Origin of the sequence: Pseudomonas sp. GM21, assembly GCF_000282215.1 — a bacterium.
Lineage (GTDB): Bacteria > Pseudomonadota > Gammaproteobacteria > Pseudomonadales > Pseudomonadaceae > Aquipseudomonas.
This window is the reverse complement of sequence record NZ_AKJS01000127.1, coordinates 1-50,700: the sequence shown is the minus strand read 5'-3', so window position 1 is coordinate 50,700 and position 50,700 is coordinate 1. Positions and strand designations below refer to the sequence as shown.

Genomic DNA, 50,700 nt, shown 5'->3' with positions numbered 1-50,700 from the left:
CGCCTCCTATGCCGATTTTTTACACGCGCCTAAAAAAAGTAAGCAAAAAAACGCTCGCCCCGAGCGTCCGGCCCCTCGCTAGGGCTCGGCGTACCTTCGCTCCGGTATCCATCCGGGGATACTGCCCTCCGGTCGGCTTCGCTTCGACCTACATGCAGCGTGTTCGACTGCGTCGAACGGCGCTGCGCGCCACTCCCCGGATGCACACCTCCACTCAGCCTCCCGAAGGGGCGGGTGAATCAAGATCAAAAGCTGCAGGCGAGCTAACGCTCGGCCTGTTGAGTGGTGAAGGGCGGGTGTACGCCGATGCCCTGTAGGAGCTGTCGAGTGAAACGAGGCTGCGATCTTTTGAACTGGCTGGCTGTGGCTTTAGATCTTGCTTCTGCTTTTGATCTTTTGCCCCTTCGGCAGGCCGAGTGGAGGTGTTCATCAGGGGATCAGGCGCGTAGCGCCGTTCGGCGAAGCCGAACACATCGAGAGGAGGTCGTAGCGAAGCAGAGCGTAGGCGATGTCCCCTGATGGATACCGTAGCGAGGGAACACTGAGCCTTGGCGAAGTGCCGTACGCCGGGGCAAAGCCTTTTGCTTACTTTTCGGCGTCTGGAAAAGTGAGTCGCTGTAAGAGCGAAACCCTAAGCAGCCGTTACCGCAGCAACGGATATACACCCAAAACCCAAGAACCCAAAACCCCACCAAATCGCAGACAAACAAAAACGCCCGGCATAAACCGGGCGTTTTGTATTGACTTGATTAGCGAGCGCGGTAAGTGATGCGCCCTTTGCTCAAGTCATAGGGCGTCAGCTCGACGCGCACTTTGTCACCGGTAAGAATACGGATGTAGTTCTTGCGCATCTTGCCGGAGATATGCGCGGTTACGACGTGCCCATTTTCCAACTCCACACGAAACATGGTGTTGGGCAGGGTGTCGACGACAGTGCCTTCCATTTCGAAGCTGTCTTCTTTCGACATGCAGTAAAGCCCTCGGTGTCCAATGAATGGCCCGGTGCAACTGCGCCAGGCAAAAGCGGCGTGCATTGTGCCCGAAAAATGGGGTTTAAGCCAAGGGGTTCTAGTTCAGGATGACCCAGCGTTGATTAATCAGCAGCTCAATAGGCCGATATTGGGTCTTGTAGCTCATCTTTTTGCAGTTTTTGATCCAGTAGCCGAGGTAGACGGCCTCCAGCCCGAGGCGGCGCGTCTCGCCAATCTGCCAAAGAATCGCGTAGCGCCCCAGGCTGCGGCGTTCTTCGCCGGGTTCGTAAAAGGTATACACCGCCGACAGACCGTTCGGCAGTAAGTCGGTGACGGCCACTGCCAGCAGCCGTCCTTCGAGACGAAATTCGTAGAAGCGCGAGAATGGCAAGTCGCGCACCAGGAAGGTTGCGAACTGATCACGGCTCGGCGGGTACATGTCGCCATCGGCGTGACGCTGTTCGATATAGCGCTGATAGAGGCCAAAATACTCTTCAGTGAATTGTGCCCGGGCCGGGCGAACCTGTAGGTCGGCATTGCGTTTGAAAATGCGTTTCTGTTGGCGATTGGGGGTGAATTGCCCCACAGGGATACGCGCCGGAACACACGCATTGCAGTTTTGGCAATGTGGCCGGTAAAGATGATCGCCACTGCGACGAAAACCCATTTCAGACAAATCTGCATAGACATGCACATCCATGGGCTGGCTAGGGTCGAGAAACAGGGTCGTGGCCTGTTCATCTGGCAGATAGCTGCAAGAGTGGGGCTGAGTGGCATAGAACTTCAAGCGCGCCAGCTCGGTCATGATCAACCCTCGGGATAAGCTTTGAATTAAGTGTAAGCCAAGCGCGCAAAAGTCGCTCAGCAAACCCAGGTTGCGCGACTGGGCTGATCCAGATGCTGCGCGAGATAGCCAGCAAATTCGCGGCGAGGAATCGCCCTTGCGCCAAGGCTGTGCAGATGATCGGTCGGCATCTGGCAGTCAATCAGCACAAACCCCGAGTCTTTCAGATGACGCACCAGGGTGGCAAAGCCATATTTGGACGCGTTGTCGGCCCGGCTGAACATGGACTCGCCGAAAAACAGCTGACCCATCGCCAGGCCGTACAGCCCGCCGACCAGTTCGTCCTGGTCCCAGACTTCCACTGAGTGCGCGTGACCACGCCTGTGCAGTTCTATGTAAGCGTCCTGCATGGCCTGGGTGATCCAGGTGCCGTCGGCGTAATCGCGCGGTGCGGCGCAGGCGCGGATGACGGCGGCGAAATCCTGATCGAAGGTCACTTGATAGCGCTGTTGACGGAGCAATTTGCCCAGGCTTCGGGAAACATGCAGCTCGTCGGGAAACAGCACCGTGCGCGGATCCGGCGACCACCAGAGAATTGGCTGGCCTTCGGAGAACCACGGAAAACAACCGTGGCGATAGGCTTGAATCAGACGGTCGGCGGACAGATCGCCACCCGCAGCCAGCAGCCCGTTGGGGTCGCGCATGGCTTTTTCCAGCGGAGGGAAGGTCAGGGTATTGCGTTGTAACCAAGTCAGCATGGCATCCGGGCTTGCAGAAGGGGAGGGTGGTGGCGGGCTGGTGCGCCCGCCTTGAAGTGTGCCGTTAAACGCCGGGAATGTCGTCGAGGTATTTTTCGGCGTCCAGCGCGGCCATGCAGCCGGCCCCGGCCGACGTGACGGCCTGGCGGTAAACATGATCGGCAACATCGCCGGCGGCAAACACGCCGGGGATGGCGGTGGCAGTGGCGTCGCCTTCGTTGCCGCTTTTGACCCGCAGATAACCGTCGTGCATGGGCAGTTGATTGACAAACAGGTCGGTGTTGGGTTTGTGGCCGATGGCGATGAACACCCCGGACAGTGCCAATTCGCGGGTTTCTCCGGTCTGACTGTCGCGCAGGCGGGCACCGGTCACGCCAGTGGCATCGCCCAGCACTTCATCCAGATTCTGATTCCAGTGCAGGCGAATGTTGCCATTGGCGGCTTTTTCGAAAAGTTTGTCCTGGAGGATCTTTTCCGAGCGCAATTTATCGCGGCGATGAATCAGATGGACTTCCTTGGCGATGTTCGACAGGTACAAGGCTTCTTCGACGGCGGTATTGCCGCCGCCGACCACTGCCACCACCTGATTGCGATAAAAGAACCCGTCGCAGGTCGCGCAGGCCGAAACGCCTTTGCCGGCGAACGTTTCCTCCGAAGGCAGCCCCAGGTATTGCGCCGAAGCGCCGGTGGCGATAATCAGGGCGTCACAGGTGTAGGTGCCGCCGTCGCCGATGAGTTCGAAGGGGCGCTGTTGCAACTTGGCGGTATGGATGTGGTCGTAGACGATCTCTGTGTCAAAGCGTTCGGCGTGTTGTTGCATGCGTTCCATCAGCACCGGGCCGGTGAGGCCTTCGACGTCGCCGGGCCAGTTGTCGACTTCGACGGTGGTGGTGAGCTGGCCACCTGCCTGTATGCCGGTAATGACAACGGGTTTGAGGTTGGCGCGGGCGGCATAAACGGCTGCGCTGTAACCGGCGGGGCCGGAACCCAGAATGATCAGGCGTGAATGCTTCGCTTCGCTCATAAAAACACCTCATAAGCCTTTGTCACGAAAGAGAATGCATGCTCAAATTGACCGCATGCCATGGTGCTTTTGGCTATGCTACATCCAGCGCCTCAAGCATGGCATCGGGCGGGCAAACCCGTACAATGCCTGCGTGCAAGGTGGGGTGTAACAAAATAAGCAGTGCGCTCCGTGTTTATAAAACACCGGGTGCAGTGTTAAAAGTAGTCCCGGTTACGCCTGTTAACTTTTTTACCTGCCTGGATTGGGCAGTTTTTTATAGTCATTCAACAGATGGACGCGCCCCAGGCGCAGGAAAAGTAACGTTTTGAAGAAATCCACCGCAGCACCCAAAACAGTCGTTCCGCTCTGGCGCCAGCATTTGCACTACCGGCTCAAGGAAGGTGCATTGATCGCCATTGGCGCCTTGTGCCTGTTCCTGATGATGGCCTTGCTGACTTACGGCAAGGACGATCCGGGCTGGAGCCATAACAGCAAGATCGATGACGTGCAGAATTTCGGCGGCCCCGCCGGTTCTTACAGCGCCGACATCCTGTTCATGGTGCTGGGTTACTTCGCCTACATCTTCCCGTTGTTGCTCGCGGTCAAGGTCTATCAGATCTTCCGTCAGCGCCACGAGCCATGGCAGTGGAGCGGCTGGCTGTTCTCCTGGCGCCTGATTGGCCTGGTGTTCCTGGTGCTGTCGGGTGCTGCGCTGGCGCACATACATTTCCATGCCGCCACCGGCCTGCCGGCGGGTGCCGGCGGTGCGCTGGGTGAAAGCCTCGGCGATCTGGCCAGGAACGCGCTGAACGTCCAGGGCAGCACCTTGCTCTTCATCGCTCTGTTCCTGTTCGGTCTGACGGTGTTTACCGACCTGTCGTGGTTCAAGGTGATGGACCTCACCGGCAAGATCACCCTCGACCTGTTCGAACTGTTCCAGGGCGCGGCCAATCGCTGGTGGGCGGCCCGCAACGAACGCAAGCAACTGGTGGCGCAACTGCGTGAGGTTGACGACCGCGTGCATGAGGTGGTCGCACCCACCGTCACCGACAAGCGCGAGCAGGCCAAGGTCAAGGAACGCCTGATCGAACGTGAGCAAGCCCTGAGCAAGCACATGTCGGAACGCGAGAAGCAGGTTCCGCCCGTTATTGCCCCTGCGCCGCCAAAACCGGCCGCACCGAGCCAGCGTGTGGAAAAAGAGAAACAGGCTCCGTTGTTCGTCGACAGCGCCGTGGAAGGCACCTTGCCGCCGATCTCGATTCTCGACCCCGCGGAAAAGAAACAACTCAATTACTCGCCCGAATCCCTGGCTGCGGTTGGCCATTTGCTGGAAATCAAGCTCAAGGAATTTGGCGTCGAAGTCTCGGTGGACTCGATTCACCCAGGCCCGGTGATTACCCGTTACGAAATTCAGCCGGCCGCAGGCGTGAAGGTCAGCCGCATCTCCAACCTGGCGAAAGACCTGGCGCGCTCCCTGGCCGTGACCAGCGTGCGTGTGGTTGAAGTGATTCCGGGCAAGACTACCGTCGGTATCGAGATCCCGAACGAAGACCGGCAGATCGTGCGCTTCTCCGAAGTGCTGTCGACCCCCGAGTACGACAACTTCAAGTCGCCGGTCACCCTGGCCCTCGGTCACGATATCGGCGGCAAGCCGGTCATCACCGACCTGGCAAAAATGCCGCACTTGCTGGTGGCCGGTACCACCGGTTCCGGTAAGTCGGTGGGTGTGAACGCGATGATCCTGTCGATCCTGTTCAAGTCTGGCCCGGAAGACGCCAAGCTGATCATGATCGACCCGAAGATGCTTGAACTGTCGATCTACGAAGGCATTCCGCACCTGCTGTGCCCGGTTGTGACCGATATGAAGGACGCGGCCAACGCCCTGCGCTGGAGCGTGGCGGAGATGGAGCGTCGCTACAAACTGATGGCGAAGATGGGCGTACGTAACCTGTCCGGCTTCAACGCCAAGGTCAAGGAAGCCCAGGACGCCGGCACGCCACTGACCGATCCGCTGTACAAGCGCGAAAGCATTCACGACGAAGCGCCGCTGCTGACCAAGCTGCCAACCATCGTCGTGGTCGTCGACGAATTCGCCGACATGATGATGATCGTCGGCAAGAAGGTTGAAGAACTGATTGCCCGTATCGCCCAGAAGGCCCGTGCCGCCGGTATCCACTTGATCCTCGCCACCCAGCGTCCGTCGGTGGATGTGATCACCGGTCTGATCAAGGCGAATATCCCGACGCGCATGGCGTTCCAGGTGTCGAGCAAGATCGACTCCCGGACCATCATCGACCAGGGTGGCGCCGAGCAGCTGTTGGGTCACGGTGACATGCTCTACATGCCGCCGGGCACCAGTCTGCCGATTCGTGTTCACGGAGCGTTCGTGTCCGATGACGAGGTTCACCGCGTGGTGGAGGCCTGGAAACTGCGCGGCGCGCCGGAATACAACGACGACATCCTCGCCGGTGTCGAAGAGGCCGGCAGCGGCTTTGAGAATGGCGGTGGTGGTGGCGATGATGATGCCGAAACCGATGCGCTCTACGACGAGGCGGTGCAGTTCGTACTGGAAAGCCGTCGTGCGTCCATTTCTGCGGTTCAGCGCAAACTGAAAATCGGCTACAACCGCGCCGCGCGCATGATCGAAGCCATGGAAATGGCCGGGGTCGTGACGTCCATGAACACCAACGGTTCGCGTGAAGTCCTGGCCCCGGGCCCGGTGCGCGACTGATTTGAATTGAATAGGGAGGCGCACACACGCCGCCCGATCCCCCACGAATGTTATGAGGACTCCCATGCGTCTTATCCGCATGCTGTTGCTGCCGGTACTGGCTTTGACCACGCTCTCGGCCCACGCCGATGACAAGGATGTGGCGCGCCTGACCCAATTGCTGGAAAAATCCCAGACATTGACTGCGCGTTTTTCCCAGCTGACCCTCGATGGCAGCGGTACCCAGTTGCAGGAAACCGCTGGCGACATGTCGCTGCAGCGCCCGGGCCTGTTCTACTGGCACACCAATCCGCCGGCCGAGCAGACTATGGTCTCCGATGGCAAAAAGGTCACCCTGTGGGATCCGGACCTGGAGCAGGCCACTATCAAGACCCTCGACATGCGCCTGACTCAGACCCCGGCGTTGCTGCTGTCCGGTGACGTGTCCAAGATCAGCCAGAGCTTTGACATCAGCGCCAAGGAAGCCGGCGGTGTGATCGACTTCACCCTGAAGCCGAAAACCAAGGACACCCTGTTCGACAGCCTGCGCCTGTCGTTCCGCAACGGTCTGGTCAATGACATGCAATTGATCGACAGCGTCGGTCAGCGCACCAATATTCTGTTCACCGGTGTGAAGGCCAACGAACCGATCCCTGCATCCAAATTCAAGTTCGATATCCCCAAGGGTGCGGACGTGATCCAGGAGTAACGCCGCTTAATTAAACTGTGGGAGCGAGGCTGCTCGCGAAGAGGGAGTGTCAGTGCCATCAATGTTGTCTGACACGCCGCTTTCGCGAGCAGGCTCGCTCCCACAGGGTCCTGCAGTGTTCAAATAGTGAGGTTTCGCAAGTAGTGATGGACCTGTTTCGCAGCGCCCCGATCGCTCAGCCCTTGGCCGCCCGCCTGCGTGCGGCCAATCTGGACGAGTACGTCGGTCAGGAACACCTGCTGGCTCGCGGCAAGCCGTTGCGCGAAGCCCTGGAGCAGGGTGCCCTGCATTCGATGATTTTCTGGGGCCCGCCGGGCGTGGGCAAAACCACCCTGGCGCGGCTGCTGGCAGAAGTCTCGGATGCGCACTTCGAAACGGTCTCGGCGGTGCTGGCGGGTGTGAAGGAAATCCGTCAGGCGGTGGAAATCGCCAAGCAACAGGCCGGTCAGTACGGCAGGCGAACCATTTTGTTTGTCGATGAAGTGCACCGCTTCAACAAGTCCCAGCAGGATGCCTTCCTGCCGTACGTTGAAGACGGCACGCTGATTTTCATCGGCGCGACCACCGAAAACCCCTCGTTCGAACTCAATAACGCATTGCTCTCCCGGGCCCGCGTCTATGTGCTCAAGAGCCTCGACGAAGCGGCCCTGCGCAAGTTGGTGCATCGCGCACTGACCGAAGAGCGTGGCCTGGGCAAGCGGCAACTGACCCTCAGCGATGAAGGCTTCCAGATGCTGTTGTCCGCCGCCGATGGCGATGGCCGACGGCTGCTGAATCTGCTGGAAAATGCCTCGGACCTGGCCGAAGACAACAGCGAGATCGGCGTCGATCTGCTGCAAAGTCTGCTCGGGGATACCCGTCGACGTTTCGACAAGGGCGGCGAAGCGTTTTACGACCAGATTTCCGCACTGCATAAATCCGTACGCGGCTCCAACCCCGATGGCGCGCTGTATTGGTTCGCGCGGATGATTGACGGCGGTTGCGACCCGCTGTACCTGGCCCGGCGCGTGGTGCGCATGGCCAGCGAAGACATCGGCAACGCCGACCCCCGCGCCCTGAGTCTGTGCCTGGCGGCGTGGGAAGTGCAGGAGCGCCTCGGCAGCCCCGAAGGCGAGCTGGCGGTGGCCCAGGCCATTACGTATCTGGCCTGCGCGCCGAAAAGCAACGCGGTATACATGGGCTTCAAGGCCGCGATGCGCAGCGCCACCGAGCACGGTTCGCTGGAAGTGCCGCTGCACCTGCGCAACGCCCCGACCAAATTGATGAAACAACTCGGTTATGGCGACGAATACCGTTACGCCCACGATGAGCCGGATGCCTACGCGGCGGGCGAAGATTATTTCCCGGAAGCACTCGAACCGCAGCCGTTCTATCAGCCGGTACCACGGGGTCTGGAGCTGAAGATCGGCGAGAAGCTCAATCACCTCGCCCAACTTGACCGTTTAAGCCCCCGGCAGCGGAGAAAATAGTGATTCCATTGGTCATCGCGGTGTCCATCGGTGGTGTTGCCGGCACGCTGTTGCGGTTCGCAACCGGAAACTGGATCAACGCTAATTGGCCACGGCACTTCTATACGGCTACGCTGGCCGTTAATATCGTGGGCTGTTTGCTGATCGGCGTTCTATACGGTCTGTTTTTGATACGCCCGGAGGTGCCGTTTGAGGTGCGTGCCGGGTTGATCGTCGGCTTCCTCGGAGGACTGACGACTTTTTCATCCTTTTCACTGGATACGGTGCGCTTGCTGGAAAGCGGGCAAGTGCCGCTGGCTTTGGGCTATGCGGCGCTCAGCGTATTCGGCGGGCTGCTTGCCACCTGGGCCGGCCTGTCCTTGACCAAACTTTGATAAACGAGAAACCGACATGCTCGATTCCAAACTGTTACGTAGCAACCTTCAGGACGTAGCGGACCGCCTGGCATCCCGTGGCTACACGCTGGATGTTGCGCGCATCGAAGCGCTGGAAGAACAGCGCAAGACCGTCCAGACCCGCACCGAAGCACTGCAGGCTGAGCGTAATGCCCGTTCCAAATCCATCGGTCAGGCCAAGCAGCGCGGCGAAGACATCGCGCCACTGATGGCGGACGTCGAGCGCATGGCCAGCGAATTGAGCGCCGGTAAAGCCGAGCTGGACGCAATCCAGACCGATCTGGATTCGATCCTGCTGGGCATTCCGAACCTGCCGCACGAATCGGTGCCGATTGGCGACGACGAAGACGGCAACGTCGAAGTACGCCGCTGGGGCACCCCGACAGCGTTCGACTTCCCGGTTCAGGACCACGTCGCCCTGGGCGAGAAATTCGGCTGGCTGGACTTCGAAACCGCCGCCAAGCTGTCCGGCGCGCGTTTCGCCTTGCTGCGAGGCCCGATTGCCCGTCTGCACCGCGCCCTGGCGCAGTTCATGATCAACCTGCACGTCACCGAGCACGGCTACGAAGAGGCTTACACGCCTTATCTGGTCCAGGCCCCGGCGCTGCAAGGCACCGGTCAACTGCCGAAGTTCGAAGAAGACCTGTTCAAGATCGCTCGCGAAGGCGAAGCCGATCTGTACCTGATCCCGACTGCCGAAGTGTCGCTGACCAACATCGTCGCGGGCGAAATCGTCGATTCGAAACTGCTGCCGATCAAGTTCGTCGCCCACACTCCATGTTTCCGCAGTGAAGCCGGCGCGTCGGGTCGTGACACCCGCGGCATGATCCGCCAGCACCAGTTCGACAAAGTGGAAATGGTCCAGATCGTTGAGCCATCGACGTCGATGGAAGCGCTGGAAGGCCTGACCGCCAACGCCGAGAAAATCCTGCAACTGCTTGAGCTGCCTTACCGCACCCTGGCGCTGTGCACCGGCGACATGGGCTTCAGCGCAGTCAAGACTTACGACCTGGAAGTGTGGATTCCGAGCCAGGAAAAGTACCGCGAGATTTCGTCGTGCTCCAACTGCGGCGATTTCCAGGCCCGTCGTATGCAAGCGCGTTTCCGCAACCCGGAAACCGGCAAGCCTGAGCTGGTTCACACCCTGAACGGTTCCGGCCTGGCGGTCGGTCGTACCCTGGTGGCCGTGGTGGAAAACTATCAGCAAGCCGACGGTTCGATCCGTGTGCCTGAAGTCCTGAAGCCATACATGGGTGGCCTTGAGGTCATCGGCTAAATGAACTATCTGCCGCTGTTTCACAACCTGCGCGGCAGTCGTGTGTTGGTCGTCGGTGGGGGGGAAATTGCCTTGCGCAAATCCCGCCTGCTGGCCGATGCCGGTGCGCTGCTGCGGGTGGTTGCACCTGAAATCGAACCGCAACTGCGCGAACTGGTGGCCGGCAGCGGTGGCGAGTGTGTGTTGCGCGGTTATGCCGAGACGGATCTGGACGGTTGCGGGCTGATCATTGCCGCCACCGATGACGAGGCGTTGAACGCGCAAGTTTCCGCTGATGCCCATCGGCGTTGTGTGCCGGTCAACGTCGTGGATGCGCCGGCCCTGTGCAGCGTGATCTTTCCGGCGATTGTCGATCGTTCCCCGTTGATTATTGCGGTGTCCAGCGGCGGCGATGCGCCGGTGCTGGCACGGTTGATCCGCGCCAAGATTGAAACCTGGATACCGTCCACCTACGGCCAACTGGCGGGTCTGGCGGCGCGTTTTCGCCATCAGGTCAAAGGTCTGTTTCCGGATGTGCAGCAGCGTCGCGGATTCTGGGAAGACGTCTTTCAAGGCCCGATCGCTGACCGGCAACTGGCCGGGCAGGGTGCCGAAGCCGAGCGACTGTTGCAGGCGAAAATCGACGGCGAAGCGGATGTCACGACCGGCGAGGTGTATTTGGTCGGCGCAGGGCCGGGTGATCCCGACCTGCTGACATTTCGTGCCTTGCGCCTGATGCAGCAAGCCGACGTGGTGCTGTATGACCGCCTGGTGGCCCCGGCGATTCTGGAGCTGTGCCGTCGCGATGCCGAGCGGGTCTATGTCGGCAAGCGCCGCGCCGATCACGCGGTGCCACAGGATCAGATCAACCAGCAATTGGTGGAGCTGGCGAAACAGGGCAAGCGGGTTGTGCGGCTGAAGGGCGGTGATCCGTTCATCTTTGGTCGCGGCGGCGAAGAAATCGAAGAACTGGCGGCCCAGGGCATCCCGTTCCAGGTGGTGCCGGGTATCACGGCAGCCAGCGGTTGCGCGGCGTATGCCGGGATTCCGCTGACTCACCGTGATTATGCGCAGTCGGTGCGGTTTATAACCGGGCATTTGAAGGACGGCTCCTCCGATTTGCCGTGGGCTGACCTGGTCGCGCCGGCGCAGACGCTGGTGTTCTACATGGGCCTGGTGGGCTTGCCGGTCATCTGCGAACAGTTGATCAAGCACGGTCGCGGGGCGGATACCCCGGCGGCGTTGATTCAGCAGGGCACCACGGTCAATCAGCGGGTGTTTACCGGCACGCTGGCGGATTTGCCACGGTTGGTGGCGGAGCATGAAGTGCATGCGCCGACATTGGTGATTGTCGGGGAAGTGGTGCAACTGCGCGAGAAACTGGCGTGGTTCGAGGGTGCTCAGGCGCAGGTCTGAGTCACTGATCGTTCCCACGCTCCGCGTGGGAACGATCACCTGTCAGGCTCTGCGCCAAACCCCTTTACCGATCAACCGTTCCCGATCATGCGGTGCCGTGCAATCCTGCTCCGGTCCTTTCGGAACCACTCCGGTCGGATTAATGGTCTTGTGGCTGCCATAGTAGTGGTTCTTGATGTGCTCGAAATCCACCGTCTCGGCAATCCCCGGCCACTGATAAATCTCCCGCAGCCAGTTCGACAGATTCGGATAATCGGCAATCCGCCGCAGGTTGCACTTGAAGTGCCCGTGGTACACCGCGTCAAAACGAATCAGCGTGGTGAACAGCCGAATATCCGCTTCGGTCAGGTATTCACCGGTCAGGTAACGATTGGCGCTTAACAACTGCTCCAGTTGATCCAGTTCTTCAAACAAGCCATCAAACGCTTCTTCATAAGCCTGTTGCGAGGTCGCAAACCCGGCGCGATACACGCCGTTGTTCACCGCCGGGTAAATCCGTTCGTTCAACGCATCGATCTCACCGCGCAGGGGCGCCGGGTAGAAATCCAGGTCGTTGCCGGTCAGGTCGTCGAATGCGCTGTTGAACATGCGGATGATCTCCGCCGATTCATTGTTGACGATGCGATTCTGTTGTTTGTCCCACAGCACCGGTACCGTGACGCGGCCGGTGTAGTCGGCAGTATCGGCGGTGTAGCGCTGATGCATGAAGTCGAGATGATCGAGTTTGTCGCCAGTGGAGCCCAGGCTCTGGTCGAAGGTCCAGCCGTTTTCCAGCATCAGCCAACTGACTACCGACACGTCGATCAGGCTTTCGAGGCCTTTGAGTTTGCGCAGGATCAATGTGCGGTGCGCCCACGGACAGGCCAGCGACACGTAGAGGTGATAACGGCCCGCTTCAGCGGCAAAGCCACTGACCCCCGTCAGACCTGGCTCGCCGTTGGTGGTCACCCAGTTGCGGCGCTGCGCCTGTTCACGCTGAAACGCGCCGTCCTTGCTGCTTTCGTACCACTGGTCATGCCAGCGACCTTCAACTAACAAACCCATGTTCAGGACTCCTCAACCGATAAGCGTTGGAGAGGAGTTTATTCGGATAGGTTCGATAAAAAAGCGCAAAGGTTGAAGGGTTATGATCGATTAAATTGATCTATCGCGAGCGTCCCAGTACTTCTGGGCCGTTTCGAACGCCTGATCACGGGACTGACCGAGCCCACGCAACGCCAGGGCCATGGTCGAAATCAGGGCCATTTGCGGGTAGCTGTCGACCACGTCACCGCGCCAGACCGCCTTCAAATGCTCAGGGTCGAGCGCGGCAGGTTTGACGTGACGCTGGGCCGACATTTGAGGCCATTCTTCGTCCCAGCTTTCACCGCCCGTGGTGCCATACAGGTGACTGTCGGCGTCCGGGTTGATCTCGATCTCGCCGCCATCGCCCTTGACCACAATCGCTGTGTCGCCCAGCAAGCCGCTGGCATCGCGGTGCACGGCCTGGTAGCCGGGGTGGAAAATACTTTGCAGGCCGCAACGAGCCCCTAACGGATTGAGGATGCGCGTGAGGGAGTGGATTGGTGAGCGCAGGCCCAGGGTATTGCGCAGGTCGATCATGCGCTGCAGTTGCGGCGCCCAATCCACCAGCGGCATGAACGCCAGGCCGCCGTTATCCAGCGCCGCACCCACCTGTTGCCAGTCGCGACACAGGGGAATGTTCAGTCCTTCCAGCAGCTGTTCGCTGTACAGTCGCCCGGCCGTGTGCGCGCCGGCACCGTGCATGAAAATCCGTACGCCGTTCTGCGCCAGGCACTTGGCCGCCAGCAGGTACCACGGCAGGTGACGCTTCTTGCCGGCATAGGTCGGCCAGTCCAGATCGACATTCAAGACAGGAGCCTGCAAACGTTCACGCAGGGCTTCGGTGAAACCGGCCATTTCCTCGGCGCTTTCTTCCTTGTGCCGCAGCAGCATCAGAAATGCGCCGAGCTGGGTGTCTTCGACCTTGTCGTCGAGCACCATGCCCATGGCGTCGCGGGCTTCTTCGCGCGTCAGGTCGCGGGCGCCACGTTTGCCTTTGCCGAGGATTCGCACGAACTGGGCGAACGGGTGCTCGGCGGGTGTTTCGAGGGTCAGCGCTGGAAAGTCGGTCATAAGCAATTCGTCGGTTTGGGCAGGCCCGCCAGTTTCGCGGCGAGTTTGGCAGGGGTGCCTTTGAACAATCGGTTCAGGTGCAGGCTGTTGCCTTTTTCCGGGCCGAGCTTCAACGCGGTGTATTTGATCAACGGGCGGGTGGCTGGCGACAACTGGTATTCGTTGTAGAAGCCGCGCAGCAGTTCGAGGATTTCCCAATGCTCAGGGCTCAACTCGATGTTTTCGGCTGCGGCCAGGGCACTGGCCACGTCGGCGGACCAGTCGCTCAATTCGACCAGGAACCCGTCCTTGTCCAACAAGACGGCGCGAGCGCCCACTGTCAGGGAGTTCATAGCCAACTGTTGACCTTGTCATGGTAAATCGACAACTCGACGAAGGCCGGGTAATCGATGGCCTTGGCCCAGTCGGGTATATCAATGGACCGGGCTTGAACATCTTCGGCCAGTACGAACAGTTGCAGGCCGCGAGTACTCAGCGTGCTGAAAGGCGCGGTACCCGGCTGGAGGGCATAGACCGCGTCGCCGCTCAGCAGCAGCGCATCACTGGCGCCGATCACGCGCAGGCAACTGGACAGGCGATCGTCGCCGAACGGGGAATGAGACAACACATGCAAAGTCGACATCAGAGGGTGATCACCTGGTCGTAACGGTCAATAAGGGCGGTGATGGCGTGGGCGGTCAGTACCCGGGCTTCTTCCAGTGAAAAACAGGAAGGGTCCAGCCCCCGTTCTGCGGCACTCTCGCCACAGACGAACAGCTCCTCGACACCGAACATCGGCAAGGCTTGCAGGTTGGCGCTGAGGTCTTTTTGTTGCAGCGCTTTGGCGTCCTGTTTCGCGGCGAGCTGGAACACCCCGTCATCGAGAAACAGCAGGCCGATCGGCAGATCGAAAGCACCGCCAGCGAGCACGATGTCCAGCGCTTCGCGGGCATTCGGTCCGGACCATGGCGCCTGACGGCTGATGATCAGCAAGGATTTAGCCATCTCACGCGCCCCCAAAACAGATCAAGCGGTCAGCGTCTTGCACCGCGTCATGCAACTGGCCGAGGCCGGACAACTCCCACGGAGCGCCCACGGCAACCGCGTCACGCTGATAACGCCCGGCTTCTTCCTCGTCCAGCACACCACGGCGCAGGGCGGCGGCGATACACACAACGCCGTCCAGTTGATGCTCGCCGACAAACGCACGCCATTGCTTGGGCAGGTCCAGTTCATCTTGCGGCGTGACCACACTGGCGGACGCGTTGTGGACACCGTCCTGATAGAAAAACAGCCGGACAATCTCATGCCCACCGGCCAACGCAGCCTGGGCGAACAGCAAGGCACGGCGCGAGGAGGGCGCATGGGCGGCGGAAAACAGCGCGATGGCGAACTTCATGGCGGACTCGATCAGCAAAACTGTGGCCATGATAAAGCTTTATCGACGGGGCGGCGAAGGGCGATTTCTCTTGGGACCGAGTTGCGGCCTTCGCGAGCAAGCCCGCTCCCACATTCGATTTCTGTCGATCACAAAATCATGATCCATCGCAAATCTAATGTGGGAGCGGGCTTGGTCGCGAAGGCTGCCTGTCAGGCAACATTAAAATCAGCGCGGCATATACCCCAACTGCCATCGCCGCGGAATTCTCAACGACACCACCCCCAGCACGCCCGCCAGCAAACCGCTGGCAAGCAGCGCCTTGATCCCAAAATGATGTTCCAGTACCGCCCCAAGGACAGCTCCGGCAAACATCCCGGTCCACGGAATCAGCTGCACCTTCCAGCCATCGCGCCGCTCCCCGAGCAGCCAGCGGCCCAGCCCACGTCCGAAGCGCGAGAGAGCACCGGTGACATAGGTCAGGCCGACCGGCAGGCCGTTCACTTGCTCGACGGCGGCATTAAGCATGCCCATCGCGATGATCGCGGCCAGCAACGCGGGTAATTGTTCGTCAAAAGGCCAGATCGCTGCGGCGCACAGCAGCGCGGCGATGCTCAGCATCAACGGCAGCGCTCGTCGCCCGCCGAGGCGGCTGACGATAATGCCCAGGGCATTGCCCGCGATGAAGGTGGCCACGAGCAGCAGCAGTCGCCCGGTCAGCCCCAGATCGCCGACGCTGATGGCGACGGCGAGGCGGGTGGTGTTGCCGCTCATGAACGAGACGAAATCGCCGCTGGCCATGAAGCCGATGGCGTCGGTCATGCCGGCGAGTACCGAGAGCATGGCCACCAGCGTCATGCCGACGCGCCCACGCCACTTTTGTGTGTGCAGGTGGCCAGGGCTGGCGTGGGTTGAGGAGGTCGAAGGCAGCATCTACGAGGGCATCCTTGAGCAGTGGTTATGGTTCTATCCCATACAGCTCGCAATAGTCCAGCCAGTCCATACCGGCCATCTCTGCGACTTCGATGTGCACTTCCCGGCGCTGGGCCTCGTAGTCCTCTGGTGTGGCAGCCGTCAGCTGCAGCGTCAGCTCCCAGGCGAACAGTCCCTGGCGTTCGGCTTCAGCTTCGAAGGCTTCGTGCAGTCGCTCGTCGCGGTACTGCGCCGAGGTCTCACCCTTGGCCTGGGCCAGCAGCGGGTTGAGGTTGTCAAGCTCATCGCGCAGTTCAGGGCGCTCATCGAGAAACTTCTTCAGCGCCTGCTCGTGTTGCTGATCGGTTGCCGCCATGGTCGCTCCTTGGGTTACGAAGATTGTTTCTTGCTAGCCTTGGCTGCTGCGGCCAGGCATTCGAGGGCGAATTGTTCGGTGTAGGTCATCTTGATCGGCGTGGTTTCGCCTTTGACGGTGCGTTCGCCGTCGAGGATGTAACGGATGCGCTTGTCGGTGACGCCAATGCGCTTGGCGATCCAGGACGGTGTCTGCCCGATCTGGCTGATCAGCTTGTCGGCGTATTCAGGGGTCGGTTTGTAGAATTCGGCGTTGGGTGTCATTGGGGCTTCCAGAAAAATGCGGCGTTTATGGCGCGACAGGGTGCGCGAATAGGTACGCGGTGTCGCGGTATAAATGAAGTAAAGCAGAACGAAACGCCGCGCCACGGTGATACAGTCCGCTTTTTCTTGATGAGCGAACGTAATGCGAATTGTGATGGTGGCGCTGGCTGTAACGTTGCTGGCGGGCTGCGCGGGCTCGGTGATGGACGATGCTCGCACCAAGACTCCGTACAAAACCCTGAAATCGACCAAGCCACATGCCATCGTGGCCGAGTGCGTGCAGTTTTCCTGGCAGGACGAAGCGGTGTTCGGTGTGGATGCTGCGGCCTATTTGGAGCCCGGTAAAAATGGCGGTTCGACGGTCTACACACGGTCGGCGGAATCCTTCGTGGACGTGACCCCCGACGCTTCCGGCACCGTGTTGAATTACTACGCGCAGCATGACGACTTCGTCGCCAAGCGCCGATTGGCGGCGTTGGCTACTTGCCTGTAAACATGAGCTGAGGCAGTACCCCTGTGGGAGCGAGCCTGCTCGCGATGGCGGTTATTCATTCAACATTGATGTCGACTGATCCACCGCTATCGCCGGCAAGCCGGTCTCGCTCCCACAGGGGGGCGTGTTTTGATTAATTGGTCAGGTGTTTCTGAAAAAAGTAGCGCTTGTGCCCCGGCGGGTAGTCGGCAATCTGGCCCAGCTCGCTGTAGCCGAGCCGTTTGTAGAACTCGGGCGCCTGAAACTCGAAGGTGTCCAGCCAGATCCCCACGCATTCCTTTTCCCGCGCCAGGTCTTCGGCCATCTGCATTAATTTCGAACCCATGCCTTGTCCCCGGGCCTGTTCAGGCACGGACAGCAGTTCGATGAACAACCACTGGTAGAAAAACCGCCCGTACAACCCGCCGAGAATCTCGCCGTTGTCGTCCCGTATCAGCAGCGCCAGCAGTTGCGCATTGGACGGGCCGGCCTGGGCCTCGTTATAGGCGCGCAGCGGCGTGAGGATGGCCTCGCGTTCTTCATCGGTGGGGTTTTGCGAGCGTTCGATTCGCAGGGTCATGAGCTACTTCCTTATGGCAATGAGTCTGGAGCCTATCGCGCTCACGGCGATTGTTCTATCCCCCGACACCAGTGGAACCGTCGCCGTCGTGCGGATGTCTAGCCTAAACAGCGTCATTTCAGAGTGCGACCAATGAGGACACCCCGTGAATATTTTCGAAGCCTTGCGTGAAAGCCACGAGCGTCAACGCAGCTATGCCAAAGCGCTGATCAAAACCAGTGGTGACACCCCGGAGCGGGTCGAGGCTTACAAGCAGCTCAAGTCCGAACTTCAGGCCCATGAAACCGCCGAGGAACGCCATTTCTATATTCCGCTGATGGAGTTCGACAACGGCGTCGACCTGAGCCGCCACGCCATTGCCGAACACCACGAAATGGACGAGATGATGGAAGAGCTGGACGAGACCGAGATGTCCAGCCCGGCGTGGCTGGCAACCGCGAAAAAACTGAGCGAGAAGGTGCATCACCACCTGGAAGAGGAAGAGCAGAAGTTCTTCCAGATGGCAGGCAAGCTGCTCGATGACAAACAGAAAGAGACACTCGCCGGTCAGTATGAGAAGGAATACAAGGCGCAGCTGTCCTGAGCTCCGGGGGATGCCCGGCTTTTTCGTTTTCGCCTACCATGGCCGCCTCTGACGAAAAAAAGGATGCGCTGTCATGGCGAACACAGCCGAACGGGTCAACATCATCGAATCCCAGGTGTTGTCCCACAACTGGTATCTGCTGAAGAAAATCACCTTCGACTATCAGCGCAACAATGGCGACTGGCAGCGCCAGACCCGCGAGGTCTATGACCGGGGCAACGGCGCGGCGATTCTGTTGTTCAATCGCGAAAAGCGAACCGTGGTGCTGACGCGCCAGTTTCGGCTGCCGGTGTTCGTCAACGGTCACGACGGTTTGCTGATCGAAGTGGCGGCCGGATTGCTTGAGGGTGCCGATCCCGAAGAACGCATCCGCGCCGAAGCCGAGGAAGAAACCGGTCACCGCGTGCACCATGTGCAGAAGGTCTTCGAGTCGTACATGAGCCCCGGCTCGGTCACTGAAAAGCTGCACTTCTTTATTGCCGAGTACGATGCGGCTTCAAAAGTCAGCGAGGGCGGTGGGCTGGAGGAAGAAACCGAAGAACTGGAAGTGCTGGAGTGGCCATTCGACGAGGCACTTGAAGCGTTCTATCGCGGCGAGATCTGCGACGCCAAGACCATCATGCTCCTGCAATATGCGGCGATGAAGGACATCTTCACCTGACCGACACTGTCCCTGTAGCAGCTGACGAGCTCCGCGAGGCTGCGTTTGATGCGGGCCGCTGCCGTGGATGTGGGCAGCGCGGTGCATCAGCTAGATCGAGTGCGCTCGGATTACGACGGTTTCGCCGCCGAACGCAGCCTCGCAGGCTCGGCAGCTGCTACAGGTGTTCCGGTCAGTCAGAACAGATCACCCGTTCTGCTGGCGCCTGACCACTCGCACCCTTCAAGCGTCAGCAACCGCTCCTTCGCCTCAAGCCCGCCGGCAAAACCGGTGAGCTTGCCCGAGGCACCGATCACCCGATGGCAGGGGGCAACAATCGAGATCGGGTTCTTGCCATTCGCCGCGCCCACCGCCCGAACCGCGCTCGGATTGCCGATCTGCTCGGCAATCTGGCCATAGCTGCGCGTCTCTCCGAACGGGATGGTCAGCAGCGCCTGCCAAACCTTCTTCTGGAAGTCCGTCCCGGCAAAATCCAGTTCCAGCTCGAAGCTATTTCGCGTGCCGGCAAAGTATTCCTGCAACTGCCGAACGGCGCGTATCAGGATCGGGTTGTCCGGGGCTTCGTGCATCGGGCCCAGCCGCACCCGGTTCAGTTTGTCGTTTTCCCAGAGGATGGCCGCCAGTCGCTCATCTTTCGCCACCAGCTTCAGTTCGCCGACCGGAGACGCCAGGGTGGTGAAGGTGTAGGTCATGCTGGCGGACTCCGCAGAAGGGCTGAACAGAGGCTCAGCATACTGCCTCGACCGGGAGGCGCAATACGCAATCGCGACCATACTTGCCTGTGCTTTTGAACCGATCACTCTGTTTTTCACAGAGCCTGAAAACAAAAAAAGAGAACGACTCATGAAGTACGAACCTTTTGCCAAATCGCTCATCGCGACTTCATTGGCGCTCAGCTGCCTGACCGCCCACGCAGCCTCCGTTGCCCCCGTCGCGGCCGAAAACGGCATGGTGGTCACCGCCCAGCATCTGGCCTCCCAAGTGGGGGTCGATGTGCTCAAGAACGGCGGCAACGCCGTCGATGCTGCCGTCGCAGTGGGTTACGCGCTGGCGGTGGTGTACCCCGCGGCGGGCAACCTGGGGGGCGGCGGTTTCATGACCATTCAGTTGGCGGACGGGCGCAAGACCTTCCTCGATTTCCGTGAAAAAGCCCCGCTGGCCGCCACCGCCAACATGTACCTCGATAAGGAAGGCAATGTTGTCCCGGACCTCAGCACCCGTGGCCACCTGGCCGTCGGTGTACCGGGGACCGTGTCCGGCATGGAACTGGCCCTGAGCAAGTACGGCACCAAACCACGCAAGGAGGTGATCGCCCCGGCGATCAAACTGGCTGAAGACGGGTTTGTGCTGGAGCAGGGTGATGTCGAATTGCTGGACTACGCCACCGACGTGTTCAAGAAAGACATAAAGGACTCAGGCGCGATTTTCCTGAGCAACGGCGAGCCGATGCAGGTCGGTCAAAAACTGGTGCAGAAGGATCTGGGCAAGACCCTGCGGGAAATTTCCGAAAAGGGCTCCGACGGCTTCTATAAAGGCTGGGTCGCCGACGCCATCGTCACGTCCAGCCAGGCCAACAAAGGCATCATCGTCCAGGCCGACCTAGACAAATACAAAACCCGCGAGCTGGCGCCGATCGAGTGCGATTACCGTGGCTACCACGTAGTCTCGGCACCGCCGCCAAGCTCCGGCGGGGTGGTGATCTGCGAGATCATGAACATCCTCGAAGGCTACCCGATCAAAGACCTGGGCTACCACTCGGCCCAAGGCATGCACTATCAGATCGAAGCCATGCGCCACGCCTATGTGGACCGCAACAGCTACCTCGGCGACCCGGATTTTGTGAAAAACCCGATCGCCCACCTGCTGGATAAAAACTACGCCACCCAACTGCGCGCAGCGATCAAGCCGCAAAAGGCCGGCGTGTCCAGCGAGATCAAACCTGGCGTAGCGCCCCATGAAGGCAGCAACACCACGCACTACTCCATCGTCGATAAATGGGGCAACGCGGTGTCGGTGACCTACACCCTCAACGACTGGTTTGGCGCCGGTGTCATGGCCAGCAAAACCGGGGTCATCCTCAACGACGAAATGGACGACTTCACTGCGAAAATCGGTGTACCGAACATGTACGGCCTGGTGCAAGGGGAGGCCAACGCCATCGCCCCCGGTAAAGCACCGCTGTCGTCGATGAGCCCGACCATCGTCACCAAGGACGGCAAGGTGGTGATGGTCGTCGGCACTCCCGGCGGCAGCCGCATCATCACTGCCACCTTGCTGACCATGCTCAACGTCATCGACTACGGCATGAACATCCAGGAAGCGGTGGACGCACCGCGTTTCCACCAGCAGTGGTTGCCGGAAGAAACCAACCTGGAGACCTTCACCACCAGCCCGGACACGGTGAAGATCCTCGAAAGCTGGGGGCATAAATTTGCCGGGCCACAGGATGCCAACCACGTGGCGGCGATCCTGGTCGGCGCGCCTTCACTGGAAGGAAAACCGGTCGGCAAAAACCGCTTTTACGGCGCCAACGATCCCCGTCGCAACACCGGGCTGTCGCTCGGCTACTAACGCTTGAGTTGGAAAGGGGACGGCGCTGTTTTCGTCCCCTGATCCACTGATTGTTCAAGGAGCGAATCATGGCCACTGCACTGTTAATCATCGACGTCCAGCAGGCGCTGTGCACTGGCGAGGAGGAGTGCTTTGAGATCAACCGTGTCATCGAGAACATCAACCACATGAGCATCCGGGCCCGGATAGCCGGGGTGCCGGTCGTGTTCATCCAGCACGAAGAAGTGAACGGTCCTTTGGTGCACGACACCGCCGGCTGGCAATTGGCTAAAGGGCTGGAGACCGAGCCCGAGGATATTCGCGTACGTAAAACCACACCGGATTCGTTCTACCAGACCAAACTGCAAAAACTGCTGCAGAGAGAAGAAATCGAGCGCTTGATCATCTGTGGACTGCAAACCGACTACTGCGTCAACGCGACCGTGCGCCAGGCACTGATACTGGGCTACGACGTGGTGCTGGCGGCGGACGCGCATTCCACCGTCGACAACGGCAGCCTCAGCGCCGAGGAGATCATCGCCGAGCACAACAAGGACCTGGCGCACCTGACCGGTTCGGTTGCGCGGATCGATGTCATGCCAGCGGGACAAATCCGCATCTGAATCCACTGCCGGATCAACGGACATAAATTGTCATGAAATGAAAAAGCGCTGTCGCCGATTGAAAAATTGATAACGTCCGCGCCTATTAAATTCTCCTTACGAACTGCGCTGCAAGCCCCGCAATTCGGCGGCTCGACCGCACTCACCTTCAGTCGTTAAGAGAACAATAAAATGAGCGTAGAAAAACTGATTGGCGAACTTCTCGCCGAGCTGACAGGCGTGAGTCTCGACGGCCCACTCAACGAGAGTTCGCAGCAGCACAAAGAGCTGTTCCAGCTTGATCAGGATGTCTTCCCTGCGGATTACGTGACCAACGACCTGCGCTTTGGCGTGCTTGAAGAACAGGTCTGAAAAAGGTCTGAAAGGGGACAGATATGTTGTCGTCCCCTGATTCACGGCTCGGTGGCCCGAATCGACGTCCTGTCCTCGGCTGAATCCGCATCTGACTACAGAACCGGTTTGATTACGACAATGCGGCGCTAGTTTTCAACCTTTTCTACAAACTGCAGAAAATCCACTGGCGGATAGAGTTGAAGCTTTTTTGCGACCGTCATATTGACTATGTAGGCAAACTGATCGATCGCAAGCACAGGCAAGTCGCCTGGCTTTTTCCCCTCTACGACGATCCGGACGGCTTGCTTGGCAGCCAGTTTTCCGACGTCGAAATCGCGTGCGGCAACAGACATCAAAGCCTGGGATTCACTCACGAGGTGCTCGTAAGGGCTCAGTACCGCAATGCCATTTTCCACCGCGGACTCTGTGAAGATTTTTCCCTGCTTTTCCAGGAACGTACTTGAGCCCAAATACACCCACTGAACCCCTTTGGCCTTCAATTGCGCCATATTCGTGGCAATCGACTCGGCCGTCGGTGTGCCATCAACGCCCTTATCAAGAGGCAAGGCATCGAACTTGATCTTGAGTTGATCGGTGAGGGACTGCATTTCCGCAACCTTGCTCACGGAATTGGGCTCACTGGTATCGTAGATCATGCCCAGGTGACTGAAACCAGGCATATACCGTTGAATGCTTTTTATGTTTACTGCTTCTGGCACGCGATTGCGAGTCCCGGTGACGTTAGGTCTTCCTGTGTTTTCATAGCTTTGAATGATGTGGTTGCCAACCGGATCGGCAACCACGGTAAAAATAACCGGGATATCAACCAAAAATCCGGGGTCATGATCATTGAGAGTGCCGATCATCCCCAGCGTTGCTTTAGTGCCCCAGGTAATCACGGCATCGACATTCAACGCGCGGGCCTCTGCTGCAAACGCAGGCAGTTTGCTCTTGTCTTGCGAGGCGTCACGAACAAGAATTTCCGCATCGATATTGTTCTCTGCGATGTATTCCTTTACCCCTTTACAAACGTCTTCGCAGCCTAGCCAAGCCACCATCATGATCGTCTTCTTTGCGGCTGCATTCACGAACGGAGGCGCAACAGTCCCCACAAAGCCCATAAGCAGTAGTGCCGTACACACCCTTCTATAGCCAGTCATAAATGTTCCCTTCTGATTTAACTATCACGACTTGGGTTTGATGCTGACAGGTATAGAAGCGCTCCGGACAGCACGAGGATTGCGATGGTGTAAACGGCCCCGACATAGCCAATGTAGTCGGCAGCAGTGGCAATGCAGACTAGCGCCACAATGCTTGCGCTCCGTTCGGTGATGCGCGCGGCAGCAATCGCAGAATTGGTGCCTAAATGGGCCAGCGAAGTTTCGGCAACATCCATGACCATTGCAGTCTGGGGACCTCGTACCAAGCCATGGCCAACGCCCGCGCCAATCATCGCGAACCCCATCATCCCTATACTTGGCCAGGTGGCGGCAACGAGCAACGAGGTACCTCCTATAAAAGAACCCGGAAGCACAATGTTGCGGGCACTAACGCCACGTTCGGCCAGTTTTCCGTACAGCGAGCCGGAAATAATGATCATCAAGAAATAGATCATGAGTAATCGACCAATGTCCGCTGCGCTGGCTCCAAGCGACTCCATTAGTAGTGAGAGCAAATACGAGATGAACACCATATCCAAAATTGCCTGAGGCGCGATGATGCCAAATGCAAGGCTTGCAAAACGCGGATTTCGAAAAGTCGCGAAGACATCCTTACTTGATCGCCTCGGTCTATCTGTCATGCGGCTGTCAACGTGGCGCTGGTGGGGAAGTTGCCAATAGATGAGTGCTCCGGAAACCAGAATCAGCGCGGCACTAATGACAAATACCGCTGAATATCCGAGCCGATCGGCGAGGATGCCACCTAGCGCAGAGCCAGCAAAAATACCGCCAAACATAGCCGCGGAGAATAAACCTAACGAGCGTGCACGCTCGTCCTTGTGCGCTACGTCCAGTACGTAATCCTGGCAGGCCAAAGACGCAAATGCATATCCCGCGCCGCACATCAGGTTAAAAAAAGTGATCGCCGGGACATTTCCGGCAACGCACATACCGAGCTTTGCGATTACCGTCGCTGCGGCGGCCACCAGGAAAAGTCTGCGGTGGCCGAAACGTTCTGAAAGTGGACGAACAAACGGTGTCACGGTCAGCACCGCAATAAGGTATGCCGTAAGCGGCAGACTGGTGACCGCACCCTCGCTCAACCAAGGTATCGGATTGTGTGCAGACTTTACGAATATGGAAAAAAAAGACGTCTCCATTTCATCGGCGGCGGCGAATAGAAATAATGCGAGACGCACATCGATAAGGCTGCAAAAACGAATCCAGCGTGGGCCAATATCGTGAAGGCCGAACGCTTTGCCGATTGAATTCAAATCGACGGTTTCAGCCAAGGGGGGTGTGCCATTTACGGCAGCCAGCCGTGCACGCTGAAACATGGCATGGAGAGCTTTTGCACGCTCGGAGAGGCAGGTACTCACCTGGTCGACCACATCCCTGCTCAAAGAAGCTATGCAGGTCGAAAAATTTCCTGCGGCTTGTAGCGCAACAATGTAGTGAAGCCTGTTCAGAGGTGCCGTGAGAGACACACTCATCATGACCGCAATTAATTCAAGTGCCAGTAGCACTATCACGATAATAATCACACCAAGATCCAGAGCGACACTTTTGAACAGCTCTGCGATATAGGCTGAATTGGATTGCGTTGTGACGGTTCCAACGACCTTGCCATTGAGATAAATCGGAAGTTTATGGGTATTGCTCAGAGCACGGTTGAGGGTGCTTGCGGTGTGTTGATCTTCTCCTACTTCAATGATTGGGTAGTCAGTGGACACGCCGAAGTAAGAAATTTCCGGAAACTCAGCGAGGAGGTGTCGGAAGTATTCGGTCCCGCCCACCATGCTTTCAATCGGCACACCTGCGTTGACGGTGCGCTGCATGGTTGCATCGGCTATCGTGCCGATGAGTTGGGTACGTTTGACAAGCTCTGGATGAAAGGATTGACCGACGCTTATATACGCCACCACGCCCAGCAACAGTGCCGGGCCGATCACCAAGGCAGCCGCCCAGGGCAAGATTTGGCGTGCGGCGTTTCGATCGAGCACGGTTTGCGGTATTGCGATCAACTGAGTATTGAGTAATTCCGGATTTGAAAAGGGTGACGCTGGCGTTATGGTCTCTGCAGCGCAATAGCCCATCTCCTTCATTGCAGCCTTGTACTGCTTCGATGCGCCTATGAGATCGTTGTGAAGTGTGATGACTTCCTGTGTCAAAAAGCCATAGTCTTCTCCTGTAGGGTTCTTGTTTGAAACATCTGAATGTGCCGCAGACGCTTCGCCTGAGGTGTCCTTGAGTCCCGCCTGCAGGGAAATGACGCCGCCGATAGCGCCAAGTAGTTTCAACCTGAACAACAGAAAGGAAAGAGCAGAAAAGATGGCCAGCAAGGCAACGGCGGCCAGTGTGATGTCTTTGCGAATGTGTGCCGATCGGTCTTGCAGCTCCTTTTTTGGATAAATCGCAACGACGCTGCCAAGTAGAGTGCCCGATTCATTCACTATGGATCGCCCACTGGCCACCGAATCAGTGTCTTCAAGGTCCCACTTGCCATCCTTATTCAATACCTGCGCATGCGACAGTTCATCTGCAAGTTCGCTGTCAAGCTTCTCACCGGTGGACTTAATAATATCCCCGGATGCGCTCAACAATTCGATGGCGGAAATATTAGGATCCGTTTCCTTGGCGCGACTGAGCAGGCCTTCAGCGTTGCGCACTGATGTGATTGGAAGCCCCATGGCCGCCACATCACGAAACGGTGCAGCAGTTGCCTCGGCCACAACCGATAGCCTTTGGCGTGTCAAATGTGAAAGCATGGCGTCGTGCTGGAGAATTACCAGTACCGCCAGGATGGTAAGTACCGTTGCAATGGTGACGGTTAATGCGATCCAACACCTTAGATGCAAACTGAGGTTTCGCATTACCTTCACACTCCCCTAGCAGGCCTTTGAAAAACCCCACTACCAGCCTGACAAACTTCCAAAACGATCAGGTGATACACAGCCTAGCAGTAACTGGGCACTGGGCTTTTTCCGACCGATCAGTATCCCGCGCAGGACCAGACAATCGCCGTCAGCACCAGCAAGCCGATGCTGATGTACCGCCTGCCAGCCTCGAAGCCGCCATTCGGCTGCTTGTGAACTCACCCAGCTGCAAAAATCTCAATCAACTCCACCAGGAACGCACTCACCACCTCCCGTTGCCGCGCTGAATGCCGCACCGCCGCATGGAATCCGACCTCATAGCGCAACTGCTCCGGATTCAGCGGATGCAACTGCCCCAACTGTTCATGTTTGGCCGCGTAGTGCTGTGGCAAAAAACCCAAATGCTGCCCCGACAGAATGAGCAGGGCGGCGCCGTCCATGCTGTCGGTGAGCACAGTCAAACGCTCGATGGAAGTGGGCGCGGGCATTTCCGGCAAGGGGTGGCTGGGCCAGACCCAATCGTAATTGCGCACGTCATCGCGGCTCAGCGCACCCACGTGGTCGAACAGCGGGTGCGCCGGTGCGCAGTAGGCGATTTGGGTTTCCTGGAACAAGGGGTAGTAATCGATGTTGGGTAAGCGGTGCCAGAAGTAACCGATGGCCAGATCGATGTGGCCGTTGATGATTTTCTCTTCCAGCAACGAAGACGACAGTTCGGTGAAGTGGAAGTACAACCCCTCATGTCGTGAGCGCAACCGAGCAATGGCCAGGGCGATGTGCTTGTTGGCGGACGGATCGATTTGACCGAGCAAGCCGATGTTGATGTTGCCCGATACCTTGCGATTGATGTGCTGCACTTCGACCCGAAAGCCCTCGGCCGCCGCCAGTAAACGCCGCGCCGCATCGACAAACTGCCCACCCTTGGGCGTCACCGAAAACCCGCCGCGCCCACGCTCGCACAAGCGAAATCCGACCCGCGCTTCCAGCGTCGCCAATTGCGCGCTGATGGTAGGTTGCGTGGTATTGAGCGCCGTCTGCGCGGCCGAGATTCCGCCCGCCTCAACGACAGTCAGAAAGACCCGGATCAAACGCAGATCCAGTTCCGATACAGCGCCCAGCATGAGTGCCTCCGAGGTTCGCCACATAGACGCGGGTCTATGTAAACAGTGCGCCTGCGATATTTAATCGCCCTGACCAACGCCCTACATTGCAATGAAACCGGCGCTTTGCCCATAAAAACAACAATTACCAGCATAGGAACATTCGTATGTCAGGGTCCTCACAGTCTGCGCACGCCTTCGAAGCGAGCAGCGGGTTGGCCATCGAAGGCCACTCGATCGATTACATTCCGGAAAACGAACGTCACGCCAAACTCAGCAGCCAGGGCCCTTTCTGGTTTCTGGGCAACTTTCACTTCTTCACCATCTCTATCGGCTTTGTCGGCCCAAGTCTCGGTTTGTCGGCGATGTGGACGATGCTGGCCGGTGCGCTGGGCATTATGTTCGGCACCATTTTCATGGCCTTCCATGGTTCGCAAGGTCCGGAGATGGGCCTGCCGCAAATGATCCAGTCTCGCGCCCAGTTCGGTTATCGCGGGGTGATCCTGGCCTTGATGGCGACGATGTTTGTGTTCGTCGGTTTCAACGTGGTGAACATCTCGCTGATCATGAACGGCCTCGAACATGTGTTCGGCATCGACCCGGCGATAGTCGCGGTGGCGGTGGTGCTGATCGGGGCGCTGCTATCGATCTACGGCCATGACCTGATGCACAAAGCCTTCAAATGGGCGTTGCTGGCCACGTTGCCGCTGTATGCGTTGGTCACGATCGCCCTGATGTTCGGCGCAGGCCAAGAGGGTGTCACCCCGGCGACTGATCTCGGCTTCAGCTGGATTGCGTTCGCCACCTTGTTCGCCATCGGCGCCAGCTACAACATTTCCTATGCGCCTTACGTGTCCGACTATTCCCGTTACCTGCCAAAAAACACCAGCCGGCCAAAACTGATCGCTGCCGTGTTCATCGGCGCCTCGTTGTCCGGCGGCTGGATGATCGGCCTCGGTGCGTGGCTGGCGCAGCAGTTGAAAGCGGTGGATGCGCTGGTGGCGTTGAACCAGGTCGGCTCTTCGATGATTCCGGGGCTGGGCAATGTGTTGGTGATCGTCTCGGTGGCGGGCTTCCTGCCGATCATCGCGCTCAACACCTACAGCGCCATGCTGACCCTGCTGACCGGCGTCGACTCGATCAAAAAAATCACCCCGTCACCCCGCGCCCGAATCCTGTCCATCATCGCGATCAGCGTGATCCTGCTGACCTGCGTGCTGTCGATCAAAGGCGACGGCATCGCGCTGCTGAACACCTTCCTCGTGCTGCTGCTCTACTTCCTCGTGCCCTGGACCGCCGTCAACCTGGTGGACTACTTCTTCGTGCGCAAAGGCCGCTACGCGATCCCGCACTTCTTCACCCCGAACGGCATCTACGGCGCCTGGCAATTTCGCGGCATCGTCTCGTACCTGATCGGCTTCGCCGCAATGGTGCCGTTCTTCTACATATTCGATGCCGCCGCCAACAAAGAAGTATTCGTCGGCCCACTGGCGCGCATGCTCGAAGGCGTGGACATCGCCTGGCTGGTGGGATTGTTGGTCTCGGGCCTGACGTACTACCTCCTCAGCCGCTCGCTCGACCTCGCGTCCGAACGGCGGATCATCGACGCGATTACCGAGAGCGACATCATTGCCATGACCAAACCGACTGCGGAGGAGGTGCGTTGAACACTGCCAAAAACACCGTGGTCGCCTGTTGCCAGGTGGCACCGAAAATCGGCGACCTCGCGTTCAACCGCACACTCACCGAACGCGCCATTCGTTCCGCGGCCCATCAAGGCGCGCAGATTGTGGTGCTGCCTGAACTGGTGCAGAGCGGGTATGTGTTCAATGACCGTAGTGAAGCGTTGTCGTTGTCGGAAACGGTTGAAGGACCAACGTTGCGCCTGTGGGCAGCACTCGCCCGCGAACTGAACATTGTTGTGGTCGGCGGTTTTTGCGAACGACTGGACGACGGTGAACTGGCCAACAGTGCGGCGATGATCGATGCCCAAGGGTTGCGTGCTGTGTACCGCAAAGCCCACCTGTGGGATGCGGAGAGCGAAATCTTCAGCGCTGGCAACGCGGCGCCGCCGGTGGTGGAAACGGTGCATGGGCGAATTGGGATGTTGATTTGCTACGACCTGGAATTTCCTGAATGGGTGCGGCTTCCGGCACTGGTCGGCGCGGATTTGCTTTGTGCGCCGGTTAACTGGCCGGATGGGCCCCGGCCGCCGACTGAGCGTCCGGCAGAAGTGGTGCGGGTTCAGGCGAATGCTTCGGTGAATCGGATGTTTATTGCTGCTTGTGATCGGCATGGGCATGAGCGGGGAGTGGGTTGGGTGCAGGGTTCGGTGATTGTTGATGCGGATGGGTATCCGCTGGCGGGGCCGGCGGAGCAGGGTGGGGAGCGGATTTTGTTGGCGACGTTGAATCTTGGGGAGGCAAGGAATAAGCGGATTAGCGCGCGCAATGATTTGCATGGGGATCGGCGGGAGGGGTTGTATGGGCTGATTGGGGGGGGATAGCGGTAGGGAGATTTTTTTTGGTTACATCTACACAGAGCAGTCTGGTGAGGTGCGTGTTGATCAATTTGCCTCGGGTGAAAAGCTGCCATTGTGAACTCTTTAAGCCATGCAAACGTAGTGTGTGGCTGCTTCCAGCTTCCCACGTCATGGCTTTGGGGGGCCGTTGGCCCCCCGAACTAAAACAGAGAAAAAGGGGTCGGATTTATTTCCCAAAAGGTGACGGAATAATAAATCCGTCCCCTTTTTGTGTCCTTTTTGTCGCCTGATGAATCGATCTCCGTACAAGACCGCGAACTGATTCATGGCGTTCTTCCAGTCATGTGCCGGTTTGCCCCAATTGGCGGTGATATTTTGCAACGCCAGCCAGATTAACTTCGTCGCGGCATCGTCGGTTGGAAAGTGTCCTCTTGTCTTGATGATCTTGCGCAATTGGGCATTGATGCTCTCGATAGCGTTGAATAATAAATCCATCCCCTTTTTGTCGATTTAAGAAACTTTGGACGAAGTTGACGCGATTCAAGCTTAGCGATTACTCATTACTAGCGCGGTTATTGGCCATTCTTTGATCGGCTGTAACAATCTGATGCCCCGGCCAGCGGCGGCTTACCAGAGCCGTCCGCTGGATACGGTTGTTAGCGGGTCATGTAACTTTGACGATCTGCGGTGGACTCCACGTCCCTTTGCCAGGAGGCAGGATGGAAGGTGTTTCCGTCTTCGGCCAATACAGGCGCATCACCATGTAGATCAGATCATTCGGTGCAGGCAGCCAGTTGCTTTCCTTGTCTGTGCCAGGTGAATCCTTCTGGATGTACAGCGTCAGCGAACCGTCGGTGTTCTTCTTCATGTCGGGTAGCATTGGTGCGTTGATGAGGTAGCGATTGATCGGATTTTTGATCAGTAATTGCGACTTGCCGTCGTACATCGTCACCGACCAGAAGGCATTGACTGGCGGGAGTTGCCCGGCAGGAAAGGTGAGCGTGTAGTTGTGCTTGCTGCCGTCGAGTGGCTCGCCATTGGGTAAGGTACTGGTTATCGGATACGTGGCTTCATCGGCATCGTTGGCGTAGATGCCCGCTTGCGCGACGGCAGCGCGCTTCAGCCAGTCGCCGTTATAAAAGGCACTGTTGCCACCGGCACCGGTAATGTTCCAGCCGTTGATCTTCGTGCCGAGATTCTTGATCCCATCCTCGACCTTCGCATGCCCGGCCTGCATGCCCTGAACGATGGCGGCCTTCTGCTCGGCCGATAGAGCCTGGAAGTTAAAATCCTTCCCTACGCCGATTCGGGCAAGCTTCTCGCGGATCGCCACTTCATCCTGTGCGGCGGGATCGAGCTGCAAGGCAAAGCCCAGGTACTTGAAGAAATCAGTCTTCACCAGGTCTTTGTCGATCTTCGGGAAATCAATCGGCGGCGCGGCAGGCGGTGCGGGTTGCTTGAGATAGGCGGAAAGCGGTTGTGCCTTGTAGCCGGACTGGATCTTTTCGACGTTCGACATATCAGTTGGATTGAACAGCTGGGTTCGATAAATCGCGAAGGGCAGTTGCGTGCGGGAATGAAACACCTTCTTGATGCCCGGCGGAGTCACGCCTTTCCATTCGGGGCCGACCACCATGTAATCGCCGGCTTCATTGCCGGTGGTACGGTTGCCGATGTAACCGAAGTTGTAAGTATTGCCGTCGATGAGCTGCACCGAGTAGTAGCGCGGTTTCTCTACCGCTGGCACCGAGAGCACGATAGGCTCGCTACGCACGTCCATGAACATCAGGGAATAGGGCGTGTCGCTGTTCGGCGAGATGATGGCCGTGTCCTGGTAGGTAGCGACGTGATGCAGGCTATCAATCTGGTTGAACGGCGCCTTGAACTGGCTCGAGTTCTTGTCCACCGCGTAGTCGTACATGATCGCGTAGTTCATCACGATGGGCAGACCGTAAATGTAGCCTTCCTCGGCGATGGCTTTCGTTTCGGCGGGAGTGATGTCCGTTGCGTGGGTGAGGGTCGATGTAAAAGAGGTGAGCAATAACATTGCACAGCCAATGGCTCTCGGTAGTGGGTTTTTCATAAACCTGCTTCTCCATTCCTTGAATCGGGTAGTGAATCGATCAACTAACCATTAATGAGGCAATATGAAGGGTCGCGCTGTTCACGACCTGATAACGCATCTCGCCTTTTGTCTTCCTGTAAGTCTTTGTCTTGTCCGAAGATGTCACGCCGAACGCGACACTGTGCGAGGAGAATACGACATGGATGGCAAACCCGGATTGCTCGGTCAGTATATGCGGCAATTCAAAAAGCGCTGCCGAGATGCCGGCAGCTTTTCAAGACATTACTAGGTGTCTGACGCAGTATCGCCGTCCAATCTGACGCCCGACCTGCCCTTGATGAATGTCTCATCCAGCCATAGCCATTCTTAGCCCTACTGCCGCCTCAATAAGCTTTTGTGCCTGCTGCGAGATTGCCCACGCCAACTCATTATTTCCTGAGTTTTTGAGCGTTGCCGCTAAATCGTGCAGCTTCCCCACCTCGGCCTCGATGGTGCGGATGGATTCACCGATCTGGTAGTGAAGTGAGTGCGCCATGCCGTCAACCCTCGATCGAGATCTACTACAAATCACCGCCGTGCCAGGGATACTTAACCTTCGCGCTCTTGATGTCGCTTATGATTTGATGCGCAATAGCCCCTACCTGTTCTTGAGTCATAGCTGACTATTTGAAAGGAAGATAAAAAATTCAGTTTTTTCTTTGTTCTCCATATTCAAAAAGGTGTGCATTCCAGAAGGGGGGACAGTCGCGCAAGGCTCTCTCAGGTTTTTGTTGCGAATAGCTTGGGGTATAGGGGGCGGGGGGCTCACACCACCCAACTGCTCATCGGATTCTCAAGGTAATCACTTGATCTAGTGGCTAGTAGCCGCTATTCCTTTAGTACATGACAGGCGGGCACTACAGGGAAAAACCATAATGGCGAGATTCGTTGTCGTTCCCTCGATACCAAAGGAAACTGGATCAACGCGCTGTGGGACACGCTTTTATTGCACGACGGCCCCTATAGATTTCGACATCTACGACAATGAAGGTAAGTGCAGGTTAAAAATCTGCTATTCGACACGAATTGAGGCCAATGCAGAATGCGAACGACTGAATTCTGAAACTCTTCAAAGTGCGCTTGCCGAATACGCCTGCGTCAACTGATCTTCGATGCTGGTCATGCTCAGTACCAGGTTCCAGTGGACGATCAATGATGCGCTAAAGCATCCACTTCATGAGGATATGAGAGGCGATCCAGGGTGATGCCTCGGCGACACCCCATGCGATGGTTAGAGTGACGGACAAATAAGCTGCAAAAAACCTGATCACTGCACGCGTTTCCATCGCCTCATCCCCTTGATGCGTTTCATTTCAGTTGGACGCCATTCAACCCTCACGGTTCAATACCGGTCATCGCGGGACTTTGGGGCATAGCCAGGCCCGGAAAATGGCATCCGCTGAAGCATCAAGAAATCGGAGGGGGCAACCTTAGCGGCATACAAGCGGGCAGGGGATAGGGAGTCTGAAAACAAAAAGCCCGCGCGAGGCGGGCATTCTGTATGGGGTCAAATCCTTTTGTCTGCTCAATCCGCGCTCCATGATGTGAGCATTTCGTGAAAAGACTGCCGCAGAAACGAAAAAGCCCGGCGCAGTGGCCGGGCTCTTTATGCACGTAGCCAAATCCTTTTGGCTGATCGCATTGTGCCGGGTGGATGTGACGACGGTGTGACAGTCGGCAGATGTTGATCGGTCCAGAATCAAGGGGCTAAAACCAGCTGCGATCATCCTCCAGCTCTGCGCGGCACTGCTTGAGCTGTGAATGGTAGTTCTTTGACTGTTGTTCTACTTTGCGTGCCACCTGCATCAACCAGGGTTTGTTGCGATAGGTGCCACGACGAAAGCCGCCTCGCCCTTCATGGTAAGCCAGGTACTGGTTGTAGGCGTCCTCTTTGGAGACTCCAAGCTGGCTGTGGGTGCCAGTGGTGTACCAGCCGATAAACATCATCGCGTCATCATAGTTGTCACGCGAACCGCCATTGCCGGTTGCATCCTTGTACTCACCCCAGACAGGGTCCAGGGCTTGCGCATAACCATAAGCCGAACTGACACGACCCCAGGGAATCACCCCAAGCACGTAGTCACGGGGAGGCAATGCATCGGAGACGAAACTGCTCTCTTGCTTCATGATCGCCATCGCAACGTGTTGAGGTGTGCCCCATTCTTCTTGCATCTCTAGCGAGTCTTCGTACCAGTCAGGGTACTCACGATAAATATTGCACAGATTGTTCTGATCCTTTGGTGGCGACGTCGTGCAGCCCGTCAAGATCGAAAACACTAGTAGCAGTACCCAAACTCGTCCTTGTTTCATCCATAGCCCTCAAAAAAATAAGGGTGTTCGTAGCCCTGCGCTTGCAGCACAGAACTTGTGTAATGCTGATCTTGAGGTCACGGAGTGTTTGTCAGGGGGAGGCGTTGAGCGACCAGCATGGCCGCTCAACTCAGGTGGGCATTAAAAGAGAATAAAAGCAGAGGCCGTTGTTTGATTCAGGTCGATGTCGCCGACTTCCAGTACTTCGTATTCAGCGCGGATACCAATGTTGCGAAACACATCAAATTCAACGCCGGCACCGTAGGTCAGATCCACGCCAGTGTCATCATCACTGGCATTGCCGTCAGCATCCCAGGCATGAGCACCGACGCTGCCGTAAAGGCGCACGCGGTCTCCCAGCGGAAAGCCGACATGGGCGCTGGCCTGGACAGATTTGCCATCGAAATCAAGATTCTTGTCCTCGAATTGGCCGAGATCAACAAAGGCGCCCTCGAAGGCCAGATAGCCGTTGAGACGATAGCCGGCAAAAACCTTGTAGCTGGTGTCGTCATCGCTCAGATGGGATTTGTCGGTTTCAATGTTGCTTACGCCAGCTCCAAGATACAAACCTCTGTCATCCGCGAGTGCCTGAAAAGACAGCAACGAAAGCAGTGAGACGAAGCCAAGGTTTCGAAAAAGCATGTGAGGTGAAGTCCTTCTACAGAGTGTCGATGGTGAGGTGTTCGCCGAGAATTTGAATGATCGGGAACACTGATAGAAGTCATTGATTTATATTTTTGAGTCACTTCAATCCGTGAAAGTATTGATGTTCGCCGGACATTGAAAAATACCGTCTTGCCAATGCTGTAATCGGGAGCGCTTTGGAAAACAAACAGCCTTGCGCGAACACCACTTCTTCTGAAATCAAGTGCGATAGTTGCTGTTGCGTGTCCACACCCTCGGCGACGACGTTGAGCTCTAAAGTCCTGGCAATTTTGGCAATATGCCGCCACAGCGCATCCTTGGCCAAGAGGGTGTCCTGTGTGATGAGGGCAAGATCTATTTTCAGTATGTCGACAGGTACTGATTCGATGAACGCCAGACCGGAGTAGCTGGAGCCTACGTCAACAATGGCAATACGATGCCCGCACGCTCGAAGTCTGTTCAGTTGAGTCGCTGCGCTTATCGGGCTCAAGAAGGCTTTTTCGGTGACTTCAAAGACCATTACCGAGGCCGGCAAGTTGTACGTTGCCAGGATGTTGGCCACAAAGTCTGGAAAGGTAGGATCGAGTATGTCTTGAGCGGAAAGATTGATTGTGATGTAAAAATCCTTACACGCCCAAAGATGGGTGCAGTAATCCTCTGCAACCCGGCGTATGACCGAGCGCGTAAGCTCGCAAATCAGGTCGGACTTTTCTGCCGTCTCTGCCGCCGCGATGAATACGTCCCCAGGAATGGCTGCCCCGTTTAAGCTCCAGCGAGAAAGCGATTGCGCACCGACCAGCTTACCCGTCCGCAAATTGATAATAGGCTGGTAGTGAATATCCAGCTCGTTCGCGCTAATGGCCTTGCGAAGCTGAGCTGCAGGAGAGGTGCAGTACCTTTGAATCCTCCGTGCGGTGTAAAACATAGCTCCCGGTATCAAAGCCAACGCAATAAAAAGCATCCAACTGAGCCCTGGATTCCCTGCAAGGCTTTCGGGGCCCAACCATACGGCCGAACAAGCAGCAACCGTTGTGCATAAAGCCAACGTCTGCCTTCCGAGCAAAGCGTTATACGCCGCCACCATAAAAACTCCGAAACACATGATTTTAGATGCGGGGATCTTGGACTGAAGAAGTAAGGTGCGCGTTATGAGTAGTCAATCAGCCATGCCAGTGCGACACCACACAAATAGGCGAAAAGACAAAATATGATTTTTTTCTTAAGCGGCAGTGAATGTAATCGATAGCGCATGCTTACCCCCTTGAATTAGAAGTAAGAAATGTTGCTGGTTTAGAAGGATGGATGAAAATTATTGATTGTTATTTTTTGGTGAGCGGCGTCTTCTGGAGGGGTTGATTGTTAGAGTTGTCCAGAATAGCGTCGCCTGCCATCGAACATATTGATCAGTTGGGCGCCGACAGTTTTGCAGCGTTGCGCCTGGTGGTTTCGGAGGGTGTCACTCCGTAAGCATCCTGATAGGCCTTGGAAAACCGGCTTAGATGCTGGAAGTTCCAGTACATCGCGGTTTCGGTAACCGTTGGCCATGTGTTACGGACCAAGTCCCGGCGGACATTGGCGAGTCTTAAGTTCCGAACGTAGGCGATCGGTGAAATCCCGAATGTTTCGACGAATCCATGATGCAGGGTGCGAGTTGTCGTTTGAAGCTGTTTTACCAGTGCCTTCATGCTAAGTGCCTTTTTCAGGTTGCCATGAATATATTCTATCGCTGCCATCGCGACCTTTCTTCTTGTCGGGACTTTAAGCGACGCGCGACCAGCAGGTGTCAATACCCGGAGTAGAGAAGTCAGCAAGGCACTTTCAATGGCTGAAGCTTCTGTACAGTCGCGCTGTTCTAACGGTAGGTTATTGGCGTTGTTAAAGTGGGTATTGATGGCTTGAATGGCAGATTGCATTGATTTGAAATTTGCAACCTGAAAACGGTAGTCCTTCCGATTTGCAAGCAAATCGATCGTTGAGTGGCTTTCCTGGCACTGTTTGTAATGTTCTAACGTCGTGGTAAGGGTGAGAAGAGTTTCATTAGGCTCGCAGGTGTAATGCACGGGCTCATCGCTAGTCAACACGATGATTTCGTTAGGTCGTAACTCATGATTATTGATGATAGGCCGACCAACGGAAGCCTGTGAAATGGCAAAAGTGACATAGCCATGAGGCACTGCGCTGATAATAGTGATCGCTGAATCAAACTCCAGTCGACTGCATTGGAGCTTGGGAGTCTGAATGAGCTTATGCTGTCGAATACTGGCTTCACGCTCGGATGGGACGAGGTTCATTTCCCATCGGCCAATTGTTCGATTGAGGTTGTCCGCAGGTGTAGAGGTTACACGAAAGACTTCATCGGGGATGCTCATGGAATTGAACGCTCTTCAGCTGAATGGATAGTGCTAAGTAATATTTTGTCAAAGACGCTGATATCGGTCGTTAACGCCTATCAGTCGGGAGCGTTTGACGAGCGATCCATTTGACCGCTCCTCGCCAGTGACGTCCATAGAAAATAAACGCTGAGTGTAACAATTCGTTTATTTCTAAATCTTCACATCCAGTGTGTTAACTATGACGCGAAGGTACCTGACTCGGCGTTATCATTGCTGTCATTTTTTTCAGAGGCCGAGGCCAACGACTCTGGCGCAAGTTGCAACGCTGCTGAAAAAACGTACGCATCGGTTGGAGCGATGTCCAATAGGCTTTGGAGTTTGCATGGCGCTATTTTAGAACCAAAGATGGCCGTTTTTTGGCGGGTTGGACCGATGGCTGCAGCATCATAGGCAAACAAATCATTAACGCGATAGTTATTGCAGGTTTTATATCTGGTTTTTTCATCGCTCAGTGTTTTTTTGTTGCTTTCAATACGTGTCAGTTCGACACTTTGAGGCTCATCTTCATAGGCCATGGCCTTCACAGAGAGCAATACACCAAACGATACGGTTGCGAGGTTTTTTAGCTGCATTGACGTGCTTTCCTTATTAATGGCTTTTCAGGCAGAGCAAAGTGTCAGCCGCATCACTGTTACGGCCTGGCCTGTGGATAGTCTCGCTTCCACGAGTCTTATCAAAGTCAAAAACTCATATTTTCGGAGTGGCAGGTTTATTGGAAAATGTCGTCAAGGCCGGGTTCACTGTAGGGAGAGACCACGGCTCCGGAAACTATAGAGGAGAGAGATTGAGGGGGTGGGGCGCCTGACTCAAATCAGTAATTCTTATTTTTCTTGTTTGAGCCGGCTTCAGAGGGGTAAGGCGTATCAAGACCTGTTGTCTGGCCGAATGTGCGTGACGTGATGGGCAACAGAGGGCTTAGTGATTCATGCAACGCAAGCGGCCAAGATCGTGCACATAAAAGCAAACGGCTTTTTTATCGGTGGTCGGGATTAATTCGTAGTTTAGAACAGCGCCTTCCTGCAGAACGAACTGGCGTCGAAAAAAGAGATCGGGTGTTTTTTCAATGGCGAATAGCTCGTTGTCCTGGCTAAGTTTGACGTTGTTTATTTTTATCTGAACGTGACGATTGCTTTCCCGGGTGATATCCGCCGTGATCGTAGCGTTGCGGATTTTTCCGTTCAGGCTTTCCAGTGTGGTTTGCGTAAGTCGCCCGTGCCCTATGGTCAGATACTCTTCCGTGTTGAGTTGATTCAAATCTTCGAGCCATTGACGGGTGATTGTTTGATAACTGGTATTTTCCATGTAATAAGAGGGCGAATACATCAAAGAGAAAATACAGGCGGCGTTGATAATACCCAGCACGATCCAGTGAGCAATTGAAGGTATTGTTGGCTTCATGGCGTTGCTTCCAAACATTGTTGGATCATCAGGGCGAGGTCTTTTTGGTCGCGATTCAATTGTAGGTTTGCAGTGCTCAGGTCCGGACGAATGCACGAAACAGAGTAGTTTGTTTTAAAGAGATTCAACCAAACCTGACCCTTTAAGTTTGGCGAAAGCTGTTGAGCCTGTTTAACCGAAAGATCCCGCAGTGATTGAGCCTCTTCGACGCTGTTGCCTACTGCATGGATGACTAATTCGTTTACTTTTACACTGGAAATTTCTATTTTCGGTGTGTCGAAGCCTGAATGAAACCCGGTGAAGGCACAAACACCCAAAGTCACGACATAAGCGACTGACAGGGCTTTTTTAACGTAAGTTGCTTTTAGGGGTTTTTCTGAAGGCACCAGGACTTCATCAACTTCGCTCGACGGAAGCACTTCAATGGCGGGCACTGAAGGTTGCACGGCTTCATTTGAAGCGGGCGGCACTGTTTGTGGGTCAACGACGTAGTGACGGTTGAAGCAATAGCCTCTTCGAGGGACCGTCATCAAAATCTCGTGATCTCGACTGTCGTTCAAAATGTTTCTAAGTGAGAAAACGGCCTGATTCAAACTGCCGGAAGCGACGACGCGGTCGTTCCAGGTGTAATCGATTATCTCCTCACGGCTTTTTGTCTGGCCGGGTTCCGTTAGCAGCAGGTCCAGCAGGCGCGATTCCGCTCTACCTATCGTGGTGCTTTGAACATCTCCATGGGGTGTCGTAATGGAAAGCAAGGCGGTGTCTGGGTCGAAAAGGGTCATTGCCCCGTTTTTCAACTTGAAGGCGTAACGCATGGGAATCCTTCGTTCAGGTGGATCTGGCTGGGTATCAAAGTCGGTTTTGATGGGCTGGATTTGACGTAATACATTTGTGTCGGAGGGGATGAGCGGCTACGAGCGGGCATGCGCGGAAGGTGCAGAGAGAGCCACTAGACAATGCTGAAATAGCCTATCAAAAATCTCACTGGAATCAAGCAAGGGTAATCCACGGGGTATCAATCGAGGTCAATGATGATGCTCGGTACGAATAATGTGCGCTATCCGAAAACTGCAAGGCAGGGTTTGAGACTGGCTTCCATCAAGCGCGCACAAGCTTGTGGCCTGGCAGTAGTGATTCCCATTTACTGAGGCGATATTTTTTGCGACCCGCAACAAACTGAGCCCCGGCATTTTGAGTGAGGTGCAGGCGGGGGCAGAGGATAAGGACAGTTAAGTTACTTCAGAGACTGGGTGAACTTGATAGGGTGATTGCATGAAGGGGTAATTATTAATTATATAGTTACATTAATTAAGTTGTTCGGGCGCAAGTAGCAGGATCAAGGCAAAACGTTATAGCCGCGCTGTTGCAGGCAACTGCTGTATACCGAGTTGTTGGCGGCGATGGTTTGCTCGGTGGTCCCAAGGTTCTGTCGGCGTTCCTGACGTTGTCTTGATGCCCCGACCACTGCGCCGGCTGCTGCCGCGCTGTGCGCACGGTTCTGGCGATAATCTTGTTTGATATCGTCGTCGATCTGGTCATAAACGTTGTCATGTTGCCGGCCCCGAACTTCCGCTGCAGCCGCCCCGGCTACCGCGGCGGTGGTAGCGCCCTTTATCCGCCCACCAGATGGCACTGTGTTTTGCGTCGGGAATTGGGCATTGGCCTGTGATTGGCAGGCGCTGGTGTCTTGAGAAATCATTTGGGATGTCTGGCCTTTGAGTGGAACCAGTGTCACCGCCCACGCACTAGAGCTGGTGAGCAATACAATGGCCGATAAGGTCAAGGTCAGTCGTTTCATCAAGTCGGACTCTTGTTAGAGATCGTTACGTGGCTTAACGGATTGTTCAGGGAGGCGCAGCTAAAACCCCATGCCTGTCTGCATCGTGATGCGCTCCATGACAATGGGTGGCAGACAATTCGACATTTGCAATGGGGTATGGCGCGGTTATTACTGCTTGGAAAGGAGCGTCTGCATGTCGTTCGTCATGCTTTTGAGGGCGGCCTTGAAGTCATTGGCGGCGATTGGCTGGCTGGCGTTTTTCAAGGTCTCGCCGAATACCTTGCGTACCGCCTTGGCGACCGGCAAACCGGTTTTGGCATCCATCAGTTCGGCTTCGAGGTACAGTTCGGCCGTTTGATCGCGATGACCGGTGGCTGCTTGTGTTGCACCGACAATCGCGGCGATCGGCACGGCTTCATACCAATGCATGCCCTCGTTGGTGGCGCTGACCTCGGTGATCGCTGCATTCAGGATCAATGTCCGCGAAGCGGCGGGTGCTTGCTGTGCATTGGAGACGATCGTGTAGGAGGGGGCAAAGGCGCTCCTGACACTGTTGCTGGCCATGGTCTGGACGTCTTGCAGGGTTTGCAAGTTGACGCGGTCGGTCGGTTTTGGCGCCGGGTACAGCTCTACCTGCTTGAACACGACAGTGGAATAGGCATGAGGATCAAACCCTGGTTTCACCCAACGCAACACCTTCTGTTCACTCGGCGTGGTGTGTTCTTCCAGTCCCTGGTAATTGGCCAGAAAGCCCGAATATTGCTCCTGCTGCGCCACCTTCGAGACACAGCCGACCTGAAACACGCAGCTCAAAGCAATACCCACAATCCATCTATTCGACATGCTCATGTGTTCTGTTCTCAAGTAATGAAAGTTGTCATTCAGTTTCCGACCTGGTCCCAGGTGCTGACTGGGGCGGATGCTGCCCGCAGTGGTGGGAAAATCCGAATCAATAACCCTCAAAAACTATTAAATTACCCCGCCAGTACGTATCCGATCCTGGGCCTCTTATGGACGGCGGCTATGTGAACAGAACGTTTCAATCTGTGAGCAATCCCTGATCGCAATGGCGACAGCGCAGCGTTACCGTATGATGTCCATCAACAGCTGCTGACCCGCAAATCTCCCGTTGCGCGATGCCGTGCATCCGCCACAGGCCTTGGATATCTCGCAACACTGGGCCCCTGTCACGAAATGAAAAGCCATTGTCGTCTGATGAGAAGCGGCTCCAGGGGCGGCATCCTACAGTCCAATCAGCGCAATTCGACGCACCCAACATTGCAGATTGGAGAATAAGAAATCATGGCCAAAGCCGTTCGCTTTTACGAAACCGGTGGTCCCGAAGTCCTTCGTTATGAAGACGTCGAAGTCGGCGATCCTGGTCCAGGCCAGGTTCGTCTCCGTCATGTAGCGGTTGGCCTGAACTATGCCGACACCTACTTCCGCAATGGCACCTACCCGATCCCTATGCCAAACGGCATGGGCGTTGAGGCTTCTGGCGTAGTCCAGGCCATCGGCGAAGGTGTGACCAACGTTCAAGTGGGTGATCGCGTCACTTACACCGGGTTTCTCAACACCCTGGGTGCCTACAGCACCGAGCGTCTGATCTCGGCTGCGCCATTGATCAAGTTGCCAGAAACCATCAGCTTCGAAACGGCCGCGGCCATGACCATGCGTGGTCTGACCTCGTCGTACCTGATGCGCCGCATCTACGACTTCAAGGCCGGTGACACCATTTTGTTGCACGCCGCCGCGGGTGGTGTGGGCCTGATCGTTTCGCAGTGGGCCAAGCTGCTCGGCGTGAACGTCATCGGTACCGTGTCCACCGAAGCCAAGGGTGAAATTGCCCTGGCCCATGGTTGCAGCCACGTCATCAATTACAGCCATGAAGACGTTGCCCAGCGCGTTCGCGAGATGACGGACGGCGTGGGTGTCAACGTTGTGTTCGACAGCGTTGGCAAGAACACCTTCATGGGTTCCCTGGATTCGCTCAAGCGTCGCGGCTTGATGGTGTGCGTCGGCACCGCTTCCGGCCCGATCCCGGCCTTCGACCCGGTACTGCTGGCAATGAAGGGTTCGCTGTTCCTGACTCGTCCAGCCCTGGCTGACTACATCGCAGACCCGGCAGAGAAAGCTGACCTGGCCGGTGAGTTGTTCGACCACGTTGGCAGCGGTCGCATCAAGATCGAAATCAACCAGCACTATGCCTTGCAAGACGCTGTCCAGGCCCATCGCGACCTGGAGTCACGCAAGACTACCGGCTCTTCGATTTTCATCGTTTAAGGAGCGGCCAGTCATGAAAGTCGAACAATTGACCTACAACATCGGCGCCGAACTGATCGGCGTCAACCTCGCCGACGCGGTGCATGACGACGGTCTGTTTGCCGAGATTCGTGCCCAGTTGCTCAAGCACCGGGTGGTGTTCCTGCGTGATCAGGACATCAGCCGCGCCGACCACGTGGCCTTCGCCCGTCGTTTCGGCGAGCTGGAGGATCACCCGGTGGCCGGCAGCGACCCGGACCATCCAGGACTGGTGCGCATCTACAAGAATCCGGACCAGCCGATGGACCGCTACGAGAACGCCTGGCACACCGACGCCACCTGGCGCGAAGCCCCGCCGATGGGTTGTGTACTGCGTTGCGTGGAGTGCCCGCCTGTGGGCGGCGACACCATGTGGACCAACATGGTCCAGGCCTATGCGAACTTGCCTGAAGACGTAAAGGTCAAGATTGCCGATCTGCGTGCCCGCCACAGCATCGAAGCGAGCTTCGGTGCGGCCATGCCGATCGAGAAACGTCTGGCGCTCAAGGCGATGTACCCGGATGCCGAGCACCCGGTGGTGCGTACTCACCCGGAAACCGGTGAAAAGGTGCTGTTCGTCAACGCCTTCACCACCCACTTCAGCAACTACCACACCCCTGACCGGGTGCGTTTCGGCCAGGACGCAAACCCTGGTGCGGGCGAGTTGCTGCGCTACCTGATCAGCCAGGCGTACATCCCTGAGTATCAAGTGCGCTGGCGCTGGAAACCAAACAGCATCGCGATCTGGGACAACCGCAGTACCCAGCATTACGCGGTCATGGATTACCCGCCGTGCCATCGCAAGATGGAACGTGCCGGGATTATCGGTGACAAGACGTTCTGATCGAACCCCCTGTATTAGCACTCGTAGAGTCGCCTGCCAGGCATGACCGGCAGGCGGACAACCATAAAAATTGGAGTAACTCATGCAATTCTTCGACGATTCCCTGCACCCGGAAAACATGGAAAAAGTGGTCATCACCGTGGCCCCTTACGGCCCTGAGTGGATGCCGGAAGATTTCCCGGAAGACATCCCGCTGACCATGGACGAGCAAGTCCAGAAAGCGGTCGAGTGCTATGAAGCCGGCGCCACGGTTCTGCACCTGCACGTGCGTGAACTGGACGGCAAGGGTTCCAAGCGTCTGTCCAAGTTCAACGAATTGATTGGCGGCGTGCGTGAAGCAGTGCCGGACATGATTATCCAGGTCGGCGGTTCGATTTCCTTCGCACCTGAAAGCGATGGTGAAGCCGCGCTGTGGTTGTCCGACGATACCCGCCACATGCTGGCCGAGCTGACGCCAAAACCGGATCAGGTCACGGTGGCGATCAACACCACCCAGATGAACATCATGGAACTGCTGTATCCGGAATACCTGGAAGGCACTTCCCTGGCCAACCCTGCCTATCAGGCTGCCTACAGCGAAATGACCGTACCGGCCGGCCCGGCCTGGGTTATCGAGCACCTTAAGCGTCTGATGGACAATGACATCCAGCCGCACTTCCAGCTGACCGGCATGCACGCTTTGGAAACTCTGCAGCGTATGGTGCGCAAGGGTCTGTACAAAGGTCCATTGAACCTGACCTGGATCGGAATCGGTGGCGGTTTCGACGGTCCTAATCCGTTCAACTTCTTCAACTTCATCCACCGCGTACCAGACGGCTGCACCCTGACGTCCGAGTCGCTGCTCAAGAACGTGCTGCCGTTCAACACCATGGCGATGGCCATGGGTATGCACCCGCGTGTGGGCAATGAAGACACCATCATTGATCACAAGGGCGACCGTTTTGGTTCGGTTGCACAGATCCAGCAAACCGTGCGCATCGCTCACGAGCTGGGTCGCGAAATCGCCACCGGCAAAGAAGCCCGCGCGATCTATCGCATTGGTGAGAAGTACGAAACTATCGAAGAAACCCTGTTGGCCAACGGCATGGCCCCCAACCGCAAGGCTGGGCAGAAAGGTGTGCCGCAACGCGGCTGACCGGCAGCGAGGGCGGGAGGTCGATGACCTCTCGCTCGCTGTTTTGCAATTCGCTCGATAACAACAATAAAGCAAAGTTTCGAGGAGGCTGCATGGCCTTTCACCCAATTGCCGCCGACGATGATGACTCCAATGGTGTCAGTGTTGCGCGCAAATACGCCTGGATCGTCTTCGCACTGACGTTCGGTTTGTTGATTTCCGATTACATGTCCCGCCAAGTGCTGAACGCAGTATTTCCGTTGCTCAAGGGCGAGTGGGCCCTGACTGACAGCCAACTCGGTTTGCTCAGCGGCATCGTGGCGTTGATGGTCGGCTTGCTGACCTTTCCATTGTCATTGATGGCTGACCGCTTCGGTCGGGTTAAAAGTCTGGCGCTGATGGCGCTGTTGTGGAGTATCGCCACGCTGGGCTGCGCATTGGCGCAGGACTACCAGCAAATGTTTATTGCCCGCTTCATGGTGGGTGTCGGTGAGGCTGCCTATGGCAGCGTCGGTATTGCCGTGGTGATTTCGGTGTTTCCGAAACACATGCGTGCAACGCTGGCCAGTGCCTTTATGGCCGGCGGTATGTTTGGCTCGGTTTTGGGCATGGCCTTGGGCGGTGCTATTGCGGCCAAGCTCGGCTGGCGCTGGTCGTTTGCCGGCATGGCCCTGTTTGGTCTGGTGCTGGCGGTGTTGTACCCGATCATTGTCAAGGAAGCACGCATTGCGCCTCAGCGTGCGGCGCAGGCCGGCAAAAAAGTCAGCGCGGCGGTCAAGCGTCCATTGCGCACATTGTGCTCCAGCCCTTCGGTGATTGCGGCTTACATCGGCAGTGGTTTGCAACTGTTCGTTGGCGGCACCGTGATCGTGTGGATGCCAAGCTACCTCAATCGCTATTACGAGATGGCGCCGGGCAAGGCTGGCGGTGTTGCGGCGATCATCGTCCTGTGCAGCGGCGCCGGGATGATCCTGTGCGGCATGCTCAGCGATCGCATGTGTCGTCAATCGGCCGAGCGCAAGGTCGCGCTGGCCATCGCTTATTGCCTGGGCAGTTGCCTGCTGCTTTCGGCGGCGTTCGCCTTGCCGCCAGGACCTGCGCAATTGCTGTTGATTTGCCTGGGTATGTTGATTGCCGCCGGCACCACCGGACCTGCCGGGGCGATGGTAGCCAACCTGACTCACTATTCGGTGCACGGTACGGCGTTTGCCACGCTGACCCTGGCCAACAACTTGCTCGGCCTGGCGCCTGGCCCGTTCATTACCGGCAAGGTGTCCGACATGATCGGCTTGCAGGCGGCCTTCCAGCTAGTACCGCTGGTGAGTATTGCGGCAGCGGCGGTGTTCTTTTTTGCCAAGTGCCATTACCACAAGGATATCGCCCGGCTGGCGGGTGAGAGTGTCAACGATTCGGTCAGTAAAGCTGTAGAGGTGAAGGTGTGAGTGGTCGTTTGCGTATCGATGTGTTTTTCGATTTTATCTGCCCCTGGTGCTTGATCGGAAAACGCCAACTGGAGCGCGCTCTGGAGTTGCTGCGCTCGCAGCAACCGGATGTGCTGGTGACCACGGTGTGGCATGGGGTGCAGTTGCTCCCGCACCTGCCGGTACAGGGCGAACCGTTCGCCGAGTTCTACCTCAACCGTCTGGGCAGTGCCGAAGCGGTGGCGATGCGTCAGGGCCAGGTGCAGCGGGCCGCACAGGCGGTAGGGGTGGCCATCGACTTGAGTCGCATTGCCACGATGCCTAATACCGCTGATGCCCATCGCCTGTTGGCGCACGCCAACTCACGAGGCAGTTCGGCTCAGCGCGATCTGTTGCTTGAGCGACTGTTCGCGGCGTACTTCCAGAACGGCGAGGACCTGGGTAGCCGCGAGACCTTGATCGCCATCGCCCAATCGTGCGGTTATGACGCTGATGCGGTGAGGGATTACTTGAAAGACGAATCCGGTCCGTTTGTCGGTAACGAGATAGGGGCCTCCAGCGGCGTGCCAAGTTTTCAGTTTGACGGCCAATTAACGATGACCGGCGCGCAGCCTGCCGAGGTGCTGCTGGGCACCATGTACGAAGCCTTGGAGCGCCAGCGCGTGCGGTCCTCGTCATGACGCGTCGTGTCCCCGTGCCCACGGGAAAACTCCCGCAGGCGGGCGGTCGTGCACTGTTTGAGTTCGAGAACAAAAGCCTGGCGTTGTTCAACGTCGAGGGCGAGTTGTTTGCCATCGATGACAGTTGTCCGCATCAGGGCGCCTCGCTCTGTGGCGGGCGTCTTGAGGGTCGGGTGATTCAATGCTGCGCTCATGGTCTGCGGTTCGATCTGCGCAGCGGCTACTTGCTCAATTCCACCCAGCTCAAGGTCATCAACTACCCGGTCGAAGTTGTCGACGACCAGGCCTTTATCGTTATTGCTTCTGAGGAGTCCGCGCCATGAGCGCCATCGCTCTTTCCCGTATCCATAGCCGAACACGCGAACTGGCACCGGGATTTATCGTCAGTCTGATCGTGGCGGCAGCCGCTACTTTTTTGTCCGAGCACTACAAAGCGCCGGTGATGCTGTTTGCCTTGCTGCTGGGCATGGCCCTGAACTTCCTGGCGGGAGAGGGTGTCTGCAAGGCCGGCATCGAATTTACGGCGCGCACCGTGTTGCGCATCGGCGTGGCCTTGCTGGGTATGCGTATCACCCTTGAGCAGATTGCCGCGCTGGGCTGGAAGCCGGTAGTGCTGGTGGTGACTCTGGTGGTGGTGACCATTGGCGTTTCGGTGATCGCGGCCAAGCTGCTGGGTTTCCAGCGTTTGTTCGGCATGCTCACCGGTGGCGCGACGGCGATCTGCGGCGCTTCCGCTGCTTTGGCGCTGGCTGCGGCATTGCCTAATCATCCGCAGAAAGAACGCGCCACACTGTTTACCGTCATTGGTGTGTCGGCGCTGTCGACCATGGCAATGATCGTTTATCCAATGATTGCCAACTGGTTTTCATTGTCACCGCAAATGGCGGGAATATTCCTCGGCGCCACCATCCACGATGTAGCCCAAGTGGTCGGTGCCGGTTACAGCATGTCGACCGAAACCGGTGATACGGCTACGGTGGTCAAGCTGATGCGGGTTGCGATGCTCCTGCCGGTGATCGTCTGTGCGGCCATGGTGACGCGTATGCAAGGCGTCGAGACCGGAGGCAAGCGACCGCCTCTGCTGCCGTGGTTCGCCGTCGGTTTTCTGCTGCTGGCGTGCATCAACAGCACAGGCTGGGTGGTGCCAGCGGTGCAAGGCACGGTCAATGAACTGTCGCGCTGGTGCCTGGTGGTGTCCATCAGTGCCCTGGGCATGAAGACTCAACTCAAGGAACTGGCCTCCGTAGGCATCAAGCCCATCCTCCTGATGGTGGGGGAGACGGTGTTCCTCGTCGTCCTGGTCCTGCTGATGCTGCGCTGGATGTTCTAAGCCGGACCTGAATCCGTTTACAGCAGGGCCGCATTGCGTTTGACTCCTCAGCGCTTTGCGGGCCTCGGTCGGTGTCACAAACACCGGCTTTTTGCGGCGACTGTACAAGCAGTCGCCGTTTTTTATGTTTCGGATTCTGAACCAAAGTCACGACTTGAAGGATGCCTCCCGGCGCCAGCCCCATATTCAGGGTTGCGCTCGGGTGGGCGGTACATTCAGGGGGGGAGGGTGCTGGTACGGCTCGCTCAGTATTCCTTGGCGTCGGAGAGCGGTTTTGAGGGCGTTTGCTTTTGTGCGCGCCAAGTGGCGGGTGGCATGCCGAACTGGGTGATGAACCAGCGTGTGAAGGAGCTCGCCATGGAATACCCGAGCATGTCGGCGATGCGCCCCAGCGAATAATTCGGATTCTCCAGATAACGCAGGACCAGATCGCGGCGCACGTCGTTGATCAGGTCGTTGAAGGCGCAGCCGTCATCTTTGAGGCGACGTTGCAGCGTTCGTACGTTCATGCCCTGGGTCTGGGCGATCTGCTCAATGGTGGCGCGCCCCATGGGCAGCAGCACGTAAATGGCCTTGCGCACCTCGAACAGCAACGACGGCCCTTCATCACTCAGCAGCGAGTCGAGGTAACCCTGAGCGTAACGAGCCATGGCCGGGTCGGCGTGGGGGTTGGTCGCGTCCAGACTGGTATTGGGGCAGACAATGCCGTTGAACTCGCTGCCGAACTCCAGCGTGCAGCCGAACAGGCGGCGATGCAATTGCAGGTTGTCCGGCGGCTGGTGGGTGAAATTGACGCTGTAGGGGCTCCAGTGTGCACCGAGCAAAGCCGCGCACAAACGGAACATCACGCCGATGGCCAGTTCGTTGGCTTGCCGGGAGGCCATGGGCGTGTCGGTCACCACCTCTTCGCGAATGATCACCATTTTGCCGGCCTCTTCAATGAAGATGGCCAGCGAATCATTCATCAAGTGACGGTAATGCGCGATGACCTCAAAGGCCTCTCGCAGCGTACGCTGGTGAGTGAGTAACAAACTGACCACCCCGAAGTCCGAGAGGTGGCGCGACTCGGCCATGCTCAGGCCGAAGCTCTGGCAGCCACTGGCGACGGCTGAATCTTCCAGCACACGCACGGCCGAATCGATGGGAATCCGATGTTCCGGTGCTAATAACTGAGCCCTGCTCAAGCCGTTGGCTTCCAGTACATCGCGCGGGTTAAATCCCAGGTACTGGGTGACCTCCAGGTAGTTGGTCAAGACAGCTGCGCGAACAAGCTTGGTCATGCGTGGGTCTTCCCTGGGCCGGTTAAGGTGGAAATGAGCGTGGCGACTATATCCAGCACGTCATGAAATGGAAAGTTTGTTGCGTAAGCGCCGGCGTGCGCCCTGTGGTGACTCTAATTGCCCCGTCTCATCGAGATAAAACCGCTCACGTATTGATTACAGTGGCCTTGGGCAAACCCGTTGTGATTTTCGACCAGCGGGCACCTCATGTCGGCGCCGTGAAATTTGTCATGAAAAGAAAAGTGGCTGACGTCCAATGAAAAGCGTTGGGGGTGGGGGAACTTTAATGTCAACACAACAAAAATCGCTGACCAACGAGTCAGTCGAGTCATCGAGAAAGCGTAGGTGCTGACGTGGACAAACTGAATACTGTTGCAACCGTTTTGATCGTGCCGGGCCTGCGTGAGCATGTGGCCGAGCATTGGCAGACATTGCTTGAAGCCAGACTCTGCAAAGTACGCAGCGTTCCGCCGCTGGAAACCGACAAGCTCGACTGCGCTGCACGGGTTCGTGCGATTCAGCACGAACTGGAGCAGATCGAAGGGCCGGTGATTCTGGTCGCCCACAGTGCCGGTGTTCTGATGGTCGCGCACTGGGCAGCGTTGCACAGTCGTCCGATCAAGGGCGCTCTGCTGGCCGCGCCACCCGACCTCGAGGCTACCTGGCCGCAAGGCTACCCCACTTCTGAATCTCTGCGGGCCCATGGCTGGGATCCGCTACCCAAAGGTACGTTGCCGTTCCCAAGCCTGGTGGCCGGCAGCACCAATGATCACCTTGCCAGTCTGGACGCCGTCACTCGCATGGCTCAAGGCTGGGGTGCCGAACTGCGCAATTTTGGCGCAGTAGGCCATCTCAATCCAGCTGCAGGATTTGGCCACTGGCCAGAAGCGGAAGCGCTCATCCTGGAATTGGATCAGTAGTTCAGGCGCCGACTTGGCTGTAAGCCAACCGGCATTTGCCCTCACTCCTGAGAAGCGCAAGTCCCTGGTACAAGGGAATGCGTGAGGGCTGCTGCGCTTAAAACAAATACAAAAGGCGGAGAAACAACGCAATGCACAACAATAAGAATCAAGGCTTCACGGTTTCGCGTTACACCTTGCTGGCTTCGGCCATCTTGGCGGCTTCCATGCCGACCGCCCAGGCGGTTGAACTGGATACGGGCA

Annotated in this window: 52 protein-coding genes and 1 pseudogene; 22 read left to right on the top strand and 31 right to left on the bottom strand. The window is 57.1% G+C overall.

The window, feature by feature from the left end; translation table 11 throughout:
* Window positions 1-749: 749 nt before the first annotated feature.
* The 4 genes from infA to trxB form a co-directional block, all read right to left on the bottom strand.
* On the bottom strand, window positions 750-968 hold the full coding sequence (gene infA, locus PMI22_RS08165) for a translation initiation factor IF-1 (protein ID WP_002553999.1): 219 nt from the start codon (window positions 966-968) through the stop codon (window positions 750-752).
* A 100-nt stretch (window positions 969-1,068) separates the two neighbouring features.
* Window positions 1,069-1,776, bottom strand: a complete 708-nt coding sequence (locus tag PMI22_RS08170; protein ID WP_007947513.1) for an arginyltransferase — start codon at window positions 1,774-1,776, stop codon at window positions 1,069-1,071.
* Window positions 1,777-1,832: 56 nt separating this feature from the next.
* Window positions 1,833-2,513 (bottom strand): leucyl/phenylalanyl-tRNA--protein transferase, encoded by a 681-nt coding sequence (aat, locus tag PMI22_RS08175; RefSeq protein WP_007947512.1) that lies wholly within the window; start codon window positions 2,511-2,513, stop codon window positions 1,833-1,835.
* A gap of 64 nt (window positions 2,514-2,577) precedes the next feature.
* Window positions 2,578-3,537 (bottom strand): thioredoxin-disulfide reductase, encoded by a 960-nt coding sequence (trxB, locus tag PMI22_RS08180; RefSeq protein WP_007947511.1) that lies wholly within the window; start codon window positions 3,535-3,537, stop codon window positions 2,578-2,580.
* Between the two features lie 307 nt (window positions 3,538-3,844).
* Here trxB and PMI22_RS08185 point away from each other — a divergent pair, with 307 nt between their 5' ends.
* From PMI22_RS08185 to cysG, 6 genes are all read left to right on the top strand, one after another.
* Complete coding sequence (locus PMI22_RS08185; RefSeq protein WP_033049517.1) at window positions 3,845-6,250, top strand: DNA translocase FtsK; 2,406 nt, start codon at window positions 3,845-3,847, stop codon at window positions 6,248-6,250.
* A gap of 64 nt (window positions 6,251-6,314) precedes the next feature.
* Window positions 6,315-6,938, top strand: coding sequence for an outer membrane lipoprotein chaperone LolA (gene lolA, locus PMI22_RS08190; protein ID WP_007947509.1), 624 nt, complete (start codon window positions 6,315-6,317; stop codon window positions 6,936-6,938).
* 146 nt (window positions 6,939-7,084) lie between these two features.
* Window positions 7,085-8,407, top strand: a complete 1,323-nt coding sequence (locus tag PMI22_RS08195) for a replication-associated recombination protein A (RefSeq protein ID WP_007947508.1) — start codon at window positions 7,085-7,087, stop codon at window positions 8,405-8,407.
* Window positions 8,407-8,781 carry a fluoride efflux transporter CrcB gene (crcB, locus tag PMI22_RS08200; protein WP_007947507.1) on the top strand — a complete coding sequence of 125 codons (375 nt, stop codon included), beginning with the start codon at window positions 8,407-8,409 and terminating at the stop codon, window positions 8,779-8,781. The genes PMI22_RS08195 and crcB overlap by 1 nt, the downstream gene beginning before the upstream one ends.
* Before the next feature lie 16 nt (window positions 8,782-8,797).
* Window positions 8,798-10,078, top strand: a complete 1,281-nt coding sequence (serS, locus tag PMI22_RS08205; protein ID WP_007947506.1) for a serine--tRNA ligase — start codon at window positions 8,798-8,800, stop codon at window positions 10,076-10,078.
* Window positions 10,079-11,473 carry a siroheme synthase CysG gene (gene cysG, locus PMI22_RS08210; RefSeq protein ID WP_007947505.1) on the top strand — a complete coding sequence of 465 codons (1,395 nt, stop codon included), beginning with the start codon at window positions 10,079-10,081 and terminating at the stop codon, window positions 11,471-11,473.
* Between the two features lie 42 nt (window positions 11,474-11,515).
* Here cysG and PMI22_RS08215 read toward each other — a convergent pair whose 3' ends face one another.
* The 9 genes from PMI22_RS08215 to PMI22_RS0129625 all read right to left on the bottom strand — a co-directional run bounded on the left by PMI22_RS08215 (window position 11,516) and on the right by PMI22_RS0129625 (window position 16,517).
* Window positions 11,516-12,517 (bottom strand): glutathione S-transferase family protein, encoded by a 1,002-nt coding sequence (locus PMI22_RS08215; RefSeq protein ID WP_007947504.1) that lies wholly within the window; start codon window positions 12,515-12,517, stop codon window positions 11,516-11,518.
* 90 nt (window positions 12,518-12,607) lie between these two features.
* Window positions 12,608-13,609 carry a glycosyl transferase family protein gene (locus tag PMI22_RS08220; protein ID WP_007947503.1) on the bottom strand — a complete coding sequence of 334 codons (1,002 nt, stop codon included), beginning with the start codon at window positions 13,607-13,609 and terminating at the stop codon, window positions 12,608-12,610.
* The gene (locus tag PMI22_RS08225; protein WP_007947501.1) at window positions 13,606-13,941 is read right to left on the bottom strand and encodes a TusE/DsrC/DsvC family sulfur relay protein; all 336 of its coding nucleotides are present in this window, start codon (window positions 13,939-13,941) and stop codon (window positions 13,606-13,608) included. Before PMI22_RS08225 ends, PMI22_RS08220 begins: the two co-directional genes overlap by 4 nt.
* Window positions 13,938-14,231: a sulfurtransferase complex subunit TusB gene (gene tusB / locus PMI22_RS08230; protein WP_007947500.1), complete on the bottom strand. Its 294-nt coding sequence runs from the start codon at window positions 14,229-14,231 to the stop codon at window positions 13,938-13,940. Before tusB ends, PMI22_RS08225 begins: the two co-directional genes overlap by 4 nt.
* Window positions 14,231-14,593, bottom strand: a complete 363-nt coding sequence (tusC, locus tag PMI22_RS08235; protein WP_007947498.1) for a sulfurtransferase complex subunit TusC — start codon at window positions 14,591-14,593, stop codon at window positions 14,231-14,233. The genes tusB and tusC overlap by 1 nt, the downstream gene beginning before the upstream one ends.
* 1 nt (window position 14,594) lies before the next feature.
* Complete coding sequence (gene tusD / locus PMI22_RS08240) at window positions 14,595-14,987, bottom strand: sulfurtransferase complex subunit TusD (protein WP_007947497.1); 393 nt, start codon at window positions 14,985-14,987, stop codon at window positions 14,595-14,597.
* Between the two features lie 207 nt (window positions 14,988-15,194).
* Window positions 15,195-15,899: a YoaK family protein gene (locus PMI22_RS08245; protein ID WP_007947496.1), complete on the bottom strand. Its 705-nt coding sequence runs from the start codon at window positions 15,897-15,899 to the stop codon at window positions 15,195-15,197.
* Window positions 15,900-15,924: 25 nt separating this feature from the next.
* Window positions 15,925-16,254 (bottom strand): DUF6388 family protein, encoded by a 330-nt coding sequence (locus PMI22_RS08250; RefSeq protein WP_007947495.1) that lies wholly within the window; start codon window positions 16,252-16,254, stop codon window positions 15,925-15,927.
* Between the two features lie 14 nt (window positions 16,255-16,268).
* Complete coding sequence (locus PMI22_RS0129625; protein ID WP_027925145.1) at window positions 16,269-16,517, bottom strand: hypothetical protein; 249 nt, start codon at window positions 16,515-16,517, stop codon at window positions 16,269-16,271.
* A 142-nt stretch (window positions 16,518-16,659) separates the two neighbouring features.
* Between PMI22_RS0129625 and PMI22_RS08255 the strand changes: the two genes are divergently transcribed.
* Entirely contained in the window at window positions 16,660-17,010 is a 351-nt protein-coding gene (locus PMI22_RS08255) for a hypothetical protein (protein ID WP_007947490.1), read from the top strand.
* Window positions 17,011-17,143: 133 nt separating this feature from the next.
* Here PMI22_RS08255 and PMI22_RS08260 read toward each other — a convergent pair whose 3' ends face one another.
* A complete protein-coding gene (locus tag PMI22_RS08260; RefSeq protein WP_007947487.1) occupies window positions 17,144-17,569 on the bottom strand; it encodes a GNAT family N-acetyltransferase in 426 nt (141 codons plus the stop codon).
* Between the two features lie 145 nt (window positions 17,570-17,714).
* On the opposite strand from PMI22_RS08260, the gene PMI22_RS08265 reads away from it, so the two are divergent.
* Entirely contained in the window at window positions 17,715-18,152 is a 438-nt protein-coding gene (locus PMI22_RS08265; RefSeq protein WP_007947486.1) for a hemerythrin domain-containing protein, read from the top strand.
* Between the two features lie 73 nt (window positions 18,153-18,225).
* Window positions 18,226-18,813 carry an NUDIX domain-containing protein gene (locus PMI22_RS08270; protein WP_007947485.1) on the top strand — a complete coding sequence of 196 codons (588 nt, stop codon included), beginning with the start codon at window positions 18,226-18,228 and terminating at the stop codon, window positions 18,811-18,813.
* A 176-nt stretch (window positions 18,814-18,989) separates the two neighbouring features.
* On the opposite strand, the gene PMI22_RS08275 is transcribed toward PMI22_RS08270, so the two are convergent.
* A complete protein-coding gene (locus PMI22_RS08275) occupies window positions 18,990-19,505 on the bottom strand; it encodes a methylated-DNA--[protein]-cysteine S-methyltransferase (RefSeq protein WP_007947484.1) in 516 nt (171 codons plus the stop codon).
* Window positions 19,506-19,656: 151 nt separating this feature from the next.
* On the opposite strand from PMI22_RS08275, the gene ggt reads away from it, so the two are divergent.
* The 3 genes from ggt to PMI22_RS08290 all read left to right on the top strand — a co-directional run bounded on the left by ggt (window position 19,657) and on the right by PMI22_RS08290 (window position 22,337).
* Window positions 19,657-21,384 carry a gamma-glutamyltransferase gene (gene ggt / locus PMI22_RS08280; protein ID WP_007947483.1) on the top strand — a complete coding sequence of 576 codons (1,728 nt, stop codon included), beginning with the start codon at window positions 19,657-19,659 and terminating at the stop codon, window positions 21,382-21,384.
* 68 nt (window positions 21,385-21,452) lie between these two features.
* Window positions 21,453-21,986 (top strand): cysteine hydrolase family protein, encoded by a 534-nt coding sequence (locus tag PMI22_RS08285; RefSeq protein ID WP_007947481.1) that lies wholly within the window; start codon window positions 21,453-21,455, stop codon window positions 21,984-21,986.
* 171 nt (window positions 21,987-22,157) lie between these two features.
* The gene (locus tag PMI22_RS08290; RefSeq protein ID WP_007947480.1) at window positions 22,158-22,337 is read left to right on the top strand and encodes a hypothetical protein; all 180 of its coding nucleotides are present in this window, start codon (window positions 22,158-22,160) and stop codon (window positions 22,335-22,337) included.
* A gap of 128 nt (window positions 22,338-22,465) precedes the next feature.
* On the opposite strand, the gene PMI22_RS08295 is transcribed toward PMI22_RS08290, so the two are convergent.
* The 3 genes from PMI22_RS08295 to PMI22_RS08305 form a co-directional block, all read right to left on the bottom strand.
* A complete protein-coding gene (locus tag PMI22_RS08295; protein WP_007947479.1) occupies window positions 22,466-23,479 on the bottom strand; it encodes an ABC transporter substrate-binding protein in 1,014 nt (337 codons plus the stop codon).
* A gap of 17 nt (window positions 23,480-23,496) precedes the next feature.
* Window positions 23,497-26,352 carry an MFS transporter gene (locus tag PMI22_RS08300; RefSeq protein WP_007947478.1) on the bottom strand — a complete coding sequence of 952 codons (2,856 nt, stop codon included), beginning with the start codon at window positions 26,350-26,352 and terminating at the stop codon, window positions 23,497-23,499.
* A 221-nt stretch (window positions 26,353-26,573) separates the two neighbouring features.
* The gene (locus PMI22_RS08305; protein ID WP_007947477.1) at window positions 26,574-27,476 is read right to left on the bottom strand and encodes a LysR family transcriptional regulator; all 903 of its coding nucleotides are present in this window, start codon (window positions 27,474-27,476) and stop codon (window positions 26,574-26,576) included.
* Between the two features lie 146 nt (window positions 27,477-27,622).
* Between PMI22_RS08305 and PMI22_RS08310 the strand changes: the two genes are divergently transcribed.
* Both PMI22_RS08310 and PMI22_RS08315 read left to right on the top strand, forming a co-directional pair.
* Window positions 27,623-29,122, top strand: a complete 1,500-nt coding sequence (locus tag PMI22_RS08310; protein ID WP_007947476.1) for a purine-cytosine permease family protein — start codon at window positions 27,623-27,625, stop codon at window positions 29,120-29,122.
* Complete coding sequence (locus PMI22_RS08315; RefSeq protein WP_007947475.1) at window positions 29,119-29,961, top strand: nitrilase family protein; 843 nt, start codon at window positions 29,119-29,121, stop codon at window positions 29,959-29,961. Before PMI22_RS08310 ends, PMI22_RS08315 begins: the two co-directional genes overlap by 4 nt.
* Window positions 29,962-30,222: 261 nt before the next feature.
* Here PMI22_RS08315 and PMI22_RS30755 read toward each other — a convergent pair.
* From PMI22_RS30755 to PMI22_RS08370, 12 genes and pseudogenes are all read right to left on the bottom strand, one after another.
* A pseudogene (locus tag PMI22_RS30755) lies at window positions 30,223-30,417 on the bottom strand (transposase); the annotation flags it as partial.
* A gap of 184 nt (window positions 30,418-30,601) precedes the next feature.
* The gene (locus tag PMI22_RS08325) at window positions 30,602-32,020 is read right to left on the bottom strand and encodes a DUF1254 domain-containing protein (RefSeq protein ID WP_007947473.1); all 1,419 of its coding nucleotides are present in this window, start codon (window positions 32,018-32,020) and stop codon (window positions 30,602-30,604) included.
* A 328-nt stretch (window positions 32,021-32,348) separates the two neighbouring features.
* A complete protein-coding gene (locus PMI22_RS08330) occupies window positions 32,349-32,537 on the bottom strand; it encodes a hypothetical protein (RefSeq protein WP_007947472.1) in 189 nt (62 codons plus the stop codon).
* A gap of 1,211 nt (window positions 32,538-33,748) precedes the next feature.
* Window positions 33,749-34,351 (bottom strand): transglycosylase SLT domain-containing protein, encoded by a 603-nt coding sequence (locus PMI22_RS08335; RefSeq protein WP_007947470.1) that lies wholly within the window; start codon window positions 34,349-34,351, stop codon window positions 33,749-33,751.
* Window positions 34,352-34,492: 141 nt separating this feature from the next.
* Window positions 34,493-34,993, bottom strand: coding sequence for an outer membrane beta-barrel protein (locus PMI22_RS08340; RefSeq protein ID WP_007947469.1), 501 nt, complete (start codon window positions 34,991-34,993; stop codon window positions 34,493-34,495).
* Window positions 34,994-35,093: 100 nt separating this feature from the next.
* Window positions 35,094-36,080, bottom strand: coding sequence for an EAL domain-containing protein (locus PMI22_RS08345; RefSeq protein WP_007947468.1), 987 nt, complete (start codon window positions 36,078-36,080; stop codon window positions 35,094-35,096).
* 319 nt (window positions 36,081-36,399) lie between these two features.
* On the bottom strand, window positions 36,400-37,365 hold the full coding sequence (locus tag PMI22_RS08350; RefSeq protein WP_007947467.1) for an AraC family transcriptional regulator: 966 nt from the start codon (window positions 37,363-37,365) through the stop codon (window positions 36,400-36,402).
* A 200-nt stretch (window positions 37,366-37,565) separates the two neighbouring features.
* Window positions 37,566-37,961, bottom strand: a complete 396-nt coding sequence (locus PMI22_RS0129620; RefSeq protein WP_007947466.1) for a hypothetical protein — start codon at window positions 37,959-37,961, stop codon at window positions 37,566-37,568.
* Between the two features lie 343 nt (window positions 37,962-38,304).
* Window positions 38,305-38,787, bottom strand: coding sequence for a hypothetical protein (locus PMI22_RS08355; protein ID WP_007947463.1), 483 nt, complete (start codon window positions 38,785-38,787; stop codon window positions 38,305-38,307).
* Window positions 38,784-39,602 carry a transcriptional regulator gene (locus tag PMI22_RS08360; RefSeq protein ID WP_007947461.1) on the bottom strand — a complete coding sequence of 273 codons (819 nt, stop codon included), beginning with the start codon at window positions 39,600-39,602 and terminating at the stop codon, window positions 38,784-38,786. Before PMI22_RS08360 ends, PMI22_RS08355 begins: the two co-directional genes overlap by 4 nt.
* Before the next feature lie 521 nt (window positions 39,603-40,123).
* Complete coding sequence (locus tag PMI22_RS08365) at window positions 40,124-40,585, bottom strand: YMGG-like glycine zipper-containing protein (RefSeq protein ID WP_007947459.1); 462 nt, start codon at window positions 40,583-40,585, stop codon at window positions 40,124-40,126.
* Window positions 40,586-40,735: 150 nt separating this feature from the next.
* Window positions 40,736-41,416, bottom strand: a complete 681-nt coding sequence (locus PMI22_RS08370) for a DUF3313 domain-containing protein (RefSeq protein WP_007947458.1) — start codon at window positions 41,414-41,416, stop codon at window positions 40,736-40,738.
* 453 nt (window positions 41,417-41,869) lie between these two features.
* On the opposite strand from PMI22_RS08370, the gene PMI22_RS08375 reads away from it, so the two are divergent.
* The 7 genes from PMI22_RS08375 (at window position 41,870) to PMI22_RS08405 (ending at window position 48,257) form a co-directional block, all read left to right on the top strand.
* The gene (locus tag PMI22_RS08375; RefSeq protein ID WP_007947457.1) at window positions 41,870-42,850 is read left to right on the top strand and encodes a quinone oxidoreductase family protein; all 981 of its coding nucleotides are present in this window, start codon (window positions 41,870-41,872) and stop codon (window positions 42,848-42,850) included.
* A gap of 13 nt (window positions 42,851-42,863) precedes the next feature.
* Complete coding sequence (locus PMI22_RS08380; protein ID WP_007947456.1) at window positions 42,864-43,712, top strand: TauD/TfdA dioxygenase family protein; 849 nt, start codon at window positions 42,864-42,866, stop codon at window positions 43,710-43,712.
* A gap of 82 nt (window positions 43,713-43,794) precedes the next feature.
* Complete coding sequence (locus tag PMI22_RS08385; RefSeq protein ID WP_007947455.1) at window positions 43,795-44,847, top strand: 3-keto-5-aminohexanoate cleavage protein; 1,053 nt, start codon at window positions 43,795-43,797, stop codon at window positions 44,845-44,847.
* Window positions 44,848-44,939: 92 nt separating this feature from the next.
* Entirely contained in the window at window positions 44,940-46,268 is a 1,329-nt protein-coding gene (locus PMI22_RS08390) for an MFS transporter (RefSeq protein ID WP_007947454.1), read from the top strand.
* Window positions 46,265-46,927 (top strand): DsbA family oxidoreductase, encoded by a 663-nt coding sequence (locus PMI22_RS08395; RefSeq protein WP_007947453.1) that lies wholly within the window; start codon window positions 46,265-46,267, stop codon window positions 46,925-46,927. Before PMI22_RS08390 ends, PMI22_RS08395 begins: the two co-directional genes overlap by 4 nt.
* The gene (locus PMI22_RS08400; RefSeq protein WP_007947452.1) at window positions 46,924-47,250 is read left to right on the top strand and encodes a Rieske (2Fe-2S) protein; all 327 of its coding nucleotides are present in this window, start codon (window positions 46,924-46,926) and stop codon (window positions 47,248-47,250) included. The genes PMI22_RS08395 and PMI22_RS08400 overlap by 4 nt, the downstream gene beginning before the upstream one ends.
* Window positions 47,247-48,257, top strand: coding sequence for a YeiH family protein (locus tag PMI22_RS08405; RefSeq protein ID WP_007947451.1), 1,011 nt, complete (start codon window positions 47,247-47,249; stop codon window positions 48,255-48,257). The genes PMI22_RS08400 and PMI22_RS08405 overlap by 4 nt, the downstream gene beginning before the upstream one ends.
* A gap of 245 nt (window positions 48,258-48,502) precedes the next feature.
* On the opposite strand, the gene PMI22_RS08410 is transcribed toward PMI22_RS08405, so the two are convergent.
* Window positions 48,503-49,537: an AraC family transcriptional regulator gene (locus tag PMI22_RS08410; RefSeq protein ID WP_007947450.1), complete on the bottom strand. Its 1,035-nt coding sequence runs from the start codon at window positions 49,535-49,537 to the stop codon at window positions 48,503-48,505.
* A 353-nt stretch (window positions 49,538-49,890) separates the two neighbouring features.
* Here PMI22_RS08410 and PMI22_RS08415 point away from each other — a divergent pair, with 353 nt between their 5' ends.
* Window positions 49,891-50,457, top strand: a complete 567-nt coding sequence (locus PMI22_RS08415; RefSeq protein WP_007947448.1) for an RBBP9/YdeN family alpha/beta hydrolase — start codon at window positions 49,891-49,893, stop codon at window positions 50,455-50,457.
* Window positions 50,458-50,700 lie beyond the last annotated feature (243 nt).

Coding starts and splice junctions, on each gene's coding strand:
- infA (WP_002553999.1), bottom strand. CDS start 968: ATGTCGAAAGAAGACAGCTTCGAAATGGAAGGCACTGTCGTCGACACC.
- PMI22_RS08170 (WP_007947513.1), bottom strand. CDS start 1,776: ATGACCGAGCTGGCGCGCTTGAAGTTCTATGCCACTCAGCCCCACTCT.
- aat (WP_007947512.1), bottom strand. CDS start 2,513: ATGCTGACTTGGTTACAACGCAATACCCTGACCTTCCCTCCGCTGGAA.
- trxB (WP_007947511.1), bottom strand. CDS start 3,537: ATGAGCGAAGCGAAGCATTCACGCCTGATCATTCTGGGTTCCGGCCCC.
- lolA (WP_007947509.1), top strand. CDS start 6,315: ATGCGTCTTATCCGCATGCTGTTGCTGCCGGTACTGGCTTTGACCACG.
- PMI22_RS08195 (WP_007947508.1), top strand. CDS start 7,085: ATGGACCTGTTTCGCAGCGCCCCGATCGCTCAGCCCTTGGCCGCCCGC.
- serS (WP_007947506.1), top strand. CDS start 8,798: ATGCTCGATTCCAAACTGTTACGTAGCAACCTTCAGGACGTAGCGGAC.
- cysG (WP_007947505.1), top strand. CDS start 10,079: ATGAACTATCTGCCGCTGTTTCACAACCTGCGCGGCAGTCGTGTGTTG.
- PMI22_RS08215 (WP_007947504.1), bottom strand. CDS start 12,517: ATGGGTTTGTTAGTTGAAGGTCGCTGGCATGACCAGTGGTACGAAAGC.
- PMI22_RS08220 (WP_007947503.1), bottom strand. CDS start 13,609: ATGACCGACTTTCCAGCGCTGACCCTCGAAACACCCGCCGAGCACCCG.
- PMI22_RS08225 (WP_007947501.1), bottom strand. CDS start 13,941: ATGAACTCCCTGACAGTGGGCGCTCGCGCCGTCTTGTTGGACAAGGAC.
- tusB (WP_007947500.1), bottom strand. CDS start 14,231: ATGTCGACTTTGCATGTGTTGTCTCATTCCCCGTTCGGCGACGATCGC.
- tusC (WP_007947498.1), bottom strand. CDS start 14,593: ATGGCTAAATCCTTGCTGATCATCAGCCGTCAGGCGCCATGGTCCGGA.
- tusD (WP_007947497.1), bottom strand. CDS start 14,987: ATGAAGTTCGCCATCGCGCTGTTTTCCGCCGCCCATGCGCCCTCCTCG.
- PMI22_RS08245 (WP_007947496.1), bottom strand. CDS start 15,899: ATGCTGCCTTCGACCTCCTCAACCCACGCCAGCCCTGGCCACCTGCAC.
- PMI22_RS08250 (WP_007947495.1), bottom strand. CDS start 16,254: ATGGCGGCAACCGATCAGCAACACGAGCAGGCGCTGAAGAAGTTTCTC.
- PMI22_RS0129625 (WP_027925145.1), bottom strand. CDS start 16,517: ATGACACCCAACGCCGAATTCTACAAACCGACCCCTGAATACGCCGAC.
- PMI22_RS08255 (WP_007947490.1), top strand. CDS start 16,660: ATGCGAATTGTGATGGTGGCGCTGGCTGTAACGTTGCTGGCGGGCTGC.
- PMI22_RS08260 (WP_007947487.1), bottom strand. CDS start 17,569: ATGACCCTGCGAATCGAACGCTCGCAAAACCCCACCGATGAAGAACGC.
- PMI22_RS08270 (WP_007947485.1), top strand. CDS start 18,226: ATGGCGAACACAGCCGAACGGGTCAACATCATCGAATCCCAGGTGTTG.
- PMI22_RS08275 (WP_007947484.1), bottom strand. CDS start 19,505: ATGACCTACACCTTCACCACCCTGGCGTCTCCGGTCGGCGAACTGAAG.
- ggt (WP_007947483.1), top strand. CDS start 19,657: ATGAAGTACGAACCTTTTGCCAAATCGCTCATCGCGACTTCATTGGCG.
- PMI22_RS08285 (WP_007947481.1), top strand. CDS start 21,453: ATGGCCACTGCACTGTTAATCATCGACGTCCAGCAGGCGCTGTGCACT.
- PMI22_RS08290 (WP_007947480.1), top strand. CDS start 22,158: ATGAGCGTAGAAAAACTGATTGGCGAACTTCTCGCCGAGCTGACAGGC.
- PMI22_RS08295 (WP_007947479.1), bottom strand. CDS start 23,479: ATGACTGGCTATAGAAGGGTGTGTACGGCACTACTGCTTATGGGCTTT.
- PMI22_RS08300 (WP_007947478.1), bottom strand. CDS start 26,352: ATGCGAAACCTCAGTTTGCATCTAAGGTGTTGGATCGCATTAACCGTC.
- PMI22_RS08305 (WP_007947477.1), bottom strand. CDS start 27,476: ATGCTGGGCGCTGTATCGGAACTGGATCTGCGTTTGATCCGGGTCTTT.
- PMI22_RS08310 (WP_007947476.1), top strand. CDS start 27,623: ATGTCAGGGTCCTCACAGTCTGCGCACGCCTTCGAAGCGAGCAGCGGG.
- PMI22_RS08325 (WP_007947473.1), bottom strand. CDS start 32,020: ATGAAAAACCCACTACCGAGAGCCATTGGCTGTGCAATGTTATTGCTC.
- PMI22_RS08330 (WP_007947472.1), bottom strand. CDS start 32,537: ATGGCGCACTCACTTCACTACCAGATCGGTGAATCCATCCGCACCATC.
- PMI22_RS08335 (WP_007947470.1), bottom strand. CDS start 34,351: ATGAAACAAGGACGAGTTTGGGTACTGCTACTAGTGTTTTCGATCTTG.
- PMI22_RS08340 (WP_007947469.1), bottom strand. CDS start 34,993: ATGCTTTTTCGAAACCTTGGCTTCGTCTCACTGCTTTCGTTGCTGTCT.
- PMI22_RS08345 (WP_007947468.1), bottom strand. CDS start 36,080: ATGGTGGCGGCGTATAACGCTTTGCTCGGAAGGCAGACGTTGGCTTTA.
- PMI22_RS08350 (WP_007947467.1), bottom strand. CDS start 37,365: ATGAGCATCCCCGATGAAGTCTTTCGTGTAACCTCTACACCTGCGGAC.
- PMI22_RS0129620 (WP_007947466.1), bottom strand. CDS start 37,961: ATGCAGCTAAAAAACCTCGCAACCGTATCGTTTGGTGTATTGCTCTCT.
- PMI22_RS08355 (WP_007947463.1), bottom strand. CDS start 38,787: ATGAAGCCAACAATACCTTCAATTGCTCACTGGATCGTGCTGGGTATT.
- PMI22_RS08360 (WP_007947461.1), bottom strand. CDS start 39,602: ATGCGTTACGCCTTCAAGTTGAAAAACGGGGCAATGACCCTTTTCGAC.
- PMI22_RS08365 (WP_007947459.1), bottom strand. CDS start 40,585: ATGAAACGACTGACCTTGACCTTATCGGCCATTGTATTGCTCACCAGC.
- PMI22_RS08370 (WP_007947458.1), bottom strand. CDS start 41,416: ATGAGCATGTCGAATAGATGGATTGTGGGTATTGCTTTGAGCTGCGTG.
- PMI22_RS08375 (WP_007947457.1), top strand. CDS start 41,870: ATGGCCAAAGCCGTTCGCTTTTACGAAACCGGTGGTCCCGAAGTCCTT.
- PMI22_RS08380 (WP_007947456.1), top strand. CDS start 42,864: ATGAAAGTCGAACAATTGACCTACAACATCGGCGCCGAACTGATCGGC.
- PMI22_RS08385 (WP_007947455.1), top strand. CDS start 43,795: ATGCAATTCTTCGACGATTCCCTGCACCCGGAAAACATGGAAAAAGTG.
- PMI22_RS08390 (WP_007947454.1), top strand. CDS start 44,940: ATGGCCTTTCACCCAATTGCCGCCGACGATGATGACTCCAATGGTGTC.
- PMI22_RS08400 (WP_007947452.1), top strand. CDS start 46,924: ATGACGCGTCGTGTCCCCGTGCCCACGGGAAAACTCCCGCAGGCGGGC.
- PMI22_RS08405 (WP_007947451.1), top strand. CDS start 47,247: ATGAGCGCCATCGCTCTTTCCCGTATCCATAGCCGAACACGCGAACTG.
- PMI22_RS08410 (WP_007947450.1), bottom strand. CDS start 49,537: ATGACCAAGCTTGTTCGCGCAGCTGTCTTGACCAACTACCTGGAGGTC.